Annotated in this window: 56 protein-coding genes (2 of these 56 only partly in view); 33 read left to right on the top strand and 23 right to left on the bottom strand. The window is 65.8% G+C overall.

Features of this window, described 5'->3' with window-relative positions; translation table 11 throughout:
- The 3 genes in view from CFE35_RS17505 to CFE35_RS17495 are tightly spaced (each overlapping or abutting the next) and all read left to right on the top strand, a layout consistent with a single transcriptional unit that may run on beyond the window.
- Positions 1–922, top strand: the 3' portion of a protein-coding gene (locus CFE35_RS17505; protein ID WP_292932533.1) for an FAD-binding domain-containing protein. 311 nt of this gene lie to the left of the window's left edge; only the last 922 of its 1,233 coding nucleotides appear in the window; its start codon lies off the left edge, out of view; it ends in the stop codon at positions 920–922.
- On the top strand, positions 919–2,448 hold the full coding sequence (locus CFE35_RS17500; RefSeq protein ID WP_292932532.1) for an FAD-binding domain-containing protein: 1,530 nt from the start codon (positions 919–921) through the stop codon (positions 2,446–2,448). Before CFE35_RS17505 ends, CFE35_RS17500 begins: the two co-directional genes overlap by 4 nt.
- Positions 2,445–3,968: a cryptochrome/photolyase family protein gene (locus CFE35_RS17495; RefSeq protein ID WP_292932531.1), complete on the top strand. Its 1,524-nt coding sequence runs from the start codon at positions 2,445–2,447 to the stop codon at positions 3,966–3,968. Before CFE35_RS17500 ends, CFE35_RS17495 begins: the two co-directional genes overlap by 4 nt.
- 9 nt (positions 3,969–3,977) lie before the next feature.
- Here the strand turns inward: CFE35_RS17495 and CFE35_RS17490 are convergent, their stop codons facing one another.
- The 3 genes from CFE35_RS17490 to CFE35_RS17480 are packed head-to-tail and all read right to left on the bottom strand — an operon-like array spanning position 3,978 to position 8,857.
- On the bottom strand, positions 3,978–4,820 hold the full coding sequence (locus CFE35_RS17490) for a DUF6671 family protein (RefSeq protein ID WP_292932530.1): 843 nt from the start codon (positions 4,818–4,820) through the stop codon (positions 3,978–3,980).
- 2 nt (positions 4,821–4,822) lie between these two features.
- A complete protein-coding gene (locus CFE35_RS17485) occupies positions 4,823–7,231 on the bottom strand; it encodes a YbcC family protein (protein ID WP_292932529.1) in 2,409 nt (802 codons plus the stop codon).
- A gap of 54 nt (positions 7,232–7,285) precedes the next feature.
- Complete coding sequence (locus CFE35_RS17480) at positions 7,286–8,857, bottom strand: proton-conducting transporter membrane subunit (protein ID WP_292932527.1); 1,572 nt, start codon at positions 8,855–8,857, stop codon at positions 7,286–7,288.
- 109 nt (positions 8,858–8,966) lie between these two features.
- On the opposite strand from CFE35_RS17480, the gene CFE35_RS17475 reads away from it, so the two are divergent.
- From CFE35_RS17475 to CFE35_RS17465, 3 genes are all read left to right on the top strand, one after another.
- On the top strand, positions 8,967–9,863 hold the full coding sequence (locus tag CFE35_RS17475) for a LysR family transcriptional regulator (RefSeq protein WP_292932525.1): 897 nt from the start codon (positions 8,967–8,969) through the stop codon (positions 9,861–9,863).
- Between the two features lie 167 nt (positions 9,864–10,030).
- A complete protein-coding gene (locus CFE35_RS17470; protein ID WP_292932523.1) occupies positions 10,031–10,858 on the top strand; it encodes a TauD/TfdA family dioxygenase in 828 nt (275 codons plus the stop codon).
- A gap of 237 nt (positions 10,859–11,095) precedes the next feature.
- Entirely contained in the window at positions 11,096–11,782 is a 687-nt protein-coding gene (locus tag CFE35_RS17465; RefSeq protein WP_292932521.1) for an NAD(P)H-dependent oxidoreductase, read from the top strand.
- Between the two features lie 30 nt (positions 11,783–11,812).
- Here CFE35_RS17465 and guaA read toward each other — a convergent pair whose 3' ends face one another.
- Positions 11,813–13,387 (bottom strand): glutamine-hydrolyzing GMP synthase, encoded by a 1,575-nt coding sequence (gene guaA, locus CFE35_RS17460; RefSeq protein ID WP_292932519.1) that lies wholly within the window; start codon positions 13,385–13,387, stop codon positions 11,813–11,815.
- A 525-nt stretch (positions 13,388–13,912) separates the two neighbouring features.
- Here guaA and gluQRS point away from each other — a divergent pair.
- From gluQRS to CFE35_RS17440, 4 genes are all read left to right on the top strand, one after another.
- Positions 13,913–14,767 carry a tRNA glutamyl-Q(34) synthetase GluQRS gene (gluQRS, locus tag CFE35_RS17455; protein ID WP_292932517.1) on the top strand — a complete coding sequence of 285 codons (855 nt, stop codon included), beginning with the start codon at positions 13,913–13,915 and terminating at the stop codon, positions 14,765–14,767.
- On the top strand, positions 14,764–15,000 hold the full coding sequence (locus CFE35_RS17450) for an HIG1 domain-containing protein (RefSeq protein ID WP_292932515.1): 237 nt from the start codon (positions 14,764–14,766) through the stop codon (positions 14,998–15,000). Before gluQRS ends, CFE35_RS17450 begins: the two co-directional genes overlap by 4 nt.
- A gap of 14 nt (positions 15,001–15,014) precedes the next feature.
- A complete protein-coding gene (locus CFE35_RS17445) occupies positions 15,015–15,590 on the top strand; it encodes a cob(I)yrinic acid a,c-diamide adenosyltransferase (RefSeq protein WP_292932513.1) in 576 nt (191 codons plus the stop codon).
- An 82-nt stretch (positions 15,591–15,672) separates the two neighbouring features.
- The gene (locus CFE35_RS17440; protein ID WP_292932512.1) at positions 15,673–16,542 is read left to right on the top strand and encodes a 3-hydroxyacyl-CoA dehydrogenase NAD-binding domain-containing protein; all 870 of its coding nucleotides are present in this window, start codon (positions 15,673–15,675) and stop codon (positions 16,540–16,542) included.
- 28 nt (positions 16,543–16,570) lie between these two features.
- Here CFE35_RS17440 and CFE35_RS17435 read toward each other — a convergent pair whose 3' ends face one another.
- A complete protein-coding gene (locus CFE35_RS17435) occupies positions 16,571–16,873 on the bottom strand; it encodes a hypothetical protein (RefSeq protein WP_292932511.1) in 303 nt (100 codons plus the stop codon).
- A 242-nt stretch (positions 16,874–17,115) separates the two neighbouring features.
- Here CFE35_RS17435 and CFE35_RS17430 point away from each other — a divergent pair, with 242 nt between their 5' ends.
- On the top strand, positions 17,116–17,607 hold the full coding sequence (locus CFE35_RS17430; RefSeq protein ID WP_292932509.1) for a thermonuclease family protein: 492 nt from the start codon (positions 17,116–17,118) through the stop codon (positions 17,605–17,607).
- Between the two features lie 5 nt (positions 17,608–17,612).
- On the opposite strand, the gene CFE35_RS17425 is transcribed toward CFE35_RS17430, so the two are convergent.
- Positions 17,613–18,248 carry a TetR family transcriptional regulator gene (locus tag CFE35_RS17425; protein WP_292932508.1) on the bottom strand — a complete coding sequence of 212 codons (636 nt, stop codon included), beginning with the start codon at positions 18,246–18,248 and terminating at the stop codon, positions 17,613–17,615.
- Between the two features lie 125 nt (positions 18,249–18,373).
- Here CFE35_RS17425 and CFE35_RS17420 point away from each other — a divergent pair, with 125 nt between their 5' ends.
- Entirely contained in the window at positions 18,374–20,167 is a 1,794-nt protein-coding gene (locus CFE35_RS17420) for a bifunctional metallophosphatase/5'-nucleotidase (RefSeq protein ID WP_292932507.1), read from the top strand.
- A gap of 1 nt (position 20,168) precedes the next feature.
- Here the strand turns inward: CFE35_RS17420 and CFE35_RS17415 are convergent, their stop codons facing one another.
- Positions 20,169–20,966: a DUF1295 domain-containing protein gene (locus CFE35_RS17415; protein WP_292932505.1), complete on the bottom strand. Its 798-nt coding sequence runs from the start codon at positions 20,964–20,966 to the stop codon at positions 20,169–20,171.
- Positions 20,959–21,585 carry a lysophospholipid acyltransferase family protein gene (locus tag CFE35_RS17410; RefSeq protein ID WP_292932504.1) on the bottom strand — a complete coding sequence of 209 codons (627 nt, stop codon included), beginning with the start codon at positions 21,583–21,585 and terminating at the stop codon, positions 20,959–20,961. The genes CFE35_RS17415 and CFE35_RS17410 overlap by 8 nt, the downstream gene beginning before the upstream one ends.
- Positions 21,586–21,722: 137 nt before the next feature.
- Between CFE35_RS17410 and CFE35_RS17405 the strand changes: the two genes are divergently transcribed.
- The 4 genes from CFE35_RS17405 to CFE35_RS17390 are packed head-to-tail and all read left to right on the top strand — an operon-like array spanning position 21,723 to position 25,266.
- Entirely contained in the window at positions 21,723–22,199 is a 477-nt protein-coding gene (locus CFE35_RS17405) for a MarR family transcriptional regulator (RefSeq protein WP_292932502.1), read from the top strand.
- On the top strand, positions 22,192–23,262 hold the full coding sequence (locus CFE35_RS17400; protein ID WP_292932483.1) for an HlyD family secretion protein: 1,071 nt from the start codon (positions 22,192–22,194) through the stop codon (positions 23,260–23,262). The genes CFE35_RS17405 and CFE35_RS17400 overlap by 8 nt, the downstream gene beginning before the upstream one ends.
- A 19-nt stretch (positions 23,263–23,281) precedes the next feature.
- Positions 23,282–24,802: a DHA2 family efflux MFS transporter permease subunit gene (locus tag CFE35_RS17395; protein ID WP_292932482.1), complete on the top strand. Its 1,521-nt coding sequence runs from the start codon at positions 23,282–23,284 to the stop codon at positions 24,800–24,802.
- Between the two features lie 41 nt (positions 24,803–24,843).
- Positions 24,844–25,266 carry a DUF983 domain-containing protein gene (locus CFE35_RS17390; protein ID WP_292932480.1) on the top strand — a complete coding sequence of 141 codons (423 nt, stop codon included), beginning with the start codon at positions 24,844–24,846 and terminating at the stop codon, positions 25,264–25,266.
- An 11-nt stretch (positions 25,267–25,277) separates the two neighbouring features.
- Here CFE35_RS17390 and CFE35_RS17385 read toward each other — a convergent pair whose 3' ends face one another.
- Genes CFE35_RS17385 through CFE35_RS17370 form a run of 4 tightly spaced genes read right to left on the bottom strand, consistent with a single transcriptional unit; the run spans position 25,278 to position 28,046 of the window.
- Positions 25,278–25,961, bottom strand: coding sequence for a glutathione S-transferase family protein (locus tag CFE35_RS17385; protein ID WP_292932479.1), 684 nt, complete (start codon positions 25,959–25,961; stop codon positions 25,278–25,280).
- 4 nt (positions 25,962–25,965) lie between these two features.
- Complete coding sequence (locus tag CFE35_RS17380) at positions 25,966–26,625, bottom strand: CoA transferase subunit B (protein WP_292932478.1); 660 nt, start codon at positions 26,623–26,625, stop codon at positions 25,966–25,968.
- Positions 26,625–27,335, bottom strand: a complete 711-nt coding sequence (locus tag CFE35_RS17375; RefSeq protein ID WP_292932477.1) for a CoA transferase subunit A — start codon at positions 27,333–27,335, stop codon at positions 26,625–26,627. Before CFE35_RS17375 ends, CFE35_RS17380 begins: the two co-directional genes overlap by 1 nt.
- 54 nt (positions 27,336–27,389) lie before the next feature.
- Positions 27,390–28,046 carry an HAD-IA family hydrolase gene (locus CFE35_RS17370; RefSeq protein WP_292932475.1) on the bottom strand — a complete coding sequence of 219 codons (657 nt, stop codon included), beginning with the start codon at positions 28,044–28,046 and terminating at the stop codon, positions 27,390–27,392.
- A gap of 158 nt (positions 28,047–28,204) precedes the next feature.
- Between CFE35_RS17370 and CFE35_RS17365 the strand changes: the two genes are divergently transcribed.
- From CFE35_RS17365 to yihA, 6 genes are all read left to right on the top strand, one after another.
- On the top strand, positions 28,205–28,984 hold the full coding sequence (locus CFE35_RS17365; RefSeq protein ID WP_292932473.1) for a universal stress protein: 780 nt from the start codon (positions 28,205–28,207) through the stop codon (positions 28,982–28,984).
- Positions 28,985–29,408: 424 nt separating this feature from the next.
- A complete protein-coding gene (gene rpmH / locus CFE35_RS17360; RefSeq protein ID WP_133721087.1) occupies positions 29,409–29,543 on the top strand; it encodes a 50S ribosomal protein L34 in 135 nt (44 codons plus the stop codon).
- Positions 29,540–29,986, top strand: coding sequence for a ribonuclease P protein component (gene rnpA / locus CFE35_RS17355; protein ID WP_366557158.1), 447 nt, complete (start codon positions 29,540–29,542; stop codon positions 29,984–29,986). Before rpmH ends, rnpA begins: the two co-directional genes overlap by 4 nt.
- Positions 29,983–30,195, top strand: coding sequence for a membrane protein insertion efficiency factor YidD (gene yidD / locus CFE35_RS17350; RefSeq protein WP_292932471.1), 213 nt, complete (start codon positions 29,983–29,985; stop codon positions 30,193–30,195). The genes rnpA and yidD overlap by 4 nt, the downstream gene beginning before the upstream one ends.
- A 53-nt stretch (positions 30,196–30,248) precedes the next feature.
- Positions 30,249–32,063, top strand: coding sequence for a membrane protein insertase YidC (gene yidC, locus CFE35_RS17345; protein WP_292932469.1), 1,815 nt, complete (start codon positions 30,249–30,251; stop codon positions 32,061–32,063).
- On the top strand, positions 32,060–32,722 hold the full coding sequence (yihA, locus tag CFE35_RS17340) for a ribosome biogenesis GTP-binding protein YihA/YsxC (protein WP_292932467.1): 663 nt from the start codon (positions 32,060–32,062) through the stop codon (positions 32,720–32,722). Before yidC ends, yihA begins: the two co-directional genes overlap by 4 nt.
- A 4-nt stretch (positions 32,723–32,726) precedes the next feature.
- Here yihA and CFE35_RS17335 read toward each other — a convergent pair whose 3' ends face one another.
- A complete protein-coding gene (locus CFE35_RS17335) occupies positions 32,727–34,691 on the bottom strand; it encodes an EAL domain-containing protein (RefSeq protein ID WP_292932465.1) in 1,965 nt (654 codons plus the stop codon).
- Positions 34,692–34,835: 144 nt separating this feature from the next.
- Here CFE35_RS17335 and CFE35_RS17330 point away from each other — a divergent pair, with 144 nt between their 5' ends.
- Genes CFE35_RS17330 through CFE35_RS17320 form a run of 3 tightly spaced genes read left to right on the top strand, consistent with a single transcriptional unit; the run spans position 34,836 to position 37,157 of the window.
- Positions 34,836–35,516 (top strand): glutathione S-transferase, encoded by a 681-nt coding sequence (locus CFE35_RS17330; RefSeq protein ID WP_292932463.1) that lies wholly within the window; start codon positions 34,836–34,838, stop codon positions 35,514–35,516.
- Positions 35,517–35,568: 52 nt separating this feature from the next.
- Positions 35,569–36,702 (top strand): succinyl-diaminopimelate desuccinylase, encoded by a 1,134-nt coding sequence (dapE, locus tag CFE35_RS17325; protein WP_292932461.1) that lies wholly within the window; start codon positions 35,569–35,571, stop codon positions 36,700–36,702.
- Complete coding sequence (locus CFE35_RS17320) at positions 36,699–37,157, top strand: nuclear transport factor 2 family protein (RefSeq protein ID WP_292932460.1); 459 nt, start codon at positions 36,699–36,701, stop codon at positions 37,155–37,157. The genes dapE and CFE35_RS17320 overlap by 4 nt, the downstream gene beginning before the upstream one ends.
- A gap of 4 nt (positions 37,158–37,161) precedes the next feature.
- Here the strand turns inward: CFE35_RS17320 and CFE35_RS17315 are convergent, their stop codons facing one another.
- Genes CFE35_RS17315 through CFE35_RS17305 form a run of 3 tightly spaced genes read right to left on the bottom strand, consistent with a single transcriptional unit; the run spans position 37,162 to position 39,613 of the window.
- Positions 37,162–37,737 carry a Smr/MutS family protein gene (locus CFE35_RS17315; protein ID WP_292932459.1) on the bottom strand — a complete coding sequence of 192 codons (576 nt, stop codon included), beginning with the start codon at positions 37,735–37,737 and terminating at the stop codon, positions 37,162–37,164.
- Positions 37,734–38,948, bottom strand: coding sequence for an MltA domain-containing protein (locus CFE35_RS17310; protein ID WP_292932457.1), 1,215 nt, complete (start codon positions 38,946–38,948; stop codon positions 37,734–37,736). The genes CFE35_RS17315 and CFE35_RS17310 overlap by 4 nt, the downstream gene beginning before the upstream one ends.
- Before the next feature lie 5 nt (positions 38,949–38,953).
- Positions 38,954–39,613, bottom strand: coding sequence for a Tim44/TimA family putative adaptor protein (locus tag CFE35_RS17305; RefSeq protein WP_366557157.1), 660 nt, complete (start codon positions 39,611–39,613; stop codon positions 38,954–38,956).
- Between the two features lie 300 nt (positions 39,614–39,913).
- Between CFE35_RS17305 and secB the strand changes: the two genes are divergently transcribed.
- The 4 genes from secB (at position 39,914) to CFE35_RS17285 (ending at position 43,985) form a co-directional block, all read left to right on the top strand.
- Positions 39,914–40,444, top strand: coding sequence for a protein-export chaperone SecB (secB, locus tag CFE35_RS17300; protein WP_292932453.1), 531 nt, complete (start codon positions 39,914–39,916; stop codon positions 40,442–40,444).
- Between the two features lie 27 nt (positions 40,445–40,471).
- A complete protein-coding gene (murJ, locus tag CFE35_RS17295) occupies positions 40,472–42,049 on the top strand; it encodes a murein biosynthesis integral membrane protein MurJ (protein WP_292932452.1) in 1,578 nt (525 codons plus the stop codon).
- A gap of 8 nt (positions 42,050–42,057) precedes the next feature.
- Positions 42,058–43,077 carry a tryptophan--tRNA ligase gene (gene trpS, locus CFE35_RS17290; protein ID WP_292932622.1) on the top strand — a complete coding sequence of 340 codons (1,020 nt, stop codon included), beginning with the start codon at positions 42,058–42,060 and terminating at the stop codon, positions 43,075–43,077.
- 209 nt (positions 43,078–43,286) lie between these two features.
- Positions 43,287–43,985, top strand: coding sequence for a DUF4136 domain-containing protein (locus CFE35_RS17285; RefSeq protein ID WP_292932451.1), 699 nt, complete (start codon positions 43,287–43,289; stop codon positions 43,983–43,985).
- Positions 43,986–44,009: 24 nt separating this feature from the next.
- Here CFE35_RS17285 and dut read toward each other — a convergent pair whose 3' ends face one another.
- A complete protein-coding gene (gene dut / locus CFE35_RS17280; protein WP_292932449.1) occupies positions 44,010–44,480 on the bottom strand; it encodes a dUTP diphosphatase in 471 nt (156 codons plus the stop codon).
- Positions 44,467–45,660 (bottom strand): bifunctional phosphopantothenoylcysteine decarboxylase/phosphopantothenate--cysteine ligase CoaBC, encoded by a 1,194-nt coding sequence (gene coaBC, locus CFE35_RS17275; protein WP_292932447.1) that lies wholly within the window; start codon positions 45,658–45,660, stop codon positions 44,467–44,469. The genes dut and coaBC overlap by 14 nt, the downstream gene beginning before the upstream one ends.
- A 110-nt stretch (positions 45,661–45,770) precedes the next feature.
- Here coaBC and CFE35_RS17270 point away from each other — a divergent pair, with 110 nt between their 5' ends.
- Positions 45,771–46,175, top strand: a complete 405-nt coding sequence (locus tag CFE35_RS17270) for a hypothetical protein (RefSeq protein WP_292932445.1) — start codon at positions 45,771–45,773, stop codon at positions 46,173–46,175.
- Here CFE35_RS17270 and CFE35_RS17265 read toward each other — a convergent pair.
- The 3 genes from CFE35_RS17265 to ubiE are packed head-to-tail and all read right to left on the bottom strand — an operon-like array spanning position 46,172 to position 49,599.
- On the bottom strand, positions 46,172–47,278 hold the full coding sequence (locus tag CFE35_RS17265) for an acyltransferase (protein ID WP_292932444.1): 1,107 nt from the start codon (positions 47,276–47,278) through the stop codon (positions 46,172–46,174). The genes CFE35_RS17270 and CFE35_RS17265 overlap by 4 nt on opposite strands.
- Before the next feature lies 1 nt (position 47,279).
- On the bottom strand, positions 47,280–48,836 hold the full coding sequence (ubiB, locus tag CFE35_RS17260; RefSeq protein WP_292932442.1) for a 2-polyprenylphenol 6-hydroxylase: 1,557 nt from the start codon (positions 48,834–48,836) through the stop codon (positions 47,280–47,282).
- Positions 48,837–48,846: 10 nt separating this feature from the next.
- Positions 48,847–49,599, bottom strand: coding sequence for a bifunctional demethylmenaquinone methyltransferase/2-methoxy-6-polyprenyl-1,4-benzoquinol methylase UbiE (gene ubiE, locus CFE35_RS17255; protein ID WP_292932440.1), 753 nt, complete (start codon positions 49,597–49,599; stop codon positions 48,847–48,849).
- A gap of 59 nt (positions 49,600–49,658) precedes the next feature.
- On the opposite strand from ubiE, the gene mutM reads away from it, so the two are divergent.
- Together mutM and CFE35_RS17245 are read left to right on the top strand one after the other, a co-directional pair.
- Positions 49,659–50,471: a bifunctional DNA-formamidopyrimidine glycosylase/DNA-(apurinic or apyrimidinic site) lyase gene (mutM, locus tag CFE35_RS17250; RefSeq protein ID WP_292932438.1), complete on the top strand. Its 813-nt coding sequence runs from the start codon at positions 49,659–49,661 to the stop codon at positions 50,469–50,471.
- Between the two features lie 89 nt (positions 50,472–50,560).
- Positions 50,561–51,532, top strand: a complete 972-nt coding sequence (locus CFE35_RS17245; RefSeq protein WP_292932437.1) for a nitronate monooxygenase family protein — start codon at positions 50,561–50,563, stop codon at positions 51,530–51,532.
- A gap of 141 nt (positions 51,533–51,673) precedes the next feature.
- Here CFE35_RS17245 and CFE35_RS17240 read toward each other — a convergent pair whose 3' ends face one another.
- The gene (locus tag CFE35_RS17240) at positions 51,674–52,804 is read right to left on the bottom strand and encodes an acyl-CoA dehydrogenase family protein (RefSeq protein WP_292932435.1); all 1,131 of its coding nucleotides are present in this window, start codon (positions 52,802–52,804) and stop codon (positions 51,674–51,676) included.
- 59 nt (positions 52,805–52,863) lie between these two features.
- A complete protein-coding gene (locus tag CFE35_RS17235) occupies positions 52,864–54,057 on the bottom strand; it encodes an acyl-CoA dehydrogenase family protein (RefSeq protein ID WP_292932434.1) in 1,194 nt (397 codons plus the stop codon).
- 429 nt (positions 54,058–54,486) lie between these two features.
- On the opposite strand from CFE35_RS17235, the gene CFE35_RS17230 reads away from it, so the two are divergent.
- Positions 54,487–55,527, top strand: the 5' portion of a protein-coding gene (locus CFE35_RS17230; RefSeq protein WP_292932432.1) for a TonB-dependent receptor. It continues 1,437 nt past the right edge of the window; 1,041 of the gene's 2,478 nt are visible here — the first part of the coding sequence; its start codon is at positions 54,487–54,489; its stop codon lies off the right edge, out of view.

Here is a 55,527-nt window from a genome sequence, read left to right as displayed (position 1 = left end):
ACTGCGCCCCGCCGTGTGGCTGCGCTTCCTTGCAGAGCGCGATGCCGCGCGCGATGGGGCAGGCGGCAGCGCCGACCTTCTCTCGGCGGAAGCGGGCAACACCGGGATCGATTGCTTCGATGCCTGGGCGCGCGAACTCACCGAAACCGGCTATCTCCACAATCACGCGCGGATGTGGTTCGCCTCGATCTGGATTTTCACGCTGCGCCTGCCATGGGCGCTGGGGGCCGATTTCTTTCTGCGCCACCTGATCGATGCCGATGCCGCCAGCAACACCCTCTCGTGGCGCTGGGTTGCGGGGTTGCAGACGGCGGGCAAGACCTATCTGGCGCGCGCGGACAACATCACCCGCTACACCGAAGGCCGCTTCGCCCCGCGCGGGCTGGCCGAGGAAGCGGCGGCGCTCATCGAACCGCCGGTGGGGCCTGCGGGCACCCTTGCCGCGCTCGAAGCGCCCGATCTGGCGGCACCGAGCCTGCTGCTCGTGCATCATGAGGATCTCCACCCGGAATCGCTGTTTGCCGCCGATGCCCCGATGCGCGGCGTGCTCGCGGTATGCGATCTGGCGCTGCTCTGGGGCGATGCGGCGCGGCGGTTCGTGGGGGAGGCCACCGCTGATGCCGCTGCCCGCGCAGCGGCGCATTTCGGCTGCGGGCCCACGCTGGCGGATGCGCTCGATGCCGAGACACTGATCGCCGCCGCGCAGGCCGCAGGGGTGCGGCAAGTGCTGACACCGTATGCCCCGGTCGGCCCGGTGGCCGATGCGCTGGGGCTGCTCACGCCGGTATTGGCGGCGCAAGGGATCGCGCTGCGCCCGGTGCGGCGGCGCTGGGATGCCGGGCTGTGGCCCCATGCGCGGCGCGGGTTCTTTGCGTTTGATGCGGAGATCGAAGGCCATTTGCGCGCCGATGGGCTGCTGTGAAGCGGCCGCTGCAGGTCGTCTGGTTCAAGCGCGATTTGCGCTGTGTGGATCATCGCCCGCTGTCGCTGGCCGCAGCGGCGGGTCCGGTGCTGCCGCTCTATATTGCCGAACCGGGCCTCTGGGCCGAGCCGGATGCGTCCGCCCGGCAATGGGATTTTGCCGCCGAAAGCCTTGCCGAAGTGCAGGCTGCGCTCGGCGCGCTGGGTCAACCGCTGTGCGTGGTGCGCGGCGATGCTGTCGCGGTTTTGCGCAAGATCCATGAACGCCACGGCATCGCCGCGTTGTGGAGCCACGAGGAAACCGGCAACGGCTGGACTTATGCGCGCGACAGGGCGGTGGGCGCATGGGCGCGCGAGGCGGGCGTGGTGTGGCAGGAAGTGCCGCAGACCGGCGTGGTCCGCCGCCTCAAGACCCGCCACGGCTGGGCGCGTGGGTGGGATCGGCGCATGGCCGAAGCGCTCACCGCGCCGCCTGCCGCGCTCGAACCACTGGGCAGCGATTGGCCCACCCGCATTCCCGCCGCCGCCGATCTCGGCCTTGCGTCCGATCCCTGCCCGCAGCGCCAGCGAGGCGGACGCGCGGCAGGCCTTGCCACGCTGGCCAGCTTTCTGGAGCGGCGCGGGCGGGATTTCCGCTGGCAGATGTCGAGCCCGGTGACGGCGTTCGAGGCCAGCTCGCGCCTCTCGCCGCACCTCACCTGGGGCACGCTGTCCCTGCGCGAAGTCGCGCAGGCTAGCAGCGCCCGCCTCAAAGGCCTGCGCGGCGATGAAAGCGACTCGGCGCGTAGCTGGCGCGCCTCGATGATCTCGTTCACTGGTCGCCAACACTGGCACTGCCACTTCATGCAGAAGCTGGAGGATGAGCCGCGCATCGAATTTGCCAATCTCCACCCGGCCTACAACGGCCTGCGCCCCGATGTGCCCGATGCCGAGCGGCTGGCGGCGTGGTCCGAAGGCCGCACCGGCTATCCGTTCGTCGATGCCTGTATGCGCGCGCTGGCCGCGCACGGCTGGCTCAATTTCCGGATGCGCGCGATGCTGGTTTCCTTCGCCAGCTATCAACTCTGGCTGCCGTGGCGCGCCACCGGGCTGCATCTGGCGCGGCAGTTTGTGGATTACGAGCCGGGCATTCATTGGAGCCAGATACAGATGCAATCGGGTACAACGGGGATCAACACGATGCGCGTCTACAACCCGGTCAAACAAGGCCACGATCAGGACCCGGGCGGCGTGTTCGTGCGCCAGTGGGTGCCAGAGGTGGCCGATGTGCCCACGCCGCTGATCCATGAGCCATGGCGCTGGGATGGCGCGGCCAGCCTCGCGTATCCGCCGCCCATCGTCGATCACGTCAAGGCCGCCGCCGCCGCGCGCGAGGCGCTGCACGCGGTGCGCAAGGGATCGGGGCATCGCAACACCGCCAGCCGGATCGCGGAGAAGCACGGCAGCCGGAAAGCGGGGATGCCGATGACCGGTCAGAAGTCGCGTCGCCGTACCGAGGCCACCGCACAACTGGCGCTCGACCTGTGAGCCGCCTTGTCCTCGTGCTGGGCGATCAGCTCAGCCCCTCGCTCAGCTCCCTGAAAGCGGCGGACAAGGCGCGGGACCGTGTGCTGATGGTCGAGGTGAGCGAGGAGGCGACTTATGTGCGCCACCACAAGAAGAAGATCGCGTTCCTGTTCAGCGCGATGCGCCACTTTGCCGAGGAACTGCGCGGCGCTGGCTGGACGATCGATTACGTGAAGCTCGATGATCCGGGCAACACCGGAAGCTTTACCGGAGAAGTTGCCCGCGCGGTTGCGGCTCAACAGCCGGACAGCGTGCTCGTCACTGAAGCGGGCGAATGGCGCGTGGCGCAGATGTTTGTGGGCTGGGAAGCCGCGCTGGGCCTTCCGGTCGAAATCCTCGCCGACACGCGCTTCGTCTGCCCGCTCCCCGTGTTCCGCGAATGGGCCGAAGGCCGCAAGGCGCTGCGCATGGAATATTTCTACCGCGAGATGCGCCGCCGCACCGGCCTGCTCATGGAAGGCGACAAGCCCGCAGGCGGCGAGTGGAACTATGACGCCGAAAACCGCAAGGCCGCCGCGCCCGATCTGTTCATGCCGCGCCCACCCGTGTTTGTGCCCGACGCGATCACGCAGGAGGTCATGGCGCTGGTGGAGGCCCGCTTCGGCAATCACTTCGGCGATCTCGAACCCTTCCAGTTCGCCGTTACGCGCGCGGATGCGCAGGCCGCTTTCGCCGCCTTCGTGAAGCGCGCGCTGCCGCGCTTCGGCGATTATCAGGACGCGATGCTGGAAGGCGAGCCGTTCCTCTATCACGCGGTGATCGCGCAATATCTCAACTGCGGGCTGCTCGATCCGCTGGCGGTCTGCCGCGCGGTGGAGGCGGCATGGCAGGCAGGGCGCGTGCCGCTCAATGCTGCCGAGGGCTTCATTCGCCAGATCATCGGCTGGCGCGAATATGTGCGCGGGATCTATTGGCTGACGATGCCGGGCTATGAACGGCGCAACTATCTGGAGCACACCCGCCCGCTGCCCGCATTCTACTGGACGGCCGAGACCGACATGGCCTGCGTCCGCGCGGCTGTTACGCAAACCCGCCAGCACGCCTATGCGCACCACATCCAGCGCCTGATGGTGACGGGCACGTTCGCGCTGCTCGCGGGGATCGATCCGCACGAACTCCACGAATGGTATCTCAGCGTTTATGCCGATGCCTATGAATGGGTGGAATTGCCCAATACCGTGGGGATGAGCCAGTTCGCCGATGGCGGGATGCTGGCGTCGAAACCCTATGCGGCGAGCGGGGCCTATATCAACCGGATGTCGAACCACTGCGGCACCTGCCGCTATGACGTGAAGCAGCGGACGGGGCCGAATGCCTGTCCGTTCAACCCGCTCTACTGGGATTTCATTGCGCGGCACCGGGGCAAGATCGGCGGCAATCCCCGCATGGCGCAGATGGTGCGGACGTATGACAAGTTCGCGGATGACGAGAAGGCGCGGATTGCGCAAAGCGCGGCGGCGGTGCTGGCAAAGCTGAGCTAGGGCCTGCTCCTAAGGATTGCACTCGGCGCAGTGCATGGGGTTGGCGGTGAGGGCCGCAACCGGGCGTTCCTCGGTGTGGTCGCAGCGTTCGCAGGCCCACACTTCGGCGCGGGTCAGATGGGTGGGGCCGCTGCACCATGCGCAGGGCAGGCCGGGCACGCGTCCGGTCATGGCAAATCCGGGCCGTGCGCACCCGGGGCAATGGCTGCGGGAACGCCGCACAAGATCGATCATTGCCCGCCGGATTGCTCGCATCCGGCGCGGATTGCGGTGCGCGCGCATGTCGGTTTCGATATGCGCCGCGCCGGTCAGCGCGATGGTGCGCGAAAGCACGGCGGCAAGCTCGGCCTCGCTGGCAATCGCCTTGAACAGGGCAAGCTGCGGCGCGGGCTGGCCGTCCAGCACGCCCATCACGATCACGCCGTGCCCCGGAAACCCTGCTTTCGCAGCAAAGGCCAGCCCGGCTTCCACATCCGCCACCACGTCATGCGCAAAGTTGGTGGCCATCGTCGCATGGTGGCCAATCAGTTCCCGCCCGGTCTCCCGGTCGATCAGCAGCACCAGTTCGCGGTTCAACGCGGCGAAGGGCAAGCCGGGGTGTGGGCCGAAGCTGCCCTCGCTGGCCAGCCCCACGCGCGCCTCGGGCATCAGCCTGAAGGCAGCGGCGATTTTGGCCCGCGCCGCATCGCGCGGGGCTCCGGCGCGCGCCACGTCGCGGCTGAAGGTGCCGAACACGTCGGTATCGAGCCCTTCGGCGACGCGCGGGTCCAGCCCGAGGAAACCCGCGGCAAGGGGGGCCAGCGCCCGCTCCTTGCCGTGCATCGTCGCGAGCACGGCCCGCGCGCCGTTCATGCTCAGAACGCCATTTCCGCCGGGGCCTGCGCCCGCGCGGTGTCCGTCACCCGCTCCCACTTGAGATCGCCGGCATAGCGCCACGCCAGCTGCCCCGCATCGTCGATGGCGAAGAGGTGCAGCCACTTGTTTTCGAACAGCACGCGCACATTGGCATGCTTTTCGAGCACGGCGGTCATCGCCTCGCGCGGGGCTTCGATGCACACCGAAAGGCGCAGCGGCTCGTGCATCAGCTTGTGCCCATCGTGCACCGATTGCCACGGCAGCCCCGCGCGCAGCGGCCCGCCGTTGCCTTCGATCACGCCGATCCCGCCGACCACGTTGTGCAGCAGCTTGTTGCCGCCGCCAAACAGCGCGGGCGCCACGCTCGAACCATAGTATTGCAGGCTGATCCAGCTCGCCACGACGACCGGGGCGGTCATGATGAGCTCCAGCACGCCGAAGCCCTTGTCCTGCTGCCAGACGTAGTCATGCAGGAACGCGCGCCCTTCAAGGCTGCGGCCCGCGGTGCGCGCGCGCGGCGCGGCGATGAAGGCCTTGCAGCCCGCCAGCGCCCATTCGGCCCGCGTTTCCGACCAATCACGGCTGCGCTTGATCACGCTGGCATCGCCTGCCGCGCGCGGCAGGCGCAGCGCGCGTTCGCTGCGGGTCAGCACCGCCGCTGCCGCCAGCCAGCCTTGCGCCTGCGCGATGGCCTCGCGGTGCGCCTCGCTCGGCTGGTCCTTGCTGTAGAGCGTGACCGTGTCGGTGGTCGTATCGTGCAGCGCGGGCACGAACAGCGTGGCGGCGGGGATCACGATGCCCCGGTCGAGCAGCCCGGCGCGCACCAGCGGATCGTTCAGCAGCCCGGCCAGCAGCCGCGCGTTGACCTCGCCCGAATAGCCGCCGCACGCGCCGCAGTGGAGCCCGCTGGCATGGGGGTTGTTGACCACATTGGCACCGTGGCCGATGAGCAGGACCAGCGGTGCGAAGTCCGTGGTGAGCGACATTGCGCCAAGGATCGAGGCCGCCATGCCGATGCGCGTTGCTGCATCGGGCGCGGGATCGGCGAACGGCTTGGGGTCGCGCGGCGCGGGGTTGGCCTTGAGGCCCAGCGCGTCCTTGATCAGCTTGCCGATATAGATCGGCCCGGCCGCCTCGACGAAAGCGAACGAGGACACCGCCGCCAGCTTGAACCGGCCCCAGGCCCGCGCCGCGCGGGCGGTGTGGCGGGCATGCGTCGCGCCTTCTCCGCCGGTGCGGCTGGTGAGCCCGGCGTTGAGCAGCACCGGCAGGCGGTGCTCCGCCACATCGGAAGCGAAGCGTTTGTGCGAGGCGGTCAGCCCGAAGAACCCGGCAAAGCCGAGCGTCTGGATGCGCCGGTCGAGCGATTCCAGCGCGCGGCGGAACACTTCGGAGCGCACGTCGATGCAGAACGCGGCCTGCAGCACCGCAGGCTCGCGCTCGAAGCCCGCCACCGGCGCGCCGAGCGTGTTGGCCAGAGCGGCCTGCCCGGCACGCTCTGCCGCTTCCTGCAGGATCGCATCGACGATCATGTCCTCGTCCGGCTCCACCGGCAGTTCATGCTCGGCCATCGCGGCCAACCAGGCATGGCCGATCTGGGCTGAATAGCGGTCCAGAAGCGCCTGTTCCCACAGCAGGCGGATGGTCAGGAAATCGGTGATCGTCTCGTCGCTGCGGCCCGCGAGTTCGGCCTGCCACAGTTCATAACGGGCCACGTGTGCCCAGCCGCCCAGCGTGACGAGCAGGCTGTGGAAGTACGTCTCCAGTGCGGCAGGCGGCAGTTGCAGCCCCGAAACCGCATCGGCCAGCGCTTCGGCGGCGCGTTCCGGCGCGTCTGCCACGAACGCGCCAAAGCCCGTCAGGCCTGCGATTTCCGGCGTCAGATCGTGGGTGGCGACAGCCTGCCATGCAGCATAAGCGCCCTTGCCGCGCGGCGCGGCCCATAGCGCCTGGCCCTTGTCGAAATAGCCGCCCGCCCACGCACCGAAGCGTTCGGCGATCACGCCGGGCCAATCGATGCCCGAAGCCTTTGCCGCCAGATCGGCTACGGTGGGTACGGCGCGCGCGGGTGGCGTGTCCCGCGCGATGGCGGCGTGCAGCGCGGCGAGTGAAGCGGGCTTTCCGGCATGGCGGGAAGCCGCCAGCGCAGCGGCCAGCGCGGCCTCGGTGATCGCGCCGCTGGCGATCTGTTCCCGGTACCACGCGCGCGGCATGGTGACCGGCGTGCCGGAAACGCGCGCCATCAGGGCGGCGGTTTCTGCGAGCGTCAGGCCGGACTGCCCAAGCCAGGGGTTGACCGCAACGCTGGAAGCCAGCGGCCACACCGGCGGGATCGCGCGCGCCGCGCTGTCAGCCGCAACCTTGAGCTGCGCGATTGTCTGGCTGTTGTCGGTGGGGATCATGAGCATGGGAGTGATCCTTCGGGAAAAGATGGATGGAGAGGGCGGCTCAGGCGGTTCGTTTCAGATGGGCCGCTTCAGGATCCAGCCGCCGAGCATCCGGTCGAACATGGCGTTGGCATAGAGGCCATTGGACAAGTGGACGCGCAGGCCTGCCGCCGCCGGGTGATAGGCCCACAGGGGGAACATCGATTGCGCCACCGCGACGAGGCCGAAGCTCAGCACCGCCAGCACCATCAGCGTCCATTCCAGCGGACCCGGCGCCGGGGTGGCGGGCAGCGTGCCGGCAGTGAGCGTGAGCGCGATCCCGTGCAGCGTGAAGTAGCCGATCGAGGCCGCCACCGCGTAGACCGCCATGCGCCGGGTCAGCGCGCGGGGGGCGCTGTCGGCCAGGCCCTGCGCGAAAAGGTAGGCCACGCCGAAGATCAGGATTGCGCCCAGCGCCACGGCCTGCGGCGACTTGCTGTGGAAGCCCGGGATCGCTGCAAAGGCGAAGGTCATCAGGCCGTAGATCGCCAGCGCCGCAAGGAACGCGCGGCCAACCGCCGCCGGGCGCGGGATTGCCACAGGCCCGGGCCGCTGCGCCGCCGCGATCTGCTCCACCGCGCCGCCCGAAGCGAGGAAGGCATGCGCCTTGTAAAGCGAGTGCAGCACGATGTGCAGCAGCGCGAGCGGGAACAGCGCGAGGCCGCACTGCATGATCATGAAACCCATCTGGCCAATGGTCGACCACGCCAGCGAAGTCTTGATCGCAGGCTGGGTGAGCATGACAAGCCCGCCGAACAGTGCAGTGAAACCGCCGATCATCACCAGCACCGCCAGCACGCCCGGTGCGAGCAGCATGACATCGGCAAAGCGGATGAGGAGGAACCCGCCCGCGTTGATCACGCCCGCGTGCAGCAGCGCGGAAACCGGGGTGGGGGCTTCCATCACTTCGGTCAGCCAGCCGTGGAGCGGGAACTGCGCGGACTTGAGCAGGGCCGCCAGCGCCAGCAGCCCGGCCGCGGCCATTGCGGTGTAGCCACCCGTTCCGGCATCTGAAGAGATCAGGATCGCGGCCAGATCAGCCGTGCCATAGGCGGCGAACAGCAGCAGGGCCGCGCCGATCAGGGCGGCATCCCCGGCCCTTGCGGTGAAGAACTTCTTGCGCGCGGCACGCTGGGCGGCGACCCGCTCGGGGTAGAACAGCAGCAGCTTGTGCAGCGCGAGCGAGGTTGCGATCCACGCCCCCACCAACTGGACCAGCGAACCCGCCGTCACCAGCAGCATGACCATCGCCAGCGTTGTCGCCAGCCATGCCATGAACGTGCCCTGCCGCGCCTCGCCATCCAGATAGACGCGGGCATAGCGCACCACGATCCAGCCGATGAAGCTCACCAGCAGCAGCATGGTGGCGCTGATGAGATCGAGCCGGAACGCTAGCAGCGGCAGGGCCGGACCTGCTGCTGCAAGGGTGAGGGTGGCGGCACCGCCGGTGCCGAGCGTGACCATGGTGCCAACCGCAAGCGGCAGCGCCAGCAGCGCGAGCAATTCGATCAGCGCAAGCGCGCTGCGCCCGATCCGGCCCGGCTGGGCAAAGCCGAGCGTGGAGGCAAACAGCAGCAGTGCAGGCGGTGCTAGAACGGCGAAGGGCATAGTCTGGGCTCCGGTCGAGGGCGCGGCGAATTCGAGCGGCTCCTAGCGAAACCTGAGGTCAGCAAAAAATTCATTGTTTAGCCGATAACGTTCGCTTTAAATGAACGATATGGCTGAACTCAATTACAACCACCTCCGCTATTTCTGGGCTGTCGCGCAGGACGGAAACCTCTCGCGCACCGCAGAGCGGCTCAATGTCTCGCAGTCCGCGCTATCGGTGCAGATCCGCAAGCTGGAGGACCGGCTGGGCCATGCCTTGTTCGAAAGGCGCGGCCGCGCGCTGCACCTGACCGAGGCTGGCCGCATCACGCTCGATCACGCCGATGCGATTTTCGCCACGGGCGATGAACTGCTCGGCACGCTCAAGGAAACCGGCACGGCGCGCCAAGCGGTGCGGATCGGTGCGCTCGCCACGCTGTCGCGCAATTTCCAGATCAGCTTCGTGGAGCCGCTGCTCGCGCGGACCGATATCGAAGTGGTGCTGCGCTCGGGCAGCCAGGGCGAATTGCTCAACGCCTTGCAGTCGCTTGCGCTCGATGTGGTGCTGACCAATCAGGCCCCGGTCACCGATGCGCTCACCCCGTTCATCGTCCACAAGCTTTCCCAGCAGCCCGTCAGCCTGATCGGCACGCCCGCGCTGCTGGGCGAAACGCGCGCCGTGGCTGAACTGCTGCGCCGCCACCCGGTGATCCTCCCCATCGCCGGCAACGGCGTTCGCGGCGGGTTCGATGCGCTGGTCGACCGGCTGGACCTCAGGCCCCAGATTGCGGCCGAAGTGGATGACATGGCGATGATGCGTCTGATGGTGCGCGAGGGCCACGCGCTTGGCGTCCTCCCCGCCATCGTGGTGCGCGACGAACTGGGTGCGGGAACGCTGGTGGAAGCCGAAGGGCTGCCGGGGATTGCCGAGACGTTTCTTGCCGTCACCACCCAGCGGCGGTTTCCCAATCCGGTCGTCCGCCAGCTGATCGACCGGGCGATGCAGGACCGGTTCGATCACGCCTGAGGGCCTGATCCTGGCGCCCATCCCCCCCGGTTTGACGAACATCCCCGACCGATAATTGCAAATTCAGATCAAGTTAACATTGATCTAAATCAAAATAGAGATAAAATATTTATCCTTTAAAAGATAGTAAATAATTCCCACATCATTGATCAGGAGGTGAGCCAACTATGGCCATTGATGATGTGGAGCCGAGCGCGGCTGTTGGTCTTGGTGGAGCGATCTTGACCCTTGATCGCAGCGGTCTGGCCGATCTTTTGATCGGAGACCAGGATTGGCTGCTGGCGCGGCTGGAAGACATGGAGGTGATTGTCGTGCGGCAGGCGTTCTGCCCGCAGCGGCCGCTGCTGTCCTTCGCCGATCGGCTCGATGCGGTGCTCCACGGCCCGCTGGCCCCAGCGCGCGTGCCGCAACCCGAGGATTACCTCATCGTGGGTGATCCCAAGGTCTCCGCGCTGGCCGAATATGTCCGCAATGGCCGCGTCTGGGAAAGCGACCACGTGCTTGGCCGCGCGCCCGGCGGGGTTTCGATCATGGCCATTCCGGATGGCGGTACCATCACCGCACCCACCGAATTTGCCTGCACTGCCGCTGCGTGGGACGGGCTCAGCGGCATCGAACAGCGCGACCTTGCCGCGCTGCACGTGCTGCACGGGTTCTGGCACGATCGGCTCTATCACGAACGCGAACCGCGCCATGAAGCGCTGATGCAGTGGATGGCCCGGCAAAGTGCCGAACTGCCGCTGGTCCAGCCCTTGCCGGGAGGCCGCCACGGCCTGCTCGTGGATGATACCGCGATCCAGATCGCGGGCATGGAGTTTTCCGAAAGCGAGGCTTTTCTCGGTGCCTTGCGCCAGTGGGCGACGCAGCCTGCGTTCGTCTATCGCCATACCTGGCAGCCGGGCGATCTCGTGATCTGGAACAGTGCTTCGGTGCTCTATCGCGAACTGCCGCGGCTTGAGAATCCGATCTGGAAAATGTCCCGCGTCCGGCGCTGAACGGGCGTCAATCTGGCGGGATCGCAGGAACCCGGTCGGTGCATAACCGGCCGGGTTTTTCGTGCAGAATCAGTTGATTTTCGTGGTCATTTCGGCACCAAATCACCCCGGCTTGTTATCAAAGCGGTATCAATCCGCATCGGCGAATCAGTCGGTTTCTGCTGAAACCTACTTAGTGAAAAGCCGTAGATCAGCGGTTTATTCTACACCCCGCCATGCTGGATTGCCCCCTTGCCGATGAATGCCTTAGCCCTCTTTCCAGCCATCACCACCGACAAGGTCTGGATCCACGACCAGCTTGCAGGATTGCTCGAACGCGTGGCCGATCATGTGCCGGCGATGGAGATCGCCTATCGTGATCTCAGCGGCCTTCTGCCCGCTGCGGCGGACCGGCAGGATGCCCATTCCGCAGCCGGCGGTGATGCATCTTCGCCCTGCGCTACGCGGGCGCGATCGGATCAACTCGTGGGTGAGATCGAAGCTGCCGAACTGGTGGTGATCGGGGCACCGATCGGGCACCACCCGGTCTCGCCGGCACTGGCGGAATGGTCGCGCCGCGCGGCGACCAGCAAGGGTTATGGCGCACCGCTCTATGCCATGGGCCTCCATCCCCAATTGCAGGCGTGGTTCAGCCACGTCATCCGCGCCGATCGCACCTTCCGCTACACGGCGCAGGGGCCTCGCGGCTTGCTGGGGGGCAAGAAGGCACTGGTGCTGGCGGCCCACACCGGGCCCTGGCACAGCGAAGCGATGACCGCGCATCAGGTGCACTGCATTCACACGCAGCTGCAGTTCATGGGGATCAACGAGATCGCGACCATCGTGTCGGATCGCGATGCAAACCCCGCCCGCCGTCCGCGCCTCTGGCAGCCGCAGATCGAACCATCCGGTGGGCCCCAGCTAGAGCCGCGTATCGCGGCCTGAACGCCCTGCCGAAACGTTACACGATAAGGCCTATTCCCATTCGATCGTGCCCGGCGGCTTCGACGTGTAGTCGTAGACCACGCGGTTGATGCCCTTGACCTCGTTGACGATGCGTGTTGCCACCCGGCTGAGGAACGCGGCGTCGAAGGGATAGATGTCGGCGGTCATGCCATCGGTGCTGGTCACGGCGCGCAGCGCGCAGACCGCATCATAGGTGCGGAAATCACCCATCACGCCCACGGTGCGCACCGGCAGCAGCACGGCAAAGGCCTGCCAGATCGCGTCATAGAGCCCGGCGTTGCGGATCTCTTCGAGGTAGATCGCATCGGCCTTGCGCAAGATGTCGCACTTCTCGCGCGTCACTTCGCCGGGGATGCGGATGGCTAGCCCCGGGCCGGGGAAGGGGTGGCGGCCGACGAACACGTCCGGCAGACCCAGTTCGCGCCCCAGCGCGCGCACTTCGTCCTTGAACAGCTCGCGCAAGGGCTCGACGAGCTTCATGTTCATGCGTTCGGGCAGGCCGCCCACGTTGTGGTGGCTCTTGATCGTGACCGAAGGCCCGCCGGTGAACGAGACGCTCTCGATCACGTCCGGATAGAGCGTGCCCTGCGCGAGGAAGTCCGCGCCGCCGACCTGCTTGGCCTCCGCCTCGAACACGTCGATGAAGGTCTTGCCGATGAACTTGCGCTTGGCCTCGGGATCGGTGACCCCGGCCAGCCCGCCGAGGAACAGCGCAGAGACGTCCTTGTGGACCAGCGGGATGTTGTAGTGCCCGCGGAACAGCGAAACGACCTGTTCGGCCTCGCCCATGCGCATCAGGCCGTGATCGACGAAGACGCAGGTCAGCTGATCGCCGATCGCCTCATGGATGAGCACCGCCGCGACCGCCGAATCGACGCCGCCCGAAAGGCCGCAGATCACCCGGCTGTCGCCCACAGCCGCGCGGATCTCGGCGATCTTCGTCTTGCGGAACTCGGCCATGGTCCAATCGCCCGCGCAGCCGCACACGTGGCGCACGAAATTGGCGATCAGCTTGCCGCCATCGGGCGTGTGGACCACTTCGGGGTGGAACTGGGTGCCGTAGTAGCGCTTTTCCTCGTTCGCGATCACCGCGAAAGGCGCGCCATCGGACACGGCCACGATGCGGAAGCCCGGCGCGAACTGCGTCACCTTGTCGCCGTGGCTCATCCACACCTGATGCCGCTCGCCCGGCTGCCACAGGCCATCGAACAGCGCGCAAGGCTCGGTCACGGTCAGGAAAGCGCGGCCAAATTCGCCCGCATCGCCCGGCAAGACTTCGCCGCCCAGCTGCTGACTCATCACTTGCTGACCATAGCAGATGCCAAGAATCGGCAGGCCGCTGTCAAACAGAACTTGCGGTGCGCGGGGGCTGCCTTCGGCGGGGACGCTGGCGGGCGATCCGGACAGGATGATGCCCTTGGGCTTCATCCGGTGAAAGGCGGCTTCGGCCTGCGTGAAGGGGGCGATTTCGGAATAGACCCCCGCCTCGCGCACGCGGCGCGCGATCAACTGGGTAACCTGGCTGCCGAAGTCGACGATCAGGATTGATTCCGGGAGGCTCGATTCTGAAGGCTGGATGCTCATGGCAAGCCGATAAAGGCGTGCGCCTTTCCTGTCCAGCGAGGCGGCAAAAAAGGCTATCAGCACCGATTGCGCGGCGTGCATGTGGTTTAGAAAATGTTTTATCTTTGAAACATTCGTGCTTCACCAAAGGGCATATTCCGAAAAAATCCTGATATTTCAGTCAATCAGTCTCATTCTCGCACTGATTGCAAATCTTGCAATTGCACTTGCCTTGTTCGCACTTGCAGCAGGCGGGGGAAGTCCTATTTGCGCCCTCGTTCCGAACGCTCCTGCAATCCACCACCCTGCCGGCGCGAAACGAACGGGAGAGGTCCCCTGAAAGAGCCGAAAACAGGAGGACACCATGCGTAACTATACTTCAGCAATCGTCTCGCTCGTTCTGGCTGCTGGCATCAGCAGCATGTTCTTCGGCGCCACGCTCGTCTGAGCGGGCCCCGATGAACGGGCGACACCCGGAAAACGGCTGCCTTACCCGTTAAGGCAGCCGTTTCTGTTTTTGCGGTCAGCTCGCTATCAATGGGGGCCATGACTGCTCCCATCATCACTCGTTTCGCCCCCAGCCCCAATGGCCCGCTCCATCTGGGCCACGCCTATGCTGCGATTGTTGCGCATGATCGCGCCGCGCAGGAAGGCGGCCGGTTTCTGCTCCGGATCGAGGATATCGACGGCACGCGCAGCCGCGCTGACCTTGCGGATGAGTTCCGCGCCGATCTCGAATGGCTTGGCCTGACGTTCGCGGAAGTTCCCGCCCAGTCCACCCGCATCGCCAGCTACCGTGAGGCGGCAACCAACTTGCGTGCGATGGGCCTGCTCTATCCTTGCCGTTGCACCCGCGCCGAAGTGGCGGCGGCCGCCACGCTGCACGGGCCGGACGGGCCGATCTATCCCGGCACCTGCCTGCGCAATCCGCCGCTGTCCCCGGCCGATCCGGTCTGGCGGCTCGATGTCGAACAAGCGGCGGAGCTGTGCGGCCCGCTGACCTGGTTCGATGAGCAGCGCGGACCGCAAAGCGCGCGGCCTGCCATGCTCGGCGATGCGGTGATCTGGCGCCGCGATGCGCCCGCCAGCTATCACCTTGCCGCCACGCTTGATGATGCGGCGGACGGCGTCACCGTGGTCACGCGCGGCGCGGATCTGTTTGCGGCGACGCACGTTCACCGCCTGCTGCAAGTGCTGCTCGGCCTGCCCGAACCGCGCTGGCATCATCATGGCCTGCTGGCAGGCCCCGATGGCCGCAAGCTGGCCAAGCGCCGCGATGCGCCTTCGCTGGCCGACCGCCGCCGCGCCGGAGAGGATGGCCGCGCGCTGGCTGATGCCTTGCGCCATACCCGCTTTGACACTGGCATTTCGCTAAACGAGAGCCTAGACCTCCTGCCATGACACTCTTCTTCGTTCCCGTGATCCTCATCCTGATGGGGCTGACCGTCTGGTCGCTGATCCGCGGCATTGGCGCTTTTCTCAACAGCACAAAGGCGGATCTGGAGGGGGATGGCACCCGCGCCACCGAAATGCAGCTGCTGCAGAACAAGATGATGTTCAACCGCATCAAGTATCAGGGCCTTGCCGTTGCGGCGGTGGCAATCCTGCTGCTGTTCACCCACGGCGGCCGCTGAACTCCTGATTGACCGTGGTCAAGCTCAACAAGATCTACACGCGCACCGGCGACGATGGCACGACCGGCCTCGTCGATGGCTCGCGCCGTGCCAAGCACGATCTCCGGCTCGAAGCGATCGGCGAAGTTGACGAGCTGAACAGCGCCGTCGGCTTTTCCGCGCTGGCACTTGAGGCAGACCGGGGCGCGGCGCTGCGCCGCATCCAGAACGACCTGTTCGATCTCGGTGCCGATCTCGCCACGCCGCTCGGCGATGTTGGTGGTGCCGATTTCACCCCGTCGGAAATGGTGCTGCGCATCGTGCCCGCTCAGCCCGCGCGGCTGGAGGCAGAGATCGACGCGCTCAATGCCGCGCTCCCGCCGCTCACCAGCTTCATCTTGCCCGGCGGCAGCGAAGGCGCCGCGCGCGTGCACCTTGCCCGCGCCATTGCCCGCCGCGCCGAACGCGCCGCCACTGCGCTGGCTGCGGCAGAGCCGGTGAATCCGGCTGCGCTGGCCTATCTCAACCGGCTTTCGGACTATCTCTTTGTCCTCGCCCGCGCGATCAATGCCGGAAATGATCCGCTTTGGGTCCCGGGCGGATCAAGGTAGTCGCTCCCAATTCTGCTGCTTCCCATGCGCGCCAAACCTGACTAGGCAGCGCGCAAACGTGCAATCAGGCGGGATACAACACATGCAGACAATCGCAGTCATCGGTGCCGGGCAGATGGGTTCGGGCATTGCTCAGGTCGCAGCCGCGTCGGGCAAGACGGTGCTGCTGTCCGATGTCTCGCTCGCGCTGGCCGAAGCCGCCCGCGCGAAGATCGAAAAGGGCCTGATGAAGCTGGCCGAACGCGGCAAGATCCCGGCGGAAGACGCCATTGCCACCGTTTCCCGCATCATCCCGGTGGGCGATTATGCCCGGTTGGGCGAAGCGGACCTCGTGATCGAGGCCGCGACCGAGCGTGAGGATATCAAGCACAAAATCTTCGAAGCTGCCGGCAAGCACCTCGCGCCCAGCGCGATCATGGCCACGAACACCTCGTCGATCCCGATCACGCGCATGGCGGTTTCCTCGCCCGATGCCGCGCGCTTCATCGGCATCCACTTCTTCAATCCCGTGCCGCTGATGAAGCTGGTCGAAGTCATCCCCGGCCTCGCCACGTCGGTTTCCACGATCGAGGCGGTGCGCGGCTTCGTGGCCGATATCGGCAAGGAAATCGTGCTTTCGCAGGATGAGCCGGGCTTCATCGTCAACCGCATCTTCGTGCCGTTCATCAACGAGGCGGCGTTCGTGCTCGGCAGCGGCACCGGTTCGATCCTGGATATCGACAAGGGCGTGAAGCTGGGCCTCAATCACCCGATGGGACCGCTCGAACTGGCGGACTTCATCGGGCTCGATACCCTGCTCGAGATCATGAAGATCTACCTCGCCTCGACCGGCGATCCGAAGTACCGCCCCGCGCCGCTGCTGCAGAAGTATGTCGAGGCCGGTTGGCTCGGCCGCAAGTCGGGCCGCGGCTTCTATGACTACAGCGGCGAGGTTCCGGTCCCGACGCGCTGACGGTCTGCGTGGTCGCTGCCCCGGCGGGTCACTCGCTGGGGTCGACCGCGTAAGGTTCGGCTGGGCCAGAATCGTAGTTTGACGAGTAGCCGTCGCGCACCAGTGCGGGGTCCGAGGGATCATAGCCGCCGGTCTGGCGGGCACGGCGGATCTCGCGTTCGGCTTCATATTGTTCGTGGCGCTCGCGGGCTTCGGCCATGTCCGCCTCTGTCGCCTGTGAATGCCCGATTTTCACCTTGGTTCCCACCAAACCAAGGACCAGGCCGCTCAGCAGCATCATCGCCAGACCAACAAAGATGCGCCACCGGATATAGGCCAACAGGTCAGACACGGTGAGAGCCTCCGTCAAAGCAAAACAATGCCTCAGTATATGGCGCAAGCGTGGTTAAGGATTCGCCAACCTGACCGGAAGTCCCGCCAGCACGCGGTGGGCCGGATCAGGAGCCTCGTCTGCGCGGCACGCCTGTCCGCTGCGCAGTTGATCCCGAAAATCTCTCAGTACATCGCCTAAGTTATTGCTACATAAGTGTTTTCCGTGAAAGAACAAACCGGGAATTCTGTCAGGGTGGCGGCATGCAAACGCCCTCTGTCTTCCGGCAACCAGCCGCTTTCGCCGCCGCGCTCTTCGCGGTTCTCGCTCTTGGCCTGGCTGCTGGCGCAGCGCCCACCCAAGCTTCCGGTACGCCGCGTCTCGCGCAAGCTGCAGACCGAGAGGCTGCTTCCTTCACCCAGTGCGCGGGGCCGGCACGGGTCACCTGCGTCGTTGATGGTGATACGTTCTGGTATCGCGGCCTCAAGATCCGCATCGCCGATATCAACGCGCCCGAACTGTCGCACCCGTCCTGCGCGCTGGAGGCGCGGCTGGCAGTGGCCGCCACGCAGCGGCTGACGGACCTGCTCAACGCTGGCCCCTTTACGCTGGAATCCGGAGTGCGGGAAACGGACCGCTATGGCCGCGCTCTGCGAGTGGTCCTGCGCAGTGGCCGCAGTCTTGGCACCGTGCTTGAGGCCGAGGGGCTTGCCGAGCACTGGCAGGGACGGCGCGGAGACTGGTGCGCCGTGTGAGAATATCAGGCGGCGCGAAGCCCGCTGATGCCCATCGCGCCGCGATCCTGTCCTGAAAGTCCGTCGAACACGGCGTCTATGATTCGCGCCAGCTTTTCTTCGCTCAGCCGGTCCATGCTCATGCTCATCAGGCCGATGTTGCAATAGGGCTGAACCATCTGGTTGATCAGGCTCAGCGCCATGTCGATCTCCAGCCCGGCGAAGAACCCTTCACCCATCGCCTCGGCGATGATCATGCTGAGATAGTGATCGGCCAGGTCGACATAGCTGCGCACTTGCTCGAAGTATTCGTTGCCCAGCTCGACATACATGTCATGCGCCACCGGATCGGCCCGGTAGGCATCGCGCATCATCACGAAGCGCCGCGCGAAGAACTCGTACATCTTGCGGCGTGGCGGCAGCTCGCTGGCGACCACCGCTTCCATGATCGCGACCTTGGGGCGGAACCAGTATTCGGCGACCGCTTCGAGCAGCGCCTCGCGGCTCTCGAAATAGCGCTGCACTTGCGCGGGAGACATCCCGGCCCGCACCGCGACTTCCTGCATTGTCAGCGCCTGCCCGCCGCGCTCCTCGATCAGTGCGCAAGTCACCTCCACCAGGCGCGCCTGCACGGCTTCGATATCGGTCTGTGCGGGCGGCATGCTATGGTCCTGTCACCGGAGCGGGCTAACTGACATTCTAGGGATTGCGGCAGCCGGTTTCAATCGAGCCACCGGCGATTGATCGAGTCCGGTCTGGTGCTGGCAGAGAAAGGGGAAGCAGGGACATGGCGATCACGGGCAAAACGCGCCGCAGCGGCAAACCTGCCGCTACCTTCCTGCTCACCGGCTTGCTTACTGGCTTTTTGGCCGCCTGCGCCGCGCCGCGCGCCGATCTTGACCCCCGGCTCGCCCCTGCGCCCGCTGCTCCGGTCGAAGTTGCCATCCTCGCGTTCAACGATTTCCACGGCAATCTCGAACCTCCGCGCCAGAGTGTCGGCGTGCCGGATGGGCAGGGCGCTACGGTGCCCGTGCCCGCAGGCGGTGCGGCGTGGCTGGCTAGCGCGCTTGATGCGCTGCGTGCCAAGCATCCCCGGTCGATCACCGTCGCGGCGGGCGATCTCATCAGCGCCTCGCCGCTTGCGTCCTCGTTGTTCCTCGATGAGCCGACCATCGAAACGCTCAGCCGCCTTGGTCTTGATTACGCCGCTGTCGGCAACCACGAATTTGATCGCGGCACGGGCGAGCTGCGCCGGATGCAGGCGGGCGGCTGCGAAAAGCTCACCCAGCGCGAACCCTGCCAGCTCGAACGCTTCACCGGCGCGCGGTTCCGCTATCTGGCCGCCAGCACGCTGGGGCCATCGGGCACCCCGCTGTTTCCCGCCAGCGCCATCCGCACGCTCGGCACAGGCGCGCAGATGGTCAAGCTGGGGGTGATCGGGCTGACGCTCAAAGCTACGCCCACGCTGGTCAATCCATCGGGCATTGCCGATCTGACCTTTGCCGACGAGGCGGACACCATCAATGCCGAAGTGCCGCGGCTCAAGGCGCAAGGGGCCGATGCGGTGATCGTGTTGATTCATCAGGGCGGCCGCACCACCGGCGCGCCCGATCCCAACGGCTGCGCGGGCTTCGATGGTGAAATCCTGCCGATCCTGCGCCGCCTTGCGCCCGAAGTCGATGTCGTCGTCTCGGGGCACACCCATGCCGACTACATCTGCGAGCTGCCCACCGCCGATCCGGCCCGGCCCGTGTTGCTCACCAGCGCGGGGCAATATGGCAAGGAACTCACCGAAATCACGCTGACCATCGATCCCGCAGCGCACCGCGTCACCGCCCGCAGCGCGCGGAATCTGATCGTGCAGTCGGAAGGGTTCACGTCGGCGAAAGGGCCGGTTGCGCTTTCAGCGCTTGTGCCGGGCTATGCGCCGCGCGCGGATATTGCGGCCTATGTCGGGCGCTATGTCGCAGCCGCAAAAGCCTTTGCCACCCGGCCCGTGGGTGCATTGTCTGGCCCGGCGGGGCGGGGTGAAGCCGGCAGCATGGACCAGGGCGGACCGCTCGGCAATCTCATCGCCGATGCGCAGCTGTTCGCTACGCGTTCGGCTGGCGCGCAGATCGCACTGATGAACCCGTTCGGCATCCGCGCCGCGCTGGTTCCGGCCAGCGATGGCACGATCACGTTCGGCGATATCTATCTCGCCCAGCCGTTCGGCAGCGCGCTGGTTACGGAAGCGCTCACCGGGGCGGAGATCAAGGCCGTGCTCGAACAGGGCTTCGACGATGTGGGGCCGGAGCAGGCGCTCGCGCCGTCTGCCGGATTGACCTACCGGATCGACCGCGGCGCCCCGGTGGGCAGCCGCATCAGCGCGCTCATGCTTGGCGGCAAGCCGCTCGATCCTGCGGCCAGCTACCGGGTCACGATGAACGGCTTCCTCGCGCAAGGCGGCGATGGTTTCACCGTATTCAAGCAGGGCAAAGACACGGTCATCGGCCCAACCGATATCGAGGTGCTGGAAGCATGGCTGCGCAGCGCGCCCCTGCGCAGCGTACCGGCGGAGCAGCGAGTGACCGGAGGCTGATCTAGCGCTTCGGCGGCCAGGGAATGAAGCCCGAAGTGCGGCGGACGTATTCGGCATAGTCCGGCCGCCGCTGCACGAGGCCCTTTTCCAGCAGTGGCTTGCCCGACCAGCGGGTGAGCGTGAAAGTCAGGAACACCGGCCCTGCCAGCGAAGCCAGCGCAATCGGCAGACCCGCCTCGCTTGCTGCCAGCCAGATGCCCCACCACACGCAGGCATCGCCGAAATAATTGGGATGGCGGGTATAGCGCCACAGCCCGGTATCCAGAACCTTGCCCTTGCTGGCGGGGTCGGCGCGAAATCGGGTGAGCTGCGCATCGCCGATGGTTTCAAAGCTGAAACCCAAGAGCCACAGCGCGCCGCCTGCCATGGCTAGCGGCCCGATTGCGGCATTGCCGCTGGCCAGCACGCCCAATTGCGCGGGCAGGCACGTCACATAAAGCAGCACCGCTTGCACCGCGAAGACTTGCGCGGCCGCCGCGCCATACTTGCCCGCCTTGCGCGCCTTGCCCAGCATTCTGGCGTAGCGTACGTCTTCGCCATGCGCGCGCCAGCGGGTGTAGAGATGCCAGCCCAGCCGCGCGCCCCAGATCACCGCCATCGCCGCGATCAGGCTGGCGCGCGGGCCTTTGTCTGCCGCCTGCGCCCAGGCCGAAGCCGCCAGCACGGCCATCGCGCCGCCCCACACCGCATCGATGAAGCTGACATCGCCGATCCGTGCTGCCGCGCGCGCGAGCAGCGCCATCATCACCGCCAGCGCCAGCGCATTGATCAGCATCGCTTCCGGAAGGCCTTCAAGCATCGAACATCCTCGCAAAGTCCTTGATCCCGCGTTCCGGGTGCTTCGGCGTCACGCTCTGGTAGATTTCGGCGACCTGCTGCATGTCGGCTTTGTAATCGCCCGTCGGCATGATCGCCGGGCCAAGGCCGCCGGTCTTGCGGCCATAGTCCATCAGTCCGACCACCATCGGCACCTGTGCGGCCAGCGCGATATGATAGAAGCCCGTGCGCCACTGGGCCACCGCGCTGCGCGTGCCTTCGGGCGCGATGGTCAGGGCAAAATGATCGCGCCGGGCAAATTCAGCGACCATCGCATCGACCACGTTGTGCCGCGCCGAACGATCGATCGATATCCCGCCCATATCACGCATGAAGCCGCCCATCGGCCAGCGGAACAAGCTGTCCTTCGCCATGAAATGCGCGTCGATCCCCAGTTCGTTCACCAGCCCGAGGAAATAGACGAAATCCCAGTTGGACGTGTGCGGCGCGGCGATGATGACATAGCGCCCGCCCGGGGGCGGCGTGCCGACCGCTTTCCAGCCCTGCATCCGGTAGAAACCCAGCAAAGCGCGCTTCACCAAGCGCGAGGACAGGCTGGCCTTGTCGCCGCCCGGACCGCTATCCAGCACCCCTTCGCCCATTCACTTTTCCCCTTTTACCCCACCGTCTAGCCGGGACCATTTGGCTTGTCGAAGGGAACAAAGGGCGAGACGAAACGGCCGACCTGTCCTTTTAGCCAAGTTTGACTATTATAAGCATGGCTATTATGTGCGCGCTTATGCAGAACAACATCGCCTTCCTGACCTCGGACGTCAGCCGCCTGCTGCGCAAGCGCTTCGATGTCGTCAGCCGCCGCTTCGGGGTCACCGGGCCGCAGTGGCGCATGCTGGCGGCGCTACGCCGCACGCCGGGGATCAACCAGGGTGCGCTGGCGCAGTGGCTCGAAGTGGAGGCGATCACGGCGGGCCGGATGATCGACCGGCTGGAGAAGGCCGGCATGGTCGAGCGCCGGGCCGATCCCAATGATCGGCGCGCCTGGCGCATGTTCCTGACGGATGCGGCCATACCGCTGCTCGATGAACTGTTCACCTGCGCCACCGATGTGTTCGACGAAGCGCTGCAAGGCTTTGCGCCCGAGGAAAGCGCGCTGCTGCTCGCCTTGCTCGAACGCGTTCGCGCCAATCTGCTCGATGAAGCGCCGCCGGAAAAGGCACACGAACCAACTTTGGCCGAAGGAGCCCTCGCTCATGGCTGAGGCCGATCCCTTCAAGCCCGCCGCCGCAGACGTTGCGGTTGCAGAGCGCCGCAAGGCCACCCGCGCGAAGCGGTTGCGGCTCGTCGTCCTGCTGCTCGTTCCCGCGCTTGTCGTCGGTGGCACGCTCCTGTGGTGGTTCGGCAGCCCCGGCGAAGTCTCGACCGACAATGCCTACATGAAGCAGGACATCGTCTCGATCGGCGGCGAAGTGAACGGCCTCGTCGTGGCGGTGAACGTGCGCGAGAACCAGCAGGTCAAGGCGGGCGATGTGCTGTTCCGCATCGATCCCTCCTCGTTCGACGTGGCGATTCGCCAGGCCGATGCCCAGATCGCCGCCGCGCAGGCCAATGTGACCGCGCTTTCCGCCGATGTCGGTGCCAATGCCGCCAATCTTGCCGGCGCGCGCGACGATCTCGCTCTGGCCGAGGCGCAGTACGCGCGCGAAAAGGCGCTCTCGGACCGGGGCTTCAACACCCGCGCCCGGATGGATGAAGCGCAGCACGCGGTCGCTTCCGCGCGGGACCGGCTGGCTGCAGTCGGTGCCGAAGTGAACAAGGCCCGCGCGCAGCTCGCGACCGGTGCACAAGTGCCCGGGCTCAATCCGCATGTCGCCGCGGCGCAGGCCATGCGCGCCAAGGCTGCACTCGATCTGACGCGCACCGTTGTGCGCGCGCCGGTCTCGGGCCGCGTCACCCAGGTCAATCGCCTGCAGGTCGGCCAGATGGTGTTCACCGGCGTGCCGATGCTCTCCATCGTCCGTGCGGGCGGGGCGCGGGTGGAGGCGAACTTCAAGGAAACTGATCTTGCCCGCATGCGCCCCGGCCAGCCTGCCGAAGTGAAGCTCGATGCCTACCCCGGCCTCACGCTCAAGGGCCATGTCGATAGCATTGGCGCGGGCACCGGCTCGGAGTTTTCAGTGCTGCCCGCGCAGAACGCCACCGGCAACTGGGTCAAGGTAACGCAGCGCGTGCCGGTGCGCATCGCCATCGATTCGTCGAGCGGGGACAGGCCGCTGATCGCCGGCCTGAGTGCGAACGTGACGGTGCATGTCGGGAGCAAGTAAGCAGGCGCAGCAGCCGGCAATGCTGGTCAAGCACCGCCCGCTGCTGTTCACCGCGGTGATGGCGGCGATGATCATGCAGGTGCTGGATACCACCATCGCGAACGTTGCCCTGCCGCATATGGAGGCCTCGCTCTCGGCCACGCAGGAAACCATCAGCTGGGTGCTGACCAGCTATGTGCTCGCCTCTGCCGTGGCGCTGCCGCTGGGCGGCTGGCTGGTCGATCGGTTCGGCATCCGCCTTGTGTTCACGTTGTCGGTCGTTGCGTTCACCTCCGCTTCGATCCTGTGCGGCCTTGCGCAGAACCTTGAACAGATGGTCGCATTCCGTGTGATCCAAGGGGTGGGCGGCGCGTTCCTTTCGCCGTTCGCGCAGACGGTGATGCTCAACGCCAGCAGCGCGGAGGAACGGCCGAAAATGATGGCGCTGTTCACCCAAGGCGTCATGCTTGGCCCCATCGCCGGGCCGCTGCTCGGCGGCTACATCACCGAAAGCTATTCTTGGCGCTGGGTGTTTTTCATCAATGTGCCCATCGGGATCGCCTCGGGCCTCGTGCTGTGGTGGCTGCTGCCGCGGGTCCCCGCCATCCGCCGCCCGATCGACATGACCGGCTGGCTGCTCGTTGCCCTCGCGCTCGCCTCGTTCCAGCTCATGCTCGATCGCGGCCCTTCGCAGGATTGGTTCGGCAGTCCGGAAGTCGTGCTCTACGGGGTGATCTGGGCCTGCACCGGCTGGATGGCGGTGGTGCATCTGTTCACCACCGAGCGTCCGCTGTTTCCGGGGCGGCTGTTTGCCGATGCCAATTTCGTCGCCAGCCTCGTCTTCATGTTCCTGATCGGCTGCGTGATGATGGCAGTGCTGGCGCTGCTGCCGGGCCTGCTGCAGGGCATCTATGGCTATCCGGCGGTCGATGCCGGTTGGCTGCTGGCCCCACGCGGGCTGGGCCTGCTGGCAACGATCTCGCTGCTGGGCCGCTGGATCACGAAGATGGACCCGCGCATCGCGCTCACCATCGGCATGGGGCTTTCGGGCTGGTCGCTGTGGCTGATGTCGGGCTGGTCGCCGGACATGCCGATGCTGCCGATCTTCCTGACCGGCCTTCTTCAGGGCGTGGGGATCAGCTTCACGATCATGCCGGTCAATCTGATCGCCTTCGCCACGCTTCCGCAAGAGCTGCGCACCGATGCTGCCGGGCTCACCAACCTGATGCGCTCGATCGGCGCCTCGATCGGGATTGCGGTCTGCACCTTCATGCTCGCGCGCAGCATGCAGGTGAACCACGCGGAAATGGGCGCCCAGATCACGCGGATGAGCGTGCCGTTCGATCTCGACCGGATCACGGCCTATGGCGGCTTGTCAGAGGCGGGGATGCGCATGGTCGATGGCATGGTCAACAAGCAGGCGGCGATGGTCGGCTATCTCAACGATTTCTACCTGATGGGCCTGCTCTGCTGGGCTTCGATCCCGGTGCTGTTCTTCGTCAAGGCGGGCAAGCCTGCTGCAACGAGCGCGCCGCAAATGGCGGCTGCCGCTGATCACTAAAGCGATTGCCGCAGGCTCGCCTGAGGTCTAACGGCCTTCCCATGGCCCTGATTTCCAACCCGAAGCTTGCCTGGATTGTGCGCTGCGGCTGGCGCGGCAAATGCCCGCGCTGCGGCGAAGGGCACATGTTCGCAGGCTGGCTCAAGCTGGCAAAGACCTGCGACCATTGCGGCCTCGATTTCAGCTATGCGCAGACCGACGACGGCCCGGCCTTCTTCGCGCTGTGCCTCACCGCGCTGCCGCTGGTGTTCGTGGTGGTCTATGTGCAGGTGAAGTTCGATCCACCGTGGTGGATTCATGCGCTGACCTCGGTGCCAGTTCTTGTTCTGGGCTGCGTGGCATCCATGCGCCCTTTCAAGGGCTGGCTCGCCGCCTCGCAATATGTGAACCATGCGATGGAGGCGGGCACCGAGGGCCTCTGGGCGGACTTGAATGCCCGCGAGAAGGCGGACGAAAAGCACTAAGCCCTGCGGCCCTAAGTCCTGCGGTAATCCGCCACGATCTCGCCCGCTGCGGCGAGCTCTTCCTCGTGGCTCGCCTCGCGCCAATCCTCGGCCAGCGCCGCTGCTTCCCATTCCTGCATGGCGGGATGGGCGAGCATGTGGTCCACCCATGCCTGCCCTGCACCGACATAAAGGCCATAGGTGCGGATGCGATAGGCCACCGGCGCATAGAACGCATCGAGCGCCGTGAACGTATCGCCTGCCAGCCACGGCCCGCCAAAGCGCGCGAGGCCCTGCTCGAAGATCTCGCGCACCCGCGCCACATCGCGCAGCAGTGCAGCGCGCATCGGGCGCGGCTTCACGCGCACGCCCACGTTCATGGTGCAATCATTGCGCAGCGCGGAAAAGCCGCCGTGCATTTCGGTAACGGCGCATTGGGCAAAGGCCCGCGCTGCCGGATCAGCCGGCCAGACACCTTCGTGCCGGTCCGCCAGATAAAGCGCGATGCCGAGCGAATCCCACACCGTGGTTTCCCCATCCAGCAGCACCGGCACCTGCCCCGTGGGCGAGAACGCGCGGAACTCTTCGTAGTTCGCAGGCTTGGTGAACGGCTCGATCCGGTCCGCGAAGGCAATGCCCAGACCCTTCATCAGCATCCACGGGCGCAGCGACCAGCTCGAATAGTTCCGGTTCGCGGTGATGAGGGTATAGGCCATGGGGCTACTCCACGTAATGCGCAGTGGTCTTGGCGCGCAGGTCTTCGGCGCTCACGCCGGGCGCCAGTTCCAGCAGCTTGAACGGCGAGGCGTGATCGGGCCGCGCGAAGACAGCAAGATCGGTGATCACTATGTCGACCACGCCCTTGCCGGTCAGCGGCAGAGTGCAGGCGGGGATGAACTTGGGGCTGCCGTCTTTGGCGCAGTGCTCCATCACCACGATGATCTTCTTCACGCCGGCGACGAGGTCCATCGCGCCGCCCATGCCCTTGATCATCTTGCCGGGCACCATCCAGTTGGCGATGTCGCCGTTCTCGGCCACTTCCATCGCGCCCAGCACGGTGAGATCGATGTGCCCGCCGCGGATCATCGCGAAAGACTGCGCGCTATCGAAATAGGCTGATTGCGGCAGTTCGCTGATCGTCTGCTTGCCGGCATTGATGAGATCGGCGTCTTCCTCGCCTTCCAGCGGGAAGGGCCCGATGCCGAGCATGCCGTTCTCGCTCTGGAGCGTGACGGTCATGCCTTCGGGAATGTGGTTCGCCACCAGCGTCGGGATTCCGATACCGAGGTTCACATAGAAGCCGTCCTGCAGCTCGCGCGCGGCGCGGGCGGCCATCTGGTCGCGGGTCCAGCCCGTGCTCAATCCATCATGCTTGGTCATCAGCCGACATCCGTGTTGCGAACCGTGCGGAACTCGATCTTCTTGTCATAGGGCGAACCCACGATCAGGCGCTGGACGTAGACGCCGGGCAGGTGAATGCCATCGGGATCAAGGCTGCCGGTGGGCACGATTTCTTCAACCTCAACCACGCAGACCTTGCCGCAGGTGGCGGCGGGCACGTTGAAGTTGCGCGCGGTCTTGCGGAACACGACGTTGCCGGTCTCGTCCGCCTTCCACGCCTTTACCAGCGCGAGATCGGCGAAGATGCCTTCCTCCAGGATGTATTCCTGCCCGTTGAAGGTCTTAACTTCCTTGCCCTCGGCCACCAGCGTACCGACACCGGTCTTGGTGTAGAACCCCGGAATGCCCGCGCCGCCCGCGCGCATCCGCTCGGCCAGCGTGCCTTGGGGGGAGAATTCCACCTCCAGCTCGCCCGAAAGGTACTGGCGCTCGAATTCCTTGTTCTCGCCGACATAGGAGGCGATCATCTTCTTCACCTGCCGCGTGCGCAGCAGCTTGCCGATGCCTTCGTTGTCGATCCCGGCGTTGTTGCTGGCGAAAGTCAGGTCTTTCACGCCAGATTCGCGCACGGCATCGATCAGGCGTTCGGGAATGCCGCATAGGCCAAAGCCCCCGCAGGCGACCAGCAATCCATCGCGCAGCAGCCCGTCAAGGGCGCTGGCGGCATCGGGATAAAGCTTCTTGGCCACGCGAGTCCGCCTCCTTTGTCTCGTCCCGCCTCTCTAGCGCGTGGGAGCAGCTTGTCACCCCAGCGGCAGCGCGAGCAGCGCGGAAAGATCTGCCAGCGCCTGCGCTTCGCCGGTCACCTTGATCGCTGCCATGCCCAGCTGCGCCGCCGGTTTGCAGTTCACGCCCAGATCGTCGAGGTAGACGCAGGCGGCAGGTTCCAGCCCCAGTTTCTCGCACATCATCAGATAGATGCGCGGATCGGGCTTGCGTACGCCCGCCTTGCTGCTTTCGATCACGTGCTCGAACCGCGCGAAAATCTGCTCCAGCGCGTCGCTGCGGTCATGGCTGCGCGCCAATCCTGCTCCGTGCCCGGTCGGCACGTTGTTGGTGATGCACGCGATGCGGTATCCGGCATCCTTCAGCTGATCCAGCGCGCGCACCATGGCCGGGCGCACTGTGCCAGCCAGCACCGCGAGCACGTCCGCGCCCGCAAGCTCATGCCCCGCCGCGCGCGCCTCTGCAGCGAACAGCGCATCGAACTCCGCCGCGCCGATTTCCGCCCGCTCGAACTTTGCCCAGGCGTTGTCATCGGGATTGGCGGCGTTGACCCGGCGGACGAAATCCTGCGGCAGGCCGCGGGCGGCTTCAAGTCGATTGAACGATTCAAACGGAGACGAGGTGATAACCCCGCCAAAATCGAAGATTACTGCCGCAATAGTCCGCTGCGTCACCGTTTGCGCTCCCTGTCGTCGTCCGGGCTTGCGGCATAGCGTTCGGCACGGCGCGCGCAAGGTCAGCAATCAGGGTCAGCGAATTGACGTGGATCATTGGGCATCGATCCGGATCGGGTGTACCATTGTTCAGGACAACAAGCCCGAGGAGAACCCTGATGCGCTCCATTCTCTGCCCAGCGGACACTGCCGACACGCTCAACGACCGGGTTGAAACTGCGCTGGCCCTTGCCCGGGCCATGCGCGGCCATGTTTCCTTCCAGATCGCCACGCCGTTTGCGCAGATGGCGGTGTGGGAACCGTTCGGCGGTGCGGCGCTGTCCGCCGAAGTGATCAATGAAGTCCGCGCTGCCGATGAACAGCTGGGCAGGGATCTCGATGCGCGCCTCGCGCGGGAGGACGTGCCTTTTGACGTGGTGCTCACCGATCAGGGCCGAGTCGAGGGCGTGGCGGCGGCTGCGCGGTTCACCGATTGCATCGTCGCCAGCCTTGATGATCCGGCGCTGGAGGAAGTCGCGCTCGGTTCGCGCTGTCCGGTGCTGGCCCTGCCGCGCGGCGTGCCGCTGCTGGCGTTCGACAAGCCGGTGCTGCTCGCTTGGGACGGCGGCCATGAAGCCGCCGCCGCGATGCGCGCCGCGCTTCCGCTGCTGCGCCTTGCCAGTGCGGTGCACATCCTGATGGTGCGCGAACACGAAGACAGCTTCCCCGCGCAGGACGCTGCCTGCTACTTATCGCGCCACGATATCCATGCCGAAGTACACGAAGTGCCCAAGACCGGCGCGATTGGCGTGACCATCGCGAACAAAGCGCACGAGATCGGGGCCGGGCTGATCGTGATGGGGCTGTTCGGCAAGAGCCGCCTGCGCGAATTGTTGCTCGGCGGGGTCTCGCGCGCGCTGCTCGATACCTCGATGGTGCCGCTGCTGCTGGCGCATTGAGCGCAAGACCTGCCCCTTGGTGAATGTTGCGGCGCAATGCAGAGGCCCATCTGCTTTTGGCATTGCGGGCATCGCATCGAGTCATGGCGCTGTTTAGTGGGATGAATTTCACGTTTTTGCGAGGATTGCACGGATCTCATTGCAAAAACTGCAACCGGTATGACCCATTTCGCACTTGCGAAGAGGGAGGGGTAGTTGCATATGAAAATGGCCTTTCAGGCATCCTCTCCCAAACTTTTCAGGCCCGGTTGGCAACGACCGGGCCTTTTTTCTGCCCTCAGTCCGCAGATCCCGTTTCGGGTAGGTCAGCCGACGCGCTGCAATGCTTGACTGAAACAGCTTCCCGGCGTAACGGCCAGCTTCTGATTGCGGGGCTTTGCTTGCGTTGCCCTGTTCAACCGATTCGAACGAAAAGAGCTGACCGATGAAGCGCACTTTCCAGCCCAGCAACCTCGTGCGTGCCCGCCGCCACGGCTTCCGCACCCGCTCGGCCACCCCGGGCGGCCGCAAGGTGCTCCGCGCTCGCCGCGCCCGCGGCCGCAAGAAGCTCTCGGCCTGATCTCCCAAGGTTTAACGGTTGGGGGATCAGCCGAACCTGCTGCACGAGCAGCAGGAAACCGGCCGGGCATCATTGCGAAGCGCGTCGATTTCCTCGCCGCGAACAACGGAATCCGGGTCGCAAGGCCCGGTTTCGTGCTTTTGGTCAACCCGCTGGCGCGCCCTGATGGGTCGCAGCGCTTCGGGGTCACCGTTACCAAGCGGATCGGTAATGCGGTTGCGCGCAACCGCATGAAACGCCGCCTGCGCGCACTGGCGCGGGAAATCCTGCCAATGCAAGGCATCGCCGGAGCAGACCATGTGCTGATCGGGCGGGAAAACGGCATCGAACGCAATTTTGCGGTCCTGCGTCAGGAACTCGAAGCCGCACTCGCCCGCGCCGCCGCCGGCAAAGGCGATCCGCCGCGTCGGCCCGGTCCAAAGGGCAAGGGCAGAAACCGGTGATCCGTCGCCTCCTCATCGTGCTGGTCCGGCTATGGCAACTCGGCCCATCGGCGGTACTCCCGCCCTCCTGCCGCTTCAGCCCATCCTGCTCGCACTATGCGATCGAGGCACTGGGCAAGCACGGTGCGATTAAGGGTGGTTGGCTGACAGTGAAGCGGCTATTGCGCTGCCATCCTTGGGGCGGTCACGGCTACGATCCTGTTCCCTAGGGCCGGTGCCCTGACGCTCGTTCGGGCACCAAGATTTTACGACGCGAGGCAGAGTGGAAAATCAGCGTAACGTGATCCTGGCGATGGTGCTCATGGCCCTGATGCTGGTCGGCTGGGACGTGGGCATGCGGTATTATTACCCCGCGCCCGCCAAGCCTGCCGCCAATGCCGCAGCGCCTGCCGCTTCCGGCAATGCCCCCGCCGCGTCCCCCACGCTCAAGCCCACGCGCGAAGGCGGCCTGCAGGCTCCGGCAGATGTCGCGCTGGAAAAACAGGATCTGGCGCAGGCGCTGGCCGCCGGTCACCGCGTCGCGATCGATGCGCCGGGGCTGAAGGGCTCGATCAATCTCCTCGGCGGCCTCGTCGATGACCTCACGCTCGCCCGCCACCGTGAGACGCTGGACAAGAACGGCCCGCCCGTGCGCCTGTTCTCGCCCGCCGGAACGCCTGCGCAGCACTATGCGCAGGCTGGCTGGATCGGCCAGAACGGCGTGGCCGCGCCGGGGCCGGACACGATGTGGCAGGCCGATGGCGCGAAGCTTACGCCCGCAACCCCGGTCACGCTCAAGTGGACCAACCCCACCGGCCAGACCTTCGCGATCCGCTATGCGATCGATGCGGACTACATGCTCACGCTCACGCAGACGGTCAGCAATGCAGGCGGTGCGCCTATCGCGGTCAAGCCTTTCGCGCTGGTCAACCGCACCGATCGCACGGCCAGTCTCGATACGTGGAACGTCCATTCCGGCCCCATCGCGGCGTTCGATGGCGCCGTCACGTTCGACAACAACTACGCGGATGTGAAGACGGCGGGCGCGGTCAGCCCCGCAGGATCGGCTAACTGGATCGGCTTTACCGACATCTACTGGCTTTCCGCGCTGGTCCCGGATGTCGCGGGCAATGCGGTGAAGCCCAAGGGCGATTTCCGCAATATCGGCGGCGATATCTTCCGCGCAGACCTGATCTATCCGGTGGCCACCATCGCCCCGGGGCAGACCGCCACGCAGACCGTGCGCCTCTTCGCCGGGGCCAAGGAAAACAACGTCCTTGAGGCTTACGAGAAGCAGGGGGTGACCAACCTCTCGCTCTCGATCGATTGGGGCTGGTTCCGCTGGTTCGAGAAGCCGATCTTCTGGCTGCTCGATTCGCTGTTCCGCGCGGTGCACAACTTCGGCCTCGCGATCATCCTGCTCACGCTGATCGTGCGCGGCATCATGTTCCCGGTGGCCCAGCGCCAGTTCGCCTCGATGGCGGCGATGCGCGCGATCCAGCCCAAGCTCAAGATCATCCAGGAACGCTTCAAGGACGACAAGCAGAAGCAGCAGCAGGAAATCATGGCGCTCTACAAGGCGGAAGGCGTCAATCCGCTGGCGGGCTGCCTGCCGATCTTCCTGCAGATCCCGGTGTTCTTCGCGCTCTACAAGGTGCTCGTGCTCACCATCGAAATGCGCCACCAGCCCTTCTATGGCTGGATCAAGGACTTGTCCGCGCCCGATCCGCTGCATGTGCTCAATCTGTTTGGCCTGCTGCCGTTCACGCCGCCTTCGTTCCTTGCCATCGGCGTGCTGGCGATCCTGCTGGGCGTGACGATGTGGGCGCAGTTCAAGCTGCAACCTGCGGCGATGGACCCGGCGCAGCAGCAGGTGATGAGCCTGATGCCGTGGATGATGATGTTCGTGATGGCGCCGTTCGCGGCGGGGCTGCTGATCTACTGGATCACGTCTAACCTGCTCACCATCGCGCAGCAGAAGTATCTTTACAGCAAGCACCCGCAGCTCTCGGCGCAGGCCAGCAAGGACCAGCTCGATATTGATCGCTCCGTCGCGCGCGATCAGAAGTCCACACCGCGCAAGCCCAAAGCACGATGAGCGAGAACAACGAAGCGGAAGCTGCGGCACGCGCCGAGCTGGAAGAACGGGCGCGGCGCATGTTTGCCGGGCCGGTCACGTTCCTCAAGTCCGCGCCTGCGCTCAAGTTCCTGCCCGATCCGGAGGTGCCCGAAATTGCGTTTTCGGGCCGCTCCAACGTCGGCAAGTCCTCGCTGCTTAACGCGCTGACCGGCCGCAATTCGATCGCGCGCACTTCAGTCACGCCGGGCCGCACGCAGGAACTCAATTTTTTCGAGGTGGGCGAACCCGCGCAGATCCGCCTTGTCGACATGCCGGGCTATGGCTTTGCCAAGGCGCCGCCGTCGGTCACCGAACAGTGGCGGCGGCTGGTGCGGGATTTCCTGCGCGGCCGCGTCGTGCTCAAGCGCACGCTGCTGCTCATCGATGCGCGCCACGGCATCAAGGCGGTGGACGAGGACATGATGCAGATGCTCGATGAAGCCGCTGTCGGCTACCGGGTGGTGCTGACCAAGGCGGACAAGATCAAGGCGAGCGAACTTGCCGCCACCATCGCCCGCACCGAAGCGGCGGCGCGCAAGCGCACGGCGGCTTATCCGGTGGTCCACGTCACTTCGTCCGAGCTCAAGATGGGCATTGCCGAACTGCGCGCCGCCATCCTGGAGGATGCGGCGATCTGAACGATCAGGCCGCGTTCTGGCGCATGCGCTGCTCCAGCAGCACGTCCAGCGCAATCGGCCGTTCGATGAAATAGCCTTGCGCGTAGTGGAAGCCCGCGAGCGTCGCTTCCATCAGCTGCATCTCGGTCTCGATCCCTTCGAACACGCATTCGAGGTTGAGCGAACTTGTGAGGTTGAAAATTGCGCGCACCAGCCGCCGCCCTTCGGCATCGTCCAGCCGCTCTGCGAAGCTGCGGTCAATCTTGATGATGTCGATCGGCAGCATGTGCAGCGTGCTGAGGCTGGAATAGCCCGTGCCGAAATCGTCCAGCGCGATCATCGCCCCGCAAGTCCGCAGCCGCTCCAGCGCCGCGCGGGCAACGTCGAAATCGCCGATCAGCGATGTCTCGGTGATCTCGAACACCAGCCGTGTCGCATCGATCCTGCTGCGCGCTATCCGATCCATCAGCGCGGTGACTGTGCCCGGATCGGCAATGTCGGTCGGGGCAAGGTTGAAGGAGAGCCGTTGGTCCCGTGGCAGGCGGGGCCAATCTGCCAGCACGCGGTCAAACGCGGCCAGCGTCACCGTCCGCGCCATCCCCAGCCGCTCGGCAGTCGAGAACAGCAGTTCCGCCGCCACCGCGCCGAGCGTTGGCGATTCCCAGCGCGCCAGGGCTTCCACGCCTATCATTCTCATCGTGCGGGTGCGCACGACGGGCTGATAAACCATTGCCAGCTCGCGCGTCAGGTCCGCGCTTTGCAAGGCGGCTTCCAGTGCCTGTTCGGAGCGGATGATTCGCTCCAGCTCCGCCGAGAACCGCACCACCCCGCCGCGCCGCGCCTTCTTTGCGTGGTAGAGCGCGAAGTCTGCGCGGTCGAACAGATCGTGCGCGCGTCCGCCGGCTTCGGGCCAGGCGGCCAGCCCGCCAGAACAGCCGACGGAAACGACCAGATCACCCAGCGGGACCGGCTGCTGCACCAGTTCGCACAGCCATGTGCCCATCGCTTCCGCCGCTTCCAGCGTGCCTTCGATGATCAGGCCGAATTCGTCGCCGCCCAGCCGGGCGATCACCGCTTCCGGCCCGCTCGCGCCGCGCAGCCGCTCGCCGATCACTTGCAGCAGCCGGTCGCCCTGCGCGTGGCCGTGAACGTCGTTGATCGGCTTGAACCGGTCGAGATCGATCACGCCGATGCAGAACGGGGGCGCATCCGCGCCGCGTGCGAGCAGAGCATCGAGCCGCGCGAAGAAATAGCGCCGGTTGGGCAGGCCGGTCAGCGGATCGGAATGGGCCAGCCGCGCGTTTTCTTCGGCCAGCCGCTGGGCTGCGGCGCGTTCCTGCTGCAATTCCGCCTGCGAATCCTCCAGCGCGGTGAACGATCCGAACGAATCGCGCAGCACCTTGAGCACCACCAGCCCGACCAGCAGGATATTGAGCGCCATCGCCGCCAGCGTGATCGTGCCGCTGGCCAGGCAATAGGTAAGGAATACCCCCAGCACGATATAGGAGACAATGTGCGCCGCGCGCGGCAGGTACGTCAGGCAGAAAATGCAGCCCATCACCGTGATCGCCACGAACACCGTCACATGGCCATGCTCGGCAGACCCGCCATACTGATCGAGCACCAGCGCCCATGACACGAATCCTGCCGCGAATATCGCTGCCATGAACTCGATCTGCTGCAGCATCTTGCGCGCAAACGCCTCGGTTACCCCGTCCTCGTCGATCGGACGCAGCCATTGAATAAGCCGCAGGAGGCACATCGTGATGAGCGCGCCTGGCAACCACACTGAAATCCAGCGCGGGGCAAAGCCGGTGTGGGTATAGGCCAGCGTGGCCGCGTTCATCGTCAGGATAAGGTACATCGGCGGTAATTGGCGGCGCAGCCGCAGGAACTGCTCGACCAACAACGGACGGCGCACAGGATCATCGCGGGGAATCCCGGGCTGCCCGTGGGGCAGTTCGTCAGGCGTATCAGCCGTTCTTGCCATGAAGCCTTGTGGCGGATGCGGCCTTGTCCCCGCGTTGCATCGGCCATCCGCGCGATTGCGCCTGCCCGGTGCGGAGAAAACTAACCTTATGGCCCCACCTGCTTACCTCGACAGACGCGCGCCGAACGCTTAGGCATTCCGGCCATGAAGCTCGTCATTGGCAACCGCTCCTATTCCAGCTGGTCGCTGCGCGGCTGGCTCGCCGCCCGGCAGTCCGGCCTTGCATTCGAAACCGAGGTGGTGCCGCTCTACGTCGGCAACTGGGACGAGGCCAAAGGCGCCATTCCCACACTCGCCCCCTCAGCGGGCAAAGTGCCGGTGCTGTGGACCGAAGAGGGCGGTGGTGAGGGCGTCGTGTGGGACAGCCTCGCGATCCTCGAAATCCTCGCGGACAAAGTCGGGCGGGATCGCTTCTGGCCCAAGGCGGATGCGCCGCGCGGCATGGCCCGCGCGCTCGTGGCGGAAATGCACGCCGGTTTCCACGCGCTGCGCAGCGAACTGCCCTTCAACTTGCGCATGGCGCCGATCGCCAAGCCGCTCAGCCCCGCCGTGCGCGCCGATGTCGATCGCATCCTCACCTTGTGGGCGCAGGCCCGCGCGCGCTTCGGGCAGGGCGGCCCGTTCCTGTTCGGCACGTTCGGCGCGGCGGACATTTTCTACGCGCCCGTGGTGGTGCGCTTTCGCCAGTATGGCGTACCGGTTCCGGGCTTTGCCGCGGCCTATATGGATGCTGTTTGGGACCACGAATGGCTTGAGGCATGGCGCGGGGCCGCCGCTGAAGAGCCTTGGGCCATCCCGCAGTTCGATGCGGCGGCCGGGGTCTGATCGGCCCCGCAGGGTGCTTCCCACGCCCCCCGTGCTGGTCTAACGCCAGACCATGTCTGACGTACTTTCCCGCACCGCTGCCCTGATCGAGGCGCCCAGCGTCACCCCTGCCACCGGCACCGTGTTTGATGTGATGGAAGCGATGCTCGCGCCGCTGGGCTTCGCGGTCCACCGCTTCCTTGCCGGAGAGCCGCCCGAAGGCCCGGTCGAAAACCTCTTCGCGATCCGCCAGGGCCCGCCGGGCAGCCGCCACTTCGCCTTTGCCGGGCACCTCGATGTCGTCCCGCCGGGGGAGGGCTGGAGCAGCGCGCCCTTTACCGCCGATGTGCGCGAGGTGCCCGGCGGCAAAGTCCTTTACGGGCGCGGCGCGGTTGACATGAAGGGGGCGATTGCCGCGATGGTCTGTGCGGTGGAGCAGATCCCGGCGGAGGCTGGCACGATCAGCTTCATCATCACCGGCGATGAGGAAGGCCCCGCGAAATACGGCACGGTGCCGCTGATCGCGCACATGCGCGAGATTGGCGCGATCCCCGATTTTTGCCTCGTGGGCGAGCCGACCTCGGTCCACCGACTGGGCGACATGGCCAAGATCGGGCGGCGCGGCTCGGTCAACATGTGGCTCACCGCCAAGGGCGCGCAGGGCCACGTCGCCTATCCGCACCTTGCGGACAATCCGATCCCGCGCCTTGTTGCCTTGCTGGCGGAGCTTGACGGGCTGGTGCTCGATGAAGGCAGCGAATGGTTCCAGCCCTCGAACCTCGAGATCACCGATCTCGACGTCGGCAACCGCGCCACCAACGTGATCCCGGCCGAGGCCCGCGCGCGGCTTTCGATCCGCTACAACGATCACCACATCGGGCAGGCGCTGGTGGACCGCGTGACCGAAATCGCCGCAAGGCACCGCACCGAAGTGCGCGCCACTTTGCACGGTGAGGCGTTCATCACGCTGCCCGGCGCGCAATCGGCGCTGGTTGCCGCTGCGGTCGAGGCGGAAACCGGCCTCGCGCCTGAACTCTCCACCACCGGCGGCACTTCGGACGCCCGCTTCCTGCGCGCGCTGTGCCCGGTGATCGAGTTCGGCCTGACCAACGCCACGATGCACAAGACCGACGAGGCGGTTGTAGTGGAGGACCTTGAAGTCCTCACCCGCATCTATCGGCGCATCGCTGAAGCCGCCCTCGCATGAAACCCGTCCGCACCATCGCCGCGTTCCTGGCCATGGCCATGCTGCTGGCCGCACCAGCCGCTGCCAAGTCGACGCGTTCGCTGACCGAGCGCAACCGCGCGGTGATCACGGCGTTCGCGCGCCTGTTCTATGGCGAGCGCGACGTGCGCGCTGCCTTCAAACGCTACGTCGCATCGGACTATATCCAGCACAACGCCAACATCCTTGATGGCCGCGAAGCGGCGATTGCCGCTCTCGAGCCGATGTTCCGGCAGGAAGGCTCGCGCTTCGAGATCAAGCGGATCGTCGTCGATGGCGATATGGCCGTGATCCACCTCCATGGCCGCGCCGGGGCGCAGGGCAATGGCGGTACGGTGGCGGACATCTATCGGTTGAAGCACGGCAAGATTGTCGAGCACTGGGATATTCTCCAACCCATTGCCGAGAAGCCGCTCAACCCGCACGCTTATTTCTGAACGATCAGCGCGCCTTGCGCAGCACGATATAGACGGCCCCGTCGCCACCATGGCGCGGCTGTGCGGGCCTGACAGACGCAATGCGTGCCGAATGGGGGCTGGCCGCGAGCCAGTCGAGCAGCTTGGCGCGGATCGCGCCTCGCCGCTCGCCCCGCAGGTCGTTTTCCGGCACCGGGCGGTGCTTGCCCGCGATCAGCAGGATCACCCGCGCGCCCATCGCCAGCGCCTGCGCGATGCCGCCGTTCAGCCGGTCGTGCGCCATGCCGAGGGTGAGGCCGTGGAGATCGATGGTCACGTCAGGCTGGATCGGCCCGCGTCCCAGCTTGCGGTCCCAGCTCGAATCGAGCCCGCCTGCGGTGAGGGGGCGTACTTGCGTCGTGATCGGCACAGCTTCGGGGCGCGGCGGTGGCACGCGGCCTTTGACGCGTTTGGGCGGCGGAAGTGGCGGCTCGCTGGGCGTGGTAGTCAACGACGCAGGCGCAGGCACGGGCCGTCTGGGATGCAGCGGCGTCACCGTCGCGGCGACCCGCCGCCAGAGCGCGGATTCCTCGGGGCTCAGCCCGCGCGGAGGCGCTCTCATTGTCCTTCCGATCGGGGGCCGCCCAGGCGGGCCAGCGTGCCCTTAGGCAGCAGGATCAGCGCCTGTCCTTGCGCGCGCATACCGCCCGCGACGGTCCGCGCCTGATCGCCCGTGCCCCAGAAGCTGTCAAACCGGTTCGGCCCCTTGATCGCGCCGCCAGTATCCTGCGCCACCCAAAGGCCGCTTATCCCGCCTTCGCCTTGCAGCCAGACTGGCGCGCCCAGCGGCACGAAGGCCGGGTCTGCCGCCAAGGTGGTGCGCGGCGCAATCGGCACGCCCAATGCGCCAACGGTGCCGGGATTGGTGGCTTCGCGGAAGAACACGTAGCTGCGGTTCTGCTGCATCAGCGCGCGGCCTTCGGCCGGATGCTCATGGATATAGCGCAGGATGCCCTGCATCGATCCCGGATATTGCCCGGGTCCGCTGCCGATCAGGCCTTGCGCGCGCATCACGCTGCCGATGCCGGTATAGGGAAAGCCGTTCTGCCCGGCATAGCCCAGCCGCATGACAGTGCCATCGGGCGCACGCAGGCGGCCGGAGCCTTGCACTTGCAGGAAAAACAGCTCGGCCCGGTCCGCTACCCAGCCAATTTCCAGACCCTTGCCCGCAAGCGCGCCGTTCTCGATTTCAGTGCGGTCGAAATAGGGCACGAACCGCCCGCTTTCGTCGTAGCGGCCCAGCGGCTGAGACCCGTCCGGCTGCGGCGCGGCATCGCCCGGCCGGGCGCGGACAATATCGGGGGGCAGGGCATAGACCGGCACATCATAGCCCGGCTGGCGCTGGCGCACGCCCGCGATCTCGGGTTCGTAGTAGCCGGTGACGAGCGCCTCGCCGCGCCCGACCGTGGCGGTTTCGAAATAGCGGGTGAAGAACCCGCTCGCATCCTCGCTTGGCCAACTGGCGGCAGCAGCGCAGGCCGGTGCCCAGTCTTCCGGCTGGGTGAGGCCGCTGGCATCCTTGCGCCGGATCAGGCGCGGGCAACTGGCGGCGAACGCAGCAAGCGCGGCGCGGGTGTTGTCATCGCGAAATCCGAGGCCTGCCGCAACCGGCCCGCGATGGGTGCCGACCAGTGCGGCATTGGGCGCGCGCGGGGGCACTGGCAGAACCGGAGCGCCCTGGGGAATGAGCGGAATGCAGCCGGAGAGGAAGGCGGGTGCGAGAATGGCAAGCCAGACGCGCCGCCCGGCCCGCAATGCCGTCAACGCCGCCACGGGGCTCAGCCTTCGTCGGTCTCGTCGACCATCCAGTCCGGATCGCGCGAGGTGAGATCGCGCGAGAAAGTCCAGACATCGCGGGTCTCGATCGCGTCGTCCAGCGATCCGGCAATGAGGGCACCGCTGGCATCGCGGGTGACCGAGGCGACATCGGCCACGAAGCTGACCGTGATGCGCGCAAGCGGTGCGGCGTAGCTGGCACTCACGATGCGCGCTTCCTCGATGCGGATGAGGTGGGCCGCGATGGTTTCCCCGGCGGCCACGCGCGCGTCGATCGCGGCGGCAAAGCCTTCGGCCACGTCGTTATCGCACAGCTGCGCAAGCTCTTCCTTGTCGCCGCGCCAGAACGCTTCGAGCACCATGCCATAAGCGCCGCGCGCGCCGGCGAGGAACTGGCCGACATCGAACCGGCGGTCTGCCGCGACGATGGCGCGGATGCCTGCTTCGGCGCGCGAATCAAGCTGATGTTCCTGCGGCATCGGCAGCGGGCGCGCTGCGCCGGTGGTCTTTTCCGGAAGCCGGGGGGCGATATTGCGCGGTGCGCTGGCAGGATCGGCCTGCTCGACACGGCGGCGCATCGGCTCCTCGTTCTGCTCGGGCCGGCGGCCAAGCACGGCATAGAGACGCAGGCCGAGGAATGCGGCGATCATGGCGAGAATCACAATTTCAACAATCACAAGGCCACATCCTGCTTGGTCAGGGCGGCAATCCGGCCCGAGGGCCAAAACCACCGCCAACGCGTCATCGTGCCTTATGTGGGTACGAAATACAAATGAACAACGCGTGGACGCCGCCCTGTTTGCCTTGCGGAGGTGGTTTTTCGTCTGCCTCTAGGTGCAGGCGGCTTCCGGCTGTTCCATGCGCGCCCGGCGCAGGCGCGATTGCCCAGCCCTCCGGCAGGTGCTAGGCGCGCGTCCAACTGTTGAAGACCCGTTCCATCCCATTCGCACGAAAGCACGATCATGGCCGAAGAAGGCGATATCATCACTCCGCTCGATCTCGATGCTCCCGCAGCACCCCTCGCCAACGGCGAAGATACCAGTCCGGCCATCGGCCTGATCTCGCAGTACATCAAGGATCTCTCGGTCGAGAATCCGAACGCGCCGGACAGCTACCAGTGGCAGGATGCCCCTGAAGTCTCGATCGATTTCAACATCGGCGCGCGCCCGCTCGGCCCCGATGTGCACGAGATCGAAATGAAGATGACCGCGACCTCGAAGGCGCCGCAGGGCACACAGTATGTCGTGGAATTGCTCTACGGTGCGCTGATCGGCATGCGCAACGTGACCGACGAACAGGCCCACCCGTTCCTCTTCGCCGAAGGCCCGCGCCTGGTGTTCCCGTTTGCCCGCCGCATCATCGCCGATGCCGTGCGCGATGCGGGTTATCCGCCGCTGCTGCTCGAACCGATTGATTTCAACGGCCTCTACATGTCGCAGCTTCAGGCCCGTCAGGCCGAGGAACTGGCCGCCGGCACCGCCGGTCAGGCCTGATCCGGCCGGTTTCATGGCGTACCAGCCATGAACCTCTTGAAGGCGACCGGCACGATTGGCGGGCTCACGCTCGCCAGCCGTGTGCTCGGTCTCGTGCGCGATAGCCTGTTTGCCCGCTATGTGGGCGCGGGCTTCGCGTCCGATGCGTTCCTCGTCGCCTTCCGCCTGCCCAACATGTTCCGCGCCCTGTTTGCCGAGGGCGCGTTCGCCTCTGCCTTCATTCCGATGTTCAACCGCAAGGTGGGCGATCCGGAAGGGCAGGGCCTGCCCGATGGCATTGATTTTGCCGAACGCGCGCTGGCGGTGCTGCTGCCGGTCCTGATCGTGATGACCGTGCTGCTCGAAGTCTTCGCGTGGCCGGTCACGCTGGTGCTGTCCGGCCAGTTCAACGGCATCAGCGCGGATCAGTTCGCCTTCGCCGTGATGCTTTCGCGCATGACGATCCCCTACCTGATGCTGATCAGCCTCGTCTCGCTGTGCGGGGGCATCCTCAATTCGCTGCACAAGTTCTGGGTCAATGCGGCGGCGCCGATCCTGCTCAATGTCACGCTGATCGCCGCGCTGCTGTTGTTCCACTCGCCCGACCCGCTGATCACTGCACGCAATCAGGCGATTGGCGTTTCGGTTTCGGGCGCGCTGCAACTGGCGTGGCTGATCTGGGCCTGCCGCGCGGCGGGCGTTGGCCTGCGCCTGCGGCTGCCGCGCTTCGATGCCGATGTGAAGCGCCTGCTGGCGCTGATCTGGCCAGCTGCCGCCGGGGCAGGAGCCGTCCAGATCAATCTCGTCATTTCCACCGCGCTCGCTGCCTCGCTCCTCGCGCATGGCTCGGTGACGTATATCTACATGGCGGACCGGCTGAACCAGCTTCCGCTTGGCCTCATCGGCATCGGCCTTGGCACCGTGCTGCTGCCCACGATCTCGCGCCAGCTTGGCAGCGGGGACGAGGCGGGTGCGATGGAAACGCAGAACCGCGGCCTTGAACTGGCGCTGCTGCTCACGCTCCCCGCCACGGTTGCGCTGGTGCTGTGCGGCGAACCGATTGCCGCTGCGCTCTTCGGCTATGGCCGCTTCACGCCCCAGGACGCGCATTTCACAGCGCAGGCGCTCGCTGCCTTTTCCATCGGCTTGCCCAGCTACATCCTCGTGAAAGTGCTCACGCCGGGGTACTACGCGCGGCAGGATACGGTGACGCCGGTGCGCTACGCCACGATTTCGATGGCGGTGAACCTCGCGCTCAATCTCGCGCTGATCGTGCCGCTGCAGCATGTCGGCCCGCCGCTGGCCACGGCCATTGCCTCCACCGTCAATGTCGCGATGCTCTACCGCACGCTCGCCGCGCGCGGCCAGTTCGTGCTCGATGCCCGCCTCAAGCGCCGCGTCCCGCGCCTCGCGCTCGCCGCGCTGGCGATGGGGGTGGTGCTGTGGGCCGGGCAGGGCCTGCTCATGCCCTATGTCCACGGCACGTGGTTCGTGCGGTTTCTCACGCTCAGCGTGCTGGTTTCGGCGGGCGGGCTCGTCTATGGGCTCAGCGCCATTCTGCTTGGTGCCTTCTCGAAGGCTGATCTCAAACTTCTCCTGCGCCGCAAGCGCCCTGTATCAGAGTGACCCGTCCCATGCGCATCGTTTCGGGCATCCAGCCCACCGGCAATCTTCACCTCGGCAACTATCTGGGCGCGATCCGGAACTGGGTGGCGATGCAGGATGAATGGACTGCCAAGGGCGGCGAATGCCTCTATTTCCTCGCCGATCTTCATGCGATCTCAATGCCGCATGTCCCCGCCGAACTGCGCGCCGGAACGCGCGAGATGGTTGCAGCGCTCGTCGCCTGCGGGATCGATCCGAAGCGTTCGATCCTGTTCAATCAGACGCAGGTTCCGGCCCACGCCGAACTGCAGTGGCTGCTGAACGGCACCGCCCGCATGGGCTGGCTGAACCGCATGACGCAGTGGAAGGACAAGGCGGGCAAGAACCGCGAAGGCGCTTCGGTTGCCCTGTTCACCTATCCCGTGCTGCAGGCGGCGGACGTGCTGCTCTATCAGGCCACCCACGTCCCGGTGGGCGAGGACCAGAAGCAGCACCTCGAACTCGCGCGCGACATCGCGCAGAAGTTTAACAACGATTTCGCTTCAGAGGACGCGCCGGTCTTTACCCAGCCCGAAGCAATCATTCCCCCCGAAGCCGCCCGCATCATGAGTCTGCGCGATGGCAGCGCCAAGATGTCGAAGTCCGATCCTTCGGACATGAGCCGCATCAACCTGACCGACGATGCCGATGCGATCATGCAGAAAGTGCGCAAGGCCAAGACCGATCCCGAGCCGCTGCCGGGGGAGCTAGACGGCCTGAAAGAGCGCCCCGAAGCGGCGAACCTCGTCGGCATCTATGCCGCGATGGCCGGGATCAGCCAGGCCGAAGTGCTGGCGCAGTTTGCCGGGCAGGGCTTCGGTGCGTTCAAGCCTGCGCTGGGTGAACTGCTGGTGGAAAAGCTTTCGCCGATCACCGCGCGCTACCGCGAACTGCGCACCGATACCGCCGCGCTCGATGCGATTCTGGCCGATGGCGCGGCGCGCGCGCGTGCGCTGGCCGTGCCCACGCTGGAACGCGCCTACGAGGCGCTGGGGCTGCTGCGCGGTTAACGTCCATTGCTGCATTGTCCGGGTGATGCAGGCCTGTAACAAATTGCATCACTTGGCGCGCCACAGTCCGTAATGGCCCGGAAACGCGGGGGTTTTGCCTTCTTGTTCAACGGCCATTCAGCACCTGACGCGTAAGCTTTTACCATGCTACCACCGTGGCGGTGCCGGTTGACAGGGGAGCTGGCTCTTGCACCAAGGAGTTGCCGGAAATGAACCTGATGCCCATGCGTAATCGCTTTGCCCTGATTGCCGCGCCCCTGCTGCTCGCGCTCAGCGCCTGCGCCACGCCGTTCAATGCCAATGTGTCGCGCTTTCAGGCCGAACTGCCTGCGCCTGCGGGCCAGACCTTCGCCGTGGTCCCGCAGGATCCGCGCAATGCGGGCGGTCTTGAATTCGCGCAATATGCCAGCCTCGTCGCCGCGCAGCTGCAGAAGGTGGGCTATGTCCCCGCTGCCAATGCGCAGGCTGCCGATCTCGTCGTCCAGTTCGACTATGGTGTCGACAAGGGCCGCGACAAGCTGCGCACCACCGGTATCGGCGATCCCTACTGGGGTGGCTGGTATGGTCCGGGCTGGGGCGGCTGGGGCCCCGGTTGGGGTGGCGGTTGGGGCCGCCGCGGCTTCGGCGGTCCTTGGGGCTACGGGATGTACGATCCGTTCTTCTTCGGCGGTGCCGGCGGTTACAACAACGTCGATGTCGTCACGCTGTTTACCAGCGGAATCGACATGAAGATCGACCGCCGCGCCGATGGCAAGCGCCTGTTCGAAGGCAAGGCTGAAGCGGCCTCCACCTCGAACCGCCTGCCCTACCTGGTGCCTAATCTGGTCGAGGCGATGTTCACTGGCTTCCCCGGACACAGCGGGGAAACGGTGAAGATCTCGATCGCGCCAGAAAAGAAGAAGCCCTAAAGAAGAAGAACTGAAGCGTTCGGCTCAGCTGGGGAGCGCCGCAAGGCCCCCAGTCGAGCCGAACCCGCCAGCCCCGCGCGCGGTATCGTCCAGCGTATCGACTTCCAGCCAGCTCGCCCGCGTTACCGGGGCCAGCACCAGCTGCGCCACGCGGTCGCCCCGGCGGATGGAGAATGTCTCCGCTCCAAGGTTGATCATGATCACCTTCAATTCGCCGCGATAGTCGCTATCGATGGTGCCCGGCGTGTTGGGTACGGTCACGCCATGCTTCAGGGCGAGGCCCGAGCGCGGGCGGACCTGAATTTCGAAGCCTTCGGGGATCGCCATGGCAAGGCCGGTCGCCACCGCGTGGCGCGCGCCGGGGGCAAGATCGACGTCCTCAGCCGATACGACATCCATCCCCGCCGCCCCGGCTGTGGCGTAAGCGGGCAGGGGCAGGTCGTCATTGCCCGGCAGGCGCTTGACCATCACGGGCACTGCTTCAGTTGAGTGCATCGGCAATCCTTTCGACCAGCGCGGCGGCGACGGCGTCCTTGGGCATTTCGGGCAGGCTCTCTACCCCGTCCGCGCGCACGATGTGCACCGCGTTGAAGTGTCCGCCCATCACGTCTCCCGAAACGTCGTTCGCCACGATCCAGTCCGCGCGCTTCTTCGTCAGCTTGGCCTGCGCATAAGCCACCACGTTCTCGGTCTCGGCGGCAAATCCCACCAGCAGGCGCGGGCGATCTGGCGAAGCACCCAGCCGCGCCAGAATGTCCGGGTTCTCGGTCATCATCAGCGGAGGCACCGCGCCCGAACCATCCTTCTTGAGCTTCTGATCGGCTTCCGAAGCAACCCGCCAATCCGCCACCGCGGCCACCATCACCGCGGCATCGGCAGGCAGCGCGGCGGCCACGGCCGCTGCCATGTCGCGCGCCGTCTCCACGTCCACCCGCGTCACGCCCGGCGGAGTCGGCAGCGTGACCGGCCCGGCCACCAGCGTCACCCGCGCGCCCATCCGCGCGGCAGCGGCGGCAATCGCAAAGCCCTGTTTCCCGCTCGACCGGTTGGCGATGTAGCGCACCGGGTCAATCGGTTCGTGCGTCGGTCCTGCCGTCACCAGCACATGCTTTCCGGCCAAGGGGCCGGTCGGCATTCCGCCCAGCTTCGCGGCAATCGCAGCCAGGATTGCGGGCGGTTCCGGCAGGCGTCCGGGGCCGAATTCGCCGCAGGCCATCGGGCCTTCGTCGGGCTCCATTACCGCGATGCCGTCGCTGCGCAGCGTCGCCACGTTGCGCTGGGTTGCGGGGTGCTGCCACATCCGCACATTCATCGCGGGCACCGCCAGCACCGGCTTGTCGGTCGCCAGCAGCAGCGTTGTCGCCAGATCGTCCGCGATCCCGGCCGCCATCTTCGCCATCAGGTCTGCGGTTGCGGGGCAGACGACCACGAGATCGGCCTGCCGCGAAAGCTGGATGTGGCCCATCTTGGCCTCGGCATCGAGATCCCACAGCGTGGTGTGGACCGCGTTCTCGCTCAGCGCCGCCAGCGTCATCGGCGTCACGAACTGGCTGCCGCTCTTGGTCAGCACGCAAGTCACCGCCCCGCCTTCGCGGCGGATCAGCCGTACGAGTTCGCTGGCCTTGTAGGCCGCGATACCGCCGCCGATGATGAGGAGAATGCGCTTGCCCTGCATGGCCGCGCTTGTGCAATGGCGCGCGGGACGGTGCAATCGTTTTGGTGTACCGCCCTTGCGTCTGCATCCGCGCTGGCCCACGCTGGAACACCCAACAGGAGCTTTCACGCATGCGCTTCATCCTCACCGCGCTTATCTTCCTTGTCGGGATGTTCGACCTGTCCATGGCCGGCTCGTTCCTGTTCACCCCGCAAACCACCGCATCCGGTCCGGTCTTCGGCATCGCGCCCATCGGCACGGCGGGCCTTTCGACCATTCGCGGCGACATGACCTCGTTCTTCGGCGTGGGCGCGGTGTGCATGATGTGGGGCGCATGGCGGCGCAACGCCGATCTGCTGCTGGTCCCGGCCATGCTGTTCGGCACCACGCTGGCGGGCCGCGCGATCAACCTCGCGGTGATCGGCACTTATCCCGGCTGGGCGATGCCGATGGCGGTGGAGGCGGGGCATGTCGTCCTCGCGCTCGCGGCGTGGCGGCTCCTGCCGCACCACAAGCTGGCGGAAATCGCAGCCTAGCCCGCGATTGCGCGCTGCCTGCCCAGCTTCATCACCCAGCGCTGTGCGGGCCGCTCGAACCAGCGGTGCGAGGCGAAGCCGGCCAGCACGCTGATGCCGATGAAGAACACCAGGAACGCAGGCTGCTGCGCAATCGCGCGGGATCCCAATGCGCGATCAATCACCAGCACCAGCGCAAGCTGGATCGGGAAGTGCCACAAATAGACCCCGTAGGACGCATCGCCGAGGTGGCGTGCCGCTGCCAGCCTGCCATCCCGGTCGGCCGTATCGATGGCCAGCACAGCGCACAGCGCGGCGGACGTGCCCGCCAGCGTGGCGCCGTTGCTGGAATGCCAGCTATAGGCCAGCCACAAGGACAGCGCCGCCAGTGCGCCTGCCGCCAGCAGCAGCACCCCGGCGCGCAGCCCGCCTTTCAGCGCCGCGCCATAAACCGCCACGCCGCCGAAGAAGTAGCCGATGCAGGTCAGCACCGGGCCATCGGGCACCTTGCGGAAGAACATTCCGAGCATCAGCACCGCCGCCATCAGCGCCAGCACCGTGGGCGAACGCCGCAGCCCCGGCAGCAGCAGCCAGAACGCGGCATAGGCAAGGATTTCGGTCGAAAGTGACCACGAAGGCCCGTTGAACGATTGGTCTGCCTGCCAGCCCCAGTAATGCGCCAGCCCCAGGCTCAGCAGGAAATGCTTTGCGTCCTGATGGTGGTAGATGAACTCGGTCCCGTTCACCCCATTATACACCGCCTGCAGCCCCGCAACGAGCACGAGGGTGAGGAGGTGCAGCGGCCACAGCCGCGCCACCCGCGCCAGCCAGAACCGCCCCCGCGCGCCGCTATCGGCAAGGTAGACATGCGCGAAGACGAAGCCGGAAACGGCCCAGAAATACTGCACCGCCACGTGGCCATTGTCGAACAGCCACGCCAGCTGGTGATAGAGCGGCGAAACCGCCGCGCGGTTCACATGGAACTGATAGTCAACCGGCGGCACGAAGAAGTGCTGATAGTGCCAGAACAGCACCGCGCAGGCCGCCAGCAGGCGTGACAGATCCAGCGCGTTGAAATGGCGCTTGTCGAGCCGCAGCCCGGGCAGGGGTGGTGCCTTGGCCAACTCAACCCCACGGGCCGAGCAGGATCATCCCGGCACTTGCGCCAGCGCCGATGGCGCCCGCCAGCAGATAGCCCAGCCACTTGCCCGCGCCGCTCCCCGCGCCGATCAGCGCAATTGGCGGCAGCGGCGGATCTTCGGGCGCGCCGCCCTTGGCCGGGAAGCGGTCTTCCACCCGGCGCACCAGATCGGGCAGGCGCAGCAGCGTCTTCACGTTCTCGCGGATACGGTCGGCAATCGCCGCTTCCGGCCCCAGCTCGTCGCGGATCCAGTCCCGCACGAAGGGCGCGGCCACGTCCCACATGTTGATCGAGGGATCGAGCTGCGTGGCGATCCCTTCGACCATCACCATCGTCTTTTGCAGCAGCAGCAGATGCGGCTGGGTCTGCATGTCGAAATCGCGGGTGATCGCAAACAGCCCGTCGAGCATCTGGCCGACCGAAAGCTCGCTGACGGGTTTGCCGCGCATCGGCTCGCCCACCGCGCGCAGGGCGGTCGCGAATTCGGCCACCGAATGGTAGCTCGGCACGTACTGCGCTTCGAAATGGATCTCCGCCACGCGGGTGTAGTTGCCGGTGGTCAGGCCGTAGAGGATTTCCGCCAGCCACTGCCGCGCACGGCGGTCGATCCGGCCCATGATGCCGAAGTCGATCGCGGTGATCGTGCCGTCCGCTTCGATGAACAGGTTGCCCTGGTGCATGTCGGCGTGGAAAAATCCGCCGCTGATCGCCTGATTGAGGAACGCCAGCACCAACCGGCTCGCCAGCGCCTTGCGGTCGTGCCCGGCGGCATCGATGGCGGCGTTGTCGCTGATCTTGATCCCGTCGATCCAGTCGAGCGTCATCACCCGGCCATTGGTGCGGTCCCAATCGATGCCAGGCACGCGGTAGCCGGGGAACGCATGCATCTGTTCGGCGAGTTCGGAGGCGGAAGCCGCCTCGCGCCGCAGATCGAGCTCGCTCATCGTCCAGCGCTTGAAATTGGCGATAACCATGCGCGGGCGCAGGCGCGCTGCTTCCGCGCCGAAGCCTTCAAGATGCGCCGCCGCCCATTCATACGTGTCGATATCGGCGGTAAACTTTTCGCGCACGCCGGGACGTAGCACTTTCACGGCCACCTTGCGGCCGTCGGTCGTCACCGCGCGGTGGACTTGCGCCACCGAAGCCGCGCCGACCGGCTCTTCCTCGAATTCGGCAAACAGGGCTTCGAGCGGCTTTTCGAAGCTCGCCTCGATCTCGCGCCGGATCAGCGCGAAGTCTACCGGCGGCAGCTTGTCTTGGAGTTTCAGCAGGTTCGCCGCAGGCCCCGGCCCTACCAGATCGGGCCGTGTCGCCAGCGTCTGGCCCAGCTTGATCGCGGCAGGGCCGATGGCGCGGAAGGCCCCGGCATAGTCGCGGTCACGGCTCTTGCCGGTCAGCGAGGCCCAGCGCGCCAGCTTGACCAGCCGCCGCACCGGCGCAGGTGTGTTCGCATCGTTCTCGATGCCGATCAGCGCGCCGTGGCGGGCAAGCGTGATGCCCCAGCCGAGCAGGCGGCGAATATGGGTGACGTGGCGGGCCAAGGGGTGTGCCTTAGATCTTCCAGCCCGAGTGGATCGCCACCGCGCCGCCCAGAATCGGCTCGACCTTGGTGTGGCGGAAGCCTGCGCTGCGGATCATGCCTTCGAACTCGCGCATCTTGGGGAAGCGGCGGATCGATTCGATCAGGTAGCGATAGGATTCCGCATCGCCGGCGATCATCTGGCCCAGCTGCGGCACGATCTTGTGCGAATAGAAGTCATAAGCCTGCGCAAAACCCGGCCATTCGGTGGTCGAGAATTCAAGCACGAAGAACCGCCCGCCCGGCTTCAGCACGCGGTGCGCTTCGGCCAGCGCCTTGTCGATCCGGGTCACGTTGCGGATGCCGAAGGCGATCGTGTAGGCGTTGAACGCGCGGTCATCGAAGGTCAGTTCTTCGGCATTCTGGCGCGACCAAGTTAGGCCCTGAATGCCCTGCTTTTCCGCGCGCTCGATGCCGACATCGAGCATGTCCTGATTGATGTCGGACACCGTGATCGCCGCACCGTGCCGTGCCATGCGGAACGCGATGTCACCCGTGCCGCCCGCCATGTCGAGGATCGTCTCGCCCTCGCGCGGTTTCACCCGGCGCACGAAGCGGTCTTTCCAAAGCCGGTGCATGCCCGCCGACATCGCGTCGTTCATCCGGTCGTAGCTCTTGGCGACGGACGAAAACACCGCGCCCACGCGCTCGGTCTTTTCTTCCGGGGTCACCTCCTCGTAGCCGAAGGAGACGGTTTCGGGCTCGGCAGCAGTTGCGTCAGTCATACCCCGCGCCTTTACGTGGGAATTGCCGCAACCGCAAAGCCTGTTAGGTGCAAAGCACGATGCCCGAATTACCCGAAGTCGAAACCACCGTCCGCGGCCTTGCCCATGTCCTTGATGGGCAGGTGATTGCGCGCATCGAAACCCGCCGCGCGGACCTCCGCCGCCCGTTTCCGCCCGATCTGGTGCAGGCGCTGACCGGGGCGCGGATCACCAGCCTGTCTCGCCGCGCCAAGTATGGCCTCATCCACGTGGACCGGGGGCAGACCATGGTGTTTCACCTTGGCATGAGCGGGCGCTGGCGAATCGATCCCGACGAAATCGGCAAGCACGACCATCTGGTGCTGGAAACCGGGGCCGGGCACACCCTCGCGCTCAATGATGCGCGGCGCTTCGGCTCGGTCGATCTGGTCGATACCGCCGCGCTGGAGGCTTGGCCGCAGTTCGCCGCGATGGGGCCTGAACCGCTCGGCCCCGGCCTCACCCCCGCGCATCTTGCCGCCGCGTTCGAGGACCGGATTGCGGCGGTGAAGCTGCTCCTGCTCGATCAGCGAATCGTGGCGGGCCTCGGCAACATCTACGTCTGCGAGGCGCTCCACCGCGCGAAGATCCATCCGGAGCGCGAGGCAGGCAAAGTCAGCCGTGCCGCACTGGCCCGGCTGGTGCCTGAAATCCGGGCGGTGCTTGAAGAAGCGATTCGCGCGGGCGGCTCCACCTTGCGCGATTACGTCCGCCCCGATGGCGAGCTGGGCTATTTCGCCAAGGACTGGCGCGTCTACGGGCGCGAAGGCGAGCCTTGCGGCTGCGGCAAGCCCGTCAGCCGCGTGGCGCAGGGCGGGCGCTCCACCTTCTTCTGTACGCGCTGTCAGAAATAGCAGGGGCCAGAAATAGCAGGAACGGAAACCGGCCTCTTGCGCGGCGCCGCCGGGCTGGCCAATCTCTCCGCCAAAGGGAGAGACCACATATGAAGACGCGTATCACCGAACTTTTCGGCATCGAGCATCCGATCATCCAGGGCGGCATGCACTATGTCGGCTTTGCCGAAATGGCCGCCGCTGTTTCCAACGCAGGCGGGCTTGGCATCATTACCGGCCTCACGCAGAAGACCGCCGCCGATCTCGCCAATGAAATCGCGCGCTGCAGGGACATGACCGACAAGCCCTTCGGCGTGAACCTCACGTTCCTGCCCACGGTCAATTCGCCCGATTATCCGGGCTATATCCGCGCGATCATCGAAGGCGGCGTGAAGGTCGTGGAGACAGCGGGCAACAACCCCGCGCCGTTCCTGCCCTATTTCAAGGATGCCGGGATCAAGGTGATCCACAAGTGCACCTCGGTCCGCCACAGCGTGAAGGCGCAGAACGTGGGCTGCGATGCGATCTCGGTCGATGGCTTCGAATGCGGCGGCCATCCGGGTGAGGACGATATCCCGAATTTCATCCTGCTGCCCCGCGCGGCGGAAGAACTGACGATCCCGTTCGTCGCCTCGGGCGGCATGGCCGATGGCCGCAGCCTTGTCGCCGCGCTGGCACTGGGCGCGGAAGGCATCAACATGGGCACGCGCTTCATCGCCACCAAGGAAGCGCCGGTGCATGAAAAGGTGAAGCAGGCGCTCGTCGCCGCCTCCGAACTCGACACCCGCCTCGTCATGCGCCCGCTGCGCAACACCGAACGCGTGCTGACCAACGCCGCGGTCGAGCGCTTGCTTGAAAAGGAACGCCGCCTCGGGGCTGATATCAAGTTCGAGGACATCATCGAGGAAGTCGCGGGCGTCTATCCGCGCATCATGATGGACGGCGACATGGAAGCGGGCGCGTGGAGCTGCGGCATGGTCGCGGGGCTGATCCACGATATCCCGACCTGCAAGGAGCTGGTGGACCGGATCATGGCGCAGGCCAACGCGATCATCCGGGAGCGGCTGGCGGGGATGGTATAAGCGTTACACGGCAACCAAGCGCGACTTGCGCCTCCCCCCGTGCGGGGGAGGCTGGGTGGGGGTACGCGGCGCTTGCCGTACGGCTCGGTTACCCCTCCCCAACCCCTCCCCGAGCGGGGAGGGGCTTTCATATGTTGATCCTCAATCCGCCAGCGTCAGATCCTCGAACCGGCCAAGGTGGAAGTCTGCCGAGCCGAACTGGTTCTCGATCATCGTGCCGCGCTTGAAGTAGTGACCGATGCCGAGCTCCACCGTAATGCCGATGCCGCCGTGGGTCTGGATCGCGTTCTGGCCCACGAAGTTGAGGCTGCGCGAAACCTTCGCCTTGGCAAGGCTCACCGCCGCCTTGCGCTCGGCAGCGGGCAAATCGAGCTTCAGTGTGCCCATCAGCGCCATCGAAGCGATCTGCTCCACCTCGACGAACATGTCTGCCATGCGGTGCTGCAGCACCTGAAACTTGCCGATCGGCTGGCCAAACTGCTTGCGCTGCTTGATGTAGTCGAGCGTGCCCTCGTGCAGCTTGCGGCTCACCCCGCAGGCCTCGCCGCACACGGCGACAGTGGCTTCATCGACCAGCAGTTCGATCAGATCGATGCCGCCGGGGATATGCGCGTCGCCCGGGATCGCCACGTTCTCGAAATAGATCTCGCTGGCCTGGAAGCCATCCACGGTGGGGTAATCACGGCGCACGATGCCGGGCAGGGTGGCGTCGATCAGGAACAGCTCTACGCCTGCGCGCTCGCGCGTGGACCCGCCGGTGCGCGCCGTGACGAGAAGGTGCGTTGCCCAAGGCGCGGCATAGACCACCGCCTTGTGGCCCGAGAGCACGTAACCCGCGCCATCCGCCTTGGCGGTCGTGCGGATGTTGGCAAGGTCATAGCGGCCCTGCGGCTCGGCATAAGCGAAGGCGAGGACGGCGTTGCCCGCGATGATCTCGGGGATCACCGCATCGGCCATGGCTGCAGGGGCGCGCTTCATCGCGCCGCCGCCGATCACCACGGTTTGCAGGTAAGGCTCGACCGCGATGACCTTGCCCAGCTCTTCCATCATGATCATGTTTTCAAGCGCGCCGCCGCCAAGGCCGCCGTGCTCTTCGGCAAAGGGCGCGCCCAGAATGCCGAGCTCGGTCGCCAGCGCCTTCCACACGCCCGGGTCGCGGCCCTCGGGGCGCAGCAGCATCTTCTTGCGCGTCTCGAAATCATAGGTGTCGGCCAGAAAGCGCGCGAGCGTGTCGCGCAGCATGCCCTGCGTTTCGGTGTAGCTGAAATCCATTGTCCTCAATTCCCAAACTGGGCCGCCGCGGCCTTCAGGCGCGGCGGCCTCATTTCAAATCAGAGCCCCAGCACCATCTTGGCGATGATGTTGCGCTGGATCTCGTTGGAACCACCGTAGATCGTCGTCTTGCGGGTGTTGAAATAAGTCGGCGCGGCGCGGTGTGCATAGTCCGGCCCGATCGGGTGCTCGTTGTCGCCCTCTCCGAAGCCGCGGAAGTAAGGCGCGCCATAGTGGCCCACCGCTTCCAGCGTCAGCTCGGTCAGGCGCTGCTGGATTTCCGAACCCTTGATCTTGAGCAGGCTCGATTCCGGCCCCGGACCCTTGCCGGCGCTTTCACCGGCCAGGCTGCGCAGTTCGGTAAACTCCAGTGCGGTGAGGTCCATTTCCAGCTCGGCGATCTTGCGCTTGAAGAACGCGTTGGCGATCAGCGGCTTGTCGCCGTCCATCTCGGCGCGGGCGATGGTCTTCACCTTCTCGATGCCGCGCTTCGAAGCCGCGACCCCGGCGATCCCGGTGCGTTCGTGCGCGAGCAGGAACTTGGCGCAAGTCCAGCCCTTGTTCTCTTCATAGACGCGCTGCTCCACCGGCACGCGCACGTCTTCCAGCCACACTTCGTTGACCTCGTGCTCGCCGCCCAGCGTGATGATCGGGCGGACTTCGATGCCCGGCGTCTTCATGTCGATCAGCAGGAACGAGATGCCTTCCTGCTGCTTGGCATCGGGATCGGTGCGGACAAGGAAGAAGCCCCAGTCGGCGTGCTGCGCCATCGTCGTCCAGGTCTTCTGGCCGTTGACGATATAATGATCGCCGTCTCGAACCGCCTTGGTGCGCAGCGAGGCAAGGTCGGATCCCGAACCCGGCTCCGAATAACCCTGACACCACCAGTCCTCGCCCGAAAGGATGCGGGGCAGGAACTTCGCCTTCTGCTCGGGTGTGCCGAACGTGTAGATCACCGGGCCGACCATCGAGAGGCCGAAGGGCATGAGGCGGATGCAGTCCGCGCGCGCGGTTTCTTCCGACCAGATGTAGCGCTGCGTCGCGCTCCAGCCGGTGCCGCCGTATTCCACCGGCCATGCCGGGGCGACCCACCCCTTTTTCGCCAGCACCTTGTGCCACGAGAGGAAGTCTTCCTTCGAAAGCTCGTCGCCCTCGTCCTGCTTGCCGCGCAGCTCTGCCGGATAATTCTCGGCGATGAACGCGCGCACTTCCTGCTGGAAGGCAAGGTCCTCGGGGCTGAAATCAAGATGCATGACGCTCTCCGTTTGTGATCTTTGGCCGTTTTCCCGGCCTTGATGCGGCAAGACTCGCAGCCTCGCGAACGAAGCCGGACTCCACGTCTCTTCCATCCTTCCACTTTACGTAAACGTCAAGAGGGGCGTTGGGCCGTTCGCCTCGCCAGCGCGCCGCTTGCCGGATCGGACTGCGTCCGCAGGGCAGGTGCGGCAAGAATGCCACGGTTCCCGGTTCGTGCTTCACGATTGATTCAATCGCTTGCATTTGTGCTTGCAGTCATTCTGCAACTTTGCCAATGACACCCTAACGCAGGCGGTTCGGGTGATCGAGTCGCGGCGTAAGCACGCACAAAAGTGCTCGCAACCGGGAGGATACCTGTGAAGCATTCCGTTATTCAATCGTGTGCATCTGTGTTCGCGCTGGCCGTTGCCGGTCTCGCGGCACCCGTGCACGCGCAGTCGGCCGCGCCTGCTGCCGAAGCCGCCGCGACTGACACTGCCGGCGATACGCTGAGCGAAATCGTCGTCACCGCCTCGACCGGCACCAAGAGCAAGCTCGACAGCTCGGTATCGATCTCGTCGGTCGATGCTTCGGTTATCGCCAACTTCCGCCCGATGTCGGAAGGCGATCTGCTTCGCCTGCTGCCGGGCCTCCAGCCCAACGTTTCGGGCCCCGGCGGTAACGGCAACTTCGCCGTTCGCGGCCTGCCCGTCGCCACGGGCGGCGCCACCTTCGTCCAGCTGCAGGAAGATGGCCTGCCCACCGTCCTGTTCGGCGATATCCAGTTCGGCAACAACGACTACTGGACCAAGTCCAGCCCGATGGATGCCCGCGTTGACGCCATCCGCGGCGGCACCGCTGCCACCCTCGCCAGCCAGGCTCCCGGCGCGGTGATCAACTACATCAGCAAGACCGATCGCAGCGAAGGCGGCTACATCCAGGTCGAGCGCAACCTCACTTACGATTACACCCGCGCGAGCTTCCGCTTCTCGGGCGCGATCGACGACAAGACCCACTTCAACATCGGCGGCTACTACGGCGCGGGCGATGGTCCGTGGCATTCGGGCTACCAGCTCAGCAAGTCGTACCTGATCAAGGGCAACATCACGCGCGAGTTTGACGAGAACCGCGGCTTCTTCCGCGTCTACTTCAAGGCGCAGGACACGCAGGAGCCCAACACCCAGGGCGGCATCGCGTGCGGCAGCCTCTCCGGCGGCCAGGTTTCCGATCTGCAGGCCTGCCCCGGTTTCGATCCGCGCCGTGCGTCGAATTTCTCGCCGTACAACACCAACGTCAACTATGTCGATTTCAACAGCGGCGGCCTTGCCAGCACCCCGCTGAACGGCATTACCACCAATGCCCAGTCGCTTCAGGCGCAGCTGCACTACAAGTTCGACAACGGCATCACCGTCGACAACAACGCGCGCTACACCAACATGAGCGGCGGTTTCTCGTCGAACTTCCTCAGCGTCTCGCCGCTTTCGGGC

The sequence above is a fragment of the Novosphingobium sp. PASSN1 genome (assembly GCF_002278815.1).
The sequence above is the reverse complement of the archived record's forward strand: the minus strand, read 5'-3'. Positions and strand labels throughout refer to the sequence as shown.

Excerpts from the sequence above, each read along its gene's own strand:
- CFE35_RS17490 (WP_292932530.1), bottom strand. The coding sequence starts at position 4,820 with ATGAACGGCGCGCGGGCCGTGCTCGCGACGATGCACGGCAAGGAGCGG.
- CFE35_RS17485 (WP_292932529.1), bottom strand. The coding sequence starts at position 7,231 with ATGCTCATGATCCCCACCGACAACAGCCAGACAATCGCGCAGCTCAAG.
- CFE35_RS17480 (WP_292932527.1), bottom strand. The coding sequence starts at position 8,857 with ATGCCCTTCGCCGTTCTAGCACCGCCTGCACTGCTGCTGTTTGCCTCC.
- CFE35_RS17475 (WP_292932525.1), top strand. The coding sequence starts at position 8,967 with ATGGCTGAACTCAATTACAACCACCTCCGCTATTTCTGGGCTGTCGCG.
- CFE35_RS17470 (WP_292932523.1), top strand. The coding sequence starts at position 10,031 with ATGGCCATTGATGATGTGGAGCCGAGCGCGGCTGTTGGTCTTGGTGGA.
- CFE35_RS17465 (WP_292932521.1), top strand. The coding sequence starts at position 11,096 with ATGAATGCCTTAGCCCTCTTTCCAGCCATCACCACCGACAAGGTCTGG.
- guaA (WP_292932519.1), bottom strand. The coding sequence starts at position 13,387 with ATGAGCATCCAGCCTTCAGAATCGAGCCTCCCGGAATCAATCCTGATC.
- gluQRS (WP_292932517.1), top strand. The coding sequence starts at position 13,913 with ATGACTGCTCCCATCATCACTCGTTTCGCCCCCAGCCCCAATGGCCCG.
- CFE35_RS17450 (WP_292932515.1), top strand. The coding sequence starts at position 14,764 with ATGACACTCTTCTTCGTTCCCGTGATCCTCATCCTGATGGGGCTGACC.
- CFE35_RS17440 (WP_292932512.1), top strand. The coding sequence starts at position 15,673 with ATGCAGACAATCGCAGTCATCGGTGCCGGGCAGATGGGTTCGGGCATT.
- CFE35_RS17430 (WP_292932509.1), top strand. The coding sequence starts at position 17,116 with ATGCAAACGCCCTCTGTCTTCCGGCAACCAGCCGCTTTCGCCGCCGCG.
- CFE35_RS17425 (WP_292932508.1), bottom strand. The coding sequence starts at position 18,248 with ATGCCGCCCGCACAGACCGATATCGAAGCCGTGCAGGCGCGCCTGGTG.
- CFE35_RS17420 (WP_292932507.1), top strand. The coding sequence starts at position 18,374 with ATGGCGATCACGGGCAAAACGCGCCGCAGCGGCAAACCTGCCGCTACC.
- CFE35_RS17415 (WP_292932505.1), bottom strand. The coding sequence starts at position 20,966 with ATGCTTGAAGGCCTTCCGGAAGCGATGCTGATCAATGCGCTGGCGCTG.
- CFE35_RS17410 (WP_292932504.1), bottom strand. The coding sequence starts at position 21,585 with ATGGGCGAAGGGGTGCTGGATAGCGGTCCGGGCGGCGACAAGGCCAGC.
- CFE35_RS17405 (WP_292932502.1), top strand. The coding sequence starts at position 21,723 with ATGCAGAACAACATCGCCTTCCTGACCTCGGACGTCAGCCGCCTGCTG.
- CFE35_RS17400 (WP_292932483.1), top strand. The coding sequence starts at position 22,192 with ATGGCTGAGGCCGATCCCTTCAAGCCCGCCGCCGCAGACGTTGCGGTT.
- CFE35_RS17395 (WP_292932482.1), top strand. The coding sequence starts at position 23,282 with ATGCTGGTCAAGCACCGCCCGCTGCTGTTCACCGCGGTGATGGCGGCG.
- CFE35_RS17390 (WP_292932480.1), top strand. The coding sequence starts at position 24,844 with ATGGCCCTGATTTCCAACCCGAAGCTTGCCTGGATTGTGCGCTGCGGC.
- CFE35_RS17385 (WP_292932479.1), bottom strand. The coding sequence starts at position 25,961 with ATGGCCTATACCCTCATCACCGCGAACCGGAACTATTCGAGCTGGTCG.
- CFE35_RS17380 (WP_292932478.1), bottom strand. The coding sequence starts at position 26,625 with ATGACCAAGCATGATGGATTGAGCACGGGCTGGACCCGCGACCAGATG.
- CFE35_RS17365 (WP_292932473.1), top strand. The coding sequence starts at position 28,205 with ATGCGCTCCATTCTCTGCCCAGCGGACACTGCCGACACGCTCAACGAC.
- rpmH (WP_133721087.1), top strand. The coding sequence starts at position 29,409 with ATGAAGCGCACTTTCCAGCCCAGCAACCTCGTGCGTGCCCGCCGCCAC.
- yihA (WP_292932467.1), top strand. The coding sequence starts at position 32,060 with ATGAGCGAGAACAACGAAGCGGAAGCTGCGGCACGCGCCGAGCTGGAA.
- CFE35_RS17335 (WP_292932465.1), bottom strand. The coding sequence starts at position 34,691 with ATGGCAAGAACGGCTGATACGCCTGACGAACTGCCCCACGGGCAGCCC.
- CFE35_RS17330 (WP_292932463.1), top strand. The coding sequence starts at position 34,836 with ATGAAGCTCGTCATTGGCAACCGCTCCTATTCCAGCTGGTCGCTGCGC.
- dapE (WP_292932461.1), top strand. The coding sequence starts at position 35,569 with ATGTCTGACGTACTTTCCCGCACCGCTGCCCTGATCGAGGCGCCCAGC.
- CFE35_RS17320 (WP_292932460.1), top strand. The coding sequence starts at position 36,699 with ATGAAACCCGTCCGCACCATCGCCGCGTTCCTGGCCATGGCCATGCTG.
- CFE35_RS17315 (WP_292932459.1), bottom strand. The coding sequence starts at position 37,737 with ATGAGAGCGCCTCCGCGCGGGCTGAGCCCCGAGGAATCCGCGCTCTGG.
- secB (WP_292932453.1), top strand. The coding sequence starts at position 39,914 with ATGGCCGAAGAAGGCGATATCATCACTCCGCTCGATCTCGATGCTCCC.
- murJ (WP_292932452.1), top strand. The coding sequence starts at position 40,472 with ATGAACCTCTTGAAGGCGACCGGCACGATTGGCGGGCTCACGCTCGCC.
- trpS (WP_292932622.1), top strand. The coding sequence starts at position 42,058 with ATGCGCATCGTTTCGGGCATCCAGCCCACCGGCAATCTTCACCTCGGC.
- CFE35_RS17285 (WP_292932451.1), top strand. The coding sequence starts at position 43,287 with ATGAACCTGATGCCCATGCGTAATCGCTTTGCCCTGATTGCCGCGCCC.
- dut (WP_292932449.1), bottom strand. The coding sequence starts at position 44,480 with ATGCACTCAACTGAAGCAGTGCCCGTGATGGTCAAGCGCCTGCCGGGC.
- coaBC (WP_292932447.1), bottom strand. The coding sequence starts at position 45,660 with ATGCAGGGCAAGCGCATTCTCCTCATCATCGGCGGCGGTATCGCGGCC.
- CFE35_RS17270 (WP_292932445.1), top strand. The coding sequence starts at position 45,771 with ATGCGCTTCATCCTCACCGCGCTTATCTTCCTTGTCGGGATGTTCGAC.
- ubiE (WP_292932440.1), bottom strand. The coding sequence starts at position 49,599 with ATGACTGACGCAACTGCTGCCGAGCCCGAAACCGTCTCCTTCGGCTAC.
- mutM (WP_292932438.1), top strand. The coding sequence starts at position 49,659 with ATGCCCGAATTACCCGAAGTCGAAACCACCGTCCGCGGCCTTGCCCAT.
- CFE35_RS17245 (WP_292932437.1), top strand. The coding sequence starts at position 50,561 with ATGAAGACGCGTATCACCGAACTTTTCGGCATCGAGCATCCGATCATC.
- CFE35_RS17240 (WP_292932435.1), bottom strand. The coding sequence starts at position 52,804 with ATGGATTTCAGCTACACCGAAACGCAGGGCATGCTGCGCGACACGCTC.
- CFE35_RS17235 (WP_292932434.1), bottom strand. The coding sequence starts at position 54,057 with ATGCATCTTGATTTCAGCCCCGAGGACCTTGCCTTCCAGCAGGAAGTG.